The organism is Dysgonomonas sp. 37-18, assembly GCF_001899125.1.
Lineage (GTDB): Bacteria > Bacteroidota > Bacteroidia > Bacteroidales > Dysgonomonadaceae > Dysgonomonas.
The window spans coordinates 1-57,671 of record NZ_MKVC01000010.1 but is presented as its reverse complement, the minus strand read 5'-3'; the positions used below and the strand labels follow the sequence as shown (position 1 = coordinate 57,671).

The window sequence follows — 57,671 nt, the reverse complement described above, 5'->3', positions numbered from 1 at the left end:
TTGCGGAGTACAAGCGTGAGAGCTTTAGGCTCTTTTTTATCTTTAGATTTTAATGTGTCGTCTATTGTATAAGCAATGTAATCCGAAAAATCTTTTCCTATTTTGAAGCTCTTTACATTCGGAATTTTAGAAACTATAAGTTTATCCAGCGAAATTAGGGCTAAAGAATCTTTTGGCATCTTTTCATCGGCCGTTTTCTTTATTTTGGCTTGGCGTGTAACTGCATAAGGAGCCTTGATCTGTGCTATTATGTGTTTCTGGTCTGGTGATATCGAGTAGGTATATGCACGTGGAATTTTCAATTCCTGCTTTGTCTTCAGATTACTAACCAGAAGATAATCATCCCCTTCTTGTTCTTTGACTACGGTTGCCGTATAAATACCGTCATTTGTAATACTAATATTGGATATACTTTTCCACGAATCGTAGACCGTATGATCTAATACTTTCTTTTGTGCATTTCCCTGCAATGCTGATAGTACAGCAATACAGAGAAAGACACATTTTAAATATGTCTTTCTTGTCATAACTATAAGATTTATAATGAACAGAATCAGGCTTCTTCGCCGAATTCCATTAAATATTCTTTGATAAAATCATCCAGATCCCCATCCATCACGGCATTTACATTTGATGTCTGGTAATTTGTGCGGTGATCTTTTACTCGGCGGTCATCAAACACATAGCTTCGTATTTGAGAACCCCATTCTATTTTTTTCTTTCCGGCCTCTACTTTCGACTGTTCGCGGCTACGTCTTTCTAATTCCAATTCATACAATTGAGATTTCAGTAAGCGTATCGCATTGTCTTTATTTCCAAACTGAGAGCGGCTTTCTGTGTTTTCGATGACGATTTCTTTTTCTTCGCCGGTTTCAGGATCTTTGTATTTATAGTGTAGACGCACACCTGTCTCCACTTTATTTACGTTCTGTCCTCCTGCTCCACTCGAACGGAATGTGTCCCATGTAATGTCAGACAGATTGATGTCAATATCTATAGTATCATCGACCAAAGGAACCACAAAGACAGAAGCGAACGAAGTCATGCGTTTTCCTTGTGCATTGAATGGCGATACTCGTACCAAACGGTGAACTCCATTTTCGGACTTGAGATATCCGTATGCATATTCGCCTTCTACCTGCAAGGTTGCTGTTTTTATACCGGCCTCATCGCCGTCTTGCCAGTTGGTTATAGTCGTTTTATACTTCTTGTCTTCACACCAACGTTGATACATGCGGAATAGCATTGAAGCCCAATCTTGTCCTTCGGTACCTCCTGCACCACTGTTTATTTTTAATACAGCTCCTAGTTTGTCTTCCTCACGGCGAAGCATGTTTTTCAATTCGAGATTCTCTATAAGGCTTAGAGCATTTTTATATGCTTCGTCCACCTCTTCTTCGGTAGTAATACCTTCTTTCTGAAAATCGAATGCAAGCTGTAGCTCATCTGTTGAGGCCTTTACTTCATTATAGCCTTCTATCCAGCCTTTCAGCCCACGTATAATTTTCATTTGGGCTTCTGCTGTTTTTGCATTATCCCAAAATCCCGGAGCTTGAGTTCTTAGTTCTTCTTCTTCTAGTTGTATTTTTTTCGCATCGACGTCAAAGATACCTCCTCAGCGCGTCCTCGCGCTCCAACACTTCTTTGAGTTGGTCTGCTGTAATCATAAGATTAATATTTAGTTGTTTTTATGTTTTTAGAGGTGCAAATGTATTAAAAAAACGTGTAAGTGACAATTTGATAAATAAATAATTAGAAAACAAACTCTATGCTACCACGTGAGCGGGATGTTTTTTATATTCGACACATATTCTTCAATTTTCTGCTAAAGCATGATGTAATGCTCATGTATCACACTATTCTGCTTATAAGAGAAAAACTTAAAATGTACGACATATAACATTCGGCTTACAACTTTTGCATACCTTTGTATCAGTTATCAAAAGTAAACAAATGGCAACTCTTCCTATTAGCCCTTATATGATTTTCACTCGCGAACAGTGGGCTGCGTTACGCGACTCCGAGCCGATGACTCTCACCTATGAGGAATTGCTAACTCTACAAGGAATTGACTACGAATTGTCGATAGATGAGGTGGAAGATATTTATCTGCCTCTATCACGTCTGTTAAGCTATTATGTACATGCACGTGTGAGCCGTCAGTCCGTATTGATGCGATTCCTCAATCAAAGAGTACAGAAGATTCCTTTTATAATAGGTATTGCAGGTAGTGTGTCGGTTGGGAAAAGTACTACTGCTCGTGTCTTGCAAGCATTGCTTAGCCGATGGAAAGAAAACACAAGAGTGTCTTTGGTAACTACAGACGGATTCCTTTATCCGAATGCTACTCTCGAAGAAAAAGGAATAATGCTGAAAAAAGGATTTCCCCAATCATACGATATAAAGCGTCTTCTTCAATTTGTGACAGATATAAAATCAGGAAAAGATCGGGTAGAAGTGCCGAGATATTCTCACTTGGTATACGATATTATCCCTAACGAATATGATATCGTTGAGCAGCCCGACATCTTGATTCTGGAGGGTCTGAATGTATTGCAAAGTGGAATGGATTACCCCAGCGAAAAGCCAAGGATATTTGTATCCGACTTTGTCGACTTTTCTATTTATGTAGATGCCGAAGAGCAGTTGCTCGAAGATTGGTATATTTCCCGTTTTATGAAATTCAGACAGGGTGCGTTTACTAACCCCCGGTCTTATTTCAAGAGCTTTTCGGAGCTATCTGAGAAGGAAGCGATGAAAACGGCGAAAACGATTTGGCGAGAGATTAACCGTAAAAATCTGAGAAAAAACATTTTGCCGACAAAGGAAAGAGCCAACCTCATACTTCACAAGGGAGAAGGTCATTCTGTTGACTTTGTAAGGCTAAGGAAATAATTAGTAAATCTTACTTATTCGGGTTCATTAGTATCGAGACAAAAGGGATGACCTGCCGGGTCGATCATTGTTCTTGAAGTTTTGTAGTATTGTTCGCTTGCAAGTTTTGCTCCAGATTCTATCGCAAATTGTACAGCTTCTTCCAGATTATCCACATAAAAGTCTAAATGTAGCATTTGCCCTTGTTTTCCTTCTTGCCAAGGCCAGACAGGAGGAGTATAGTTTTCTACTTCCTGAAAAGCTATCACCATACCGGAAGGAGATGTTATAGCTGCCCAACCATTTGCATGAGGGTGTGTGCATTCCCATTTTAAAATTTTACTATAAAACTTGGACATAACTCCAGCATCGGCACAATCAATAACAATGTTTACTTTTTTGATTGGGGCTTTGGTTTTCATGTTGCAGAATTAAGGAATTATATGTTTGTGTTCCATCAAATAATATCTTATTTAATTTATGAATAGGAATGGAGCGAAAAGGCTATCTTTTATTGATGTATTCTTCGCTCCATCTTGAATGACAAAGGTTATCTTATTTCTTTATTGTAAATCGATGTACAGTTTTGCTCTTGAACGTTTCTCCGGGTCTGAGTATTACACTCGGATACTCCGGTTTGTTGATACTGTCCGGAAAATGTTGAGTTTCGAAACATACAGCTGCACGCATCGGATAGCAGTGTCCGTGTTTTCCTTCAAAATTACCTGTCATCCAGTTACCTGTATATATCTGAACACCCGGTTCGGTAGTCGAAATGTTCATTTGAATTCCTGACTTGGGAGAAAAGCATTCTACCGCTAAGGCCAATTCATCCTCTTTTTTATCCAATACCATTGTATGGTCGTAGCCTTTCCCGAAATGCAACTGTTCGAAGTCGTCCTCAATTCGTTCTCCGATGGTATGAGGATTAGTGAAGTCGAACGGAGTTCCTTTTACAGGTTCAGCTTTTCCGTAAGGAATAGCAGTATCGTCCGTTGGGAGATAGCTAGAGGCATGCATGACCAGAATGTGATCGTTTATAGTAGGATCTCCTTCTCCCGAAAGATTGAAATATGAATGATTTGTAAGATTCAAAATAGTTGCCTTGTCTGTTGTGGCTTCGTAGTCTATATCAAACGAATTGTCATCTGTCAATTTATAGATCATTTTCACATTCAGATTACCCGGAAATCCCTCTTCTCCGTCTTTGGATAGATATGTCAGCTCCAGGGTTTGATGATCCATTTGTTTTGCATCCCATACCACAGCATTAAAACCTTTTAGTCCACCATGTAGGTTATTCGGCCCATTGTTTATTGCCAATTCGTATGTAATGCCATCGAGCGTAAATTTTCCTTTGGCAATGCGGTTTCCTGTTCGTCCGCATACAGCCCCAAAATATGGCTCTTCAGAATTGAGATATTCGTTTAGATTATTATGTCCGAGAACGACATCGGTGAGTTGGCCGTTTTTATCAGGTACGGATAAGGAAACTATTTTTGCTCCGTAATTAATGACGGTTGCTTCCAATCCATTCTTGTTGGATAATACGTACATTTTTACATCTTTACCATCTACTTTCCCGGAGAAGTTTGTTGGACTCAATTTTGATTTGGTTAATTCTGTTTGCATGATATTTTTTTAAGTTATACGAGCTTTTTTATAAATGATAAACACAAATATAAGGCTATTTTTAACAAAAAATATTTTTCTTCCCCTGAATGTGAATCTAACCATATCTAAAAAATAAAATTGCTATACCTACATGTCGAACCTGTATAGTCATTGGCAGGGTGAATCTTGTGATTTTATTATGTTATAGATAACGACTATGAGAGTTGAGAATAGTCTTAGTCTGATGGAAGTGTTTCAAAGTCTTAAATTAATCAATAAACCAAAACAAATGGAGTTTTAATAGTGTTTATTCTTTAATTGCAAAGAAGTATTTATTAAAAAAGATGAAAATACTACTATAAGATGTATTTATTTTGTTTCTTTGCAGCGAATTTGGGTGTTTTGTACTCATTCACTAAATACTACTTATTTGTCTTTGTACAATATGTCTGATAAGCATCAGTATAAAACGATATCACTATTTACTACAGGGGTCATTACTACGATTAGTATAACTCTTGTTCTTTTTCTTTTGGGTTTGACTTTTTTGGTAGGATTTACCGCTAAAGGCATAGGTTCGTATCTGAAAGAGAATATGGGCATCTCGATAGAGCTTGCCGGTAATGTAGATGATGCTTCTGTCGCGAAGATACAGAAAAACTTGAATGCAAATCCGTATGTTAAGTCTGTCGTGTATATCAGCAAAGATGAGGCGAAAAAACAATTGGTAGAAGATCTTGGTCGTGATCCGGAAGAGGTGTTAGGATATAATCCTGCTCATGCCTATTTCGATGTGTTTATCAAGTCTGACTATGTAAATCCAGACAGTATAAAAAAAGTAGAAGCAAGTCTTAAGGTTCAAAATCTGAAAGGAGCTCAGATAGTAAATAATATCGTTTATAATGAAAGTGATATTATAAATGCAAATTCTAAGCTTTCTTTAATTGGAACTATATTGGCTATACTGGCTGTGATACTTGTGCTCATATCCTTTACGCTGATACGAAGCATTATTCAGCTGAATATATATTCAAAGAGATTTTTGATAAATACAATGCGATTGGTGGGTGCAACAAACTCTTTTATCAGATGGCCTTTTATGTGGCGTATGGTAATTAGTGGTGTTGTTGCTGCTATCTTGGCGAATTTAGCTATTACGGGAGTAATATATTATATTACAAGCATAATTCCTGATATGCTGTCTATTGTGAAAATGTACGAATTGTTGATTGTATATGGGCTTGTCCTTATCTTTGGCATACTTATAGCAGCATTTGCCACAGCATTTTCGGTGAATAGGTATTTAAGAATGACTACAAATAAACTTTATCACGTTTAAAACATATGGATAAGAAAGATTTTGCTTTTGGCAAGCTAAATTACATCATTTGTGCTGTGTCGGTTGTAATTATTATAATTGGGTTTATCCTGATGACAGGGCCATCTTCCAGCATCGAAGGCGGATTTGAACCGGACATCTTTAGTGCCAAGAGAATCGTTGTGGCTCCAATGGTGTGTCTAGCAGGTTTCTTACTGATGATTGTCGGAATACTGTATCCTCGTCGTAAGAGTTTAGCTGAGGAGAACAAAGAGCACAACTGATTAATTACAAAACTTATAAATAACGATGAGTATTTTTGAGGCAATTATAATTGCTATTGTAGAAGGGCTTACCGAGTTTCTTCCAGTATCGTCAACCGGGCATATGATTATTGCTCAAAGTCTTTTAGGGATCGAAAGTAGCGAATTTGTAAAGGCTTTCACTGTTATTATACAATTTGGTGCGATTTTGTCTGTGATTGTTTTATACTGGAACCGCTTTTTTCGCTTTAGAAATGATAGATTAAGAGCGGATTTTAAAAATATATCCAGCTATTTGTTTTATAAATTAGAGTTCTATTGGAAGTTGTTGATCGGTTTTGTTCCGGCTGCTTTTTTAGGATTGATCTTTAGTGATAAAATAGATGAATTGCTCGAAAGTGTAACAGTTGTAGCTATCATGTTGGTGCTTGGCGGTATTCTGATGCTGTTTGTAGATAAATGGTTTAACAAGCCGAAAGAAGACTCTCAAGAAATAACATATAAGAATGCGTTTATAATTGGTTTTTTTCAGTGTATAGCTATGATTCCCGGAGTGTCTCGTTCTATGGCTACTATCGTAGGGGGGATGAGTCAGGGCTTGAGTAGAAAAAATGCAGCAGAATTTTCCTTCTTCCTTGCAGTTCCTACAATGGCTGCTGCTACCGGATGGAAAGTGTATAAGCTGATAAAAGCACCCAATGGAGGAGTATTTGATTTTGATTTCAGCATATTACTGGATAATATGACTGTGCTTATAATAGGAAATGTAGTAGCGTTTATCGTAGCGCTGTTGGCTATTAAATTCTTTATAGGATTTGTAACCAAGTATGGATTTAAATTTTTTGGCTGGTATAGAATTGTAGTTGGAGGAATTATTCTTATCCTTATGCTGGCAGGACACGAATTAACAGTATAATGGATTTTATATCAGGAGAGGTCTTATGTATTAATAAGCCACTAAATTGGACATCATTCACCCTTGTGCGCAAATTGAGAAACAAATTATGCCGCAAGCTGGGTATTAAGAAATTAAAAGTCGGTCATGCCGGCACTCTAGACCCATTGGCTACGGGTGTTATGATTGTTTGTACAGGGAAAAAGACAAAGTTGATAGAGTCGTTTCAATATCAGACTAAAGAATATATTGCAACGATCAAGCTTGGAGAAACAACTCCTTCATTTGATTTGGAAACAGCAGTAGATGGCGTCTTCCCCGTAGAACATATAACGCAGGAGCTGGTAGAGGTTAAACTTAAAGATTTTATTGGAGAAATAGAGCAAGTGCCGCCAACATATTCTGCCTGTAAGGTGGATGGGAAAAGGGCATACGAATTTGCGAGAGAAGGACAGGACGTAGAGTTGAAACCAAAGTTGTTGGTTATAGATGAAATCGAGCTTCTTGACTATTCCTTTCCCGAAATAAGAGTTAGAGTGGTATGTAGTAAGGGTACCTACATCAGAGCTTTGGCTCGAGATATTGGAGTTGCGTTAGGCTCAGGTGCACATCTTACCGCACTGGAGCGAACACGAATAGGAGAGGTTACTCTTGATCAGTGTATTGAGGGAAGCCAGATAGAAGAATTTGTGGACGCACTAATTATTGATAAATAATAAATTTAGATAAAGAAACATGAAACTTTCTCAATTCAGATTTGATCTTCCAGAGGAATTGATCGCCACTCATCCGTCAAAGAACAGGGATGAGTCACGCTTGTTGGTTGTCAACCGTAAAACCGGGGATATTGAACACAAAAGTTTTAAGGATATTATTGACTATTTCGACGATAAAGATGTTTTTGTTTTCAACGATACGAAAGTCTTTCCTGCACGTTTATATGGAAATAAGGAGAAGACCGGAGCTACAATAGAGGTATTCTTGCTGCGTGAGTTAAACGAGGAATTCCATTTGTGGGATGTACTTGTTGATCCTGCGCGTAAAATACGTATAGGAAATAAATTGTATTTTGGTGACGATGACTCAATGGTTGCCGAAGTTATAGATAATACAACTTCGCGTGGACGTACGCTTCGTTTTTTGTACGATGGTCCATCCGAAGAGTTCAGAAAAGCACTTTATGCTCTTGGTGAAACTCCAATCCCTAAATACCTGAACAGAGGTGAAGAACCCGAAGATAAGGATCGCTATCAGACTATATTCGCTAAAAACGAAGGTGCTGTCGTAGCTCCTGCTGCCGGACTTCACTTTAGCCGTGAGTTAATGAAACGCTTAGAAATTAAAGGTGTTCATTTTGCATATATAACTTTGCACTCGGGCTTGGGTAATTATAGAGATATTGACGTAGAAGACCTTACAAAGCATAAAATGGACTCGGAGCAATTGCTTATTACTCAGGAAGCGACAGATATCGTCAACAAAGCAAAAGATGAAGGTCGTAGAGTATGTGCCGTTGGGACTTCGGTGATGAGAGCTGTAGAAACAATAGTGAGTACAGATGGTTACCTGAAAACAAATGAAGGGTGGACAAATAAGTTTATTTTCCCTCCGTATGATTTTGGTATAGCCGACTCTATGGTTACTAATTTTCATTTGCCTCAGTCTACATTATTGATGATGACTGCAGCATTTGGCGGGTATGACCGTATAATGGATATATATGAAACCGCTGTAAAGGAGAAATATAAATTCGGAACTTACGGAGACGCAATGCTTATCATTTGATGATACTCGAAAAAGAAAAAAAGCATAATGTTTATCTGGGACTTGGCTCCAACTTGGGAGACCGAGGAGAAAATCTGGATAATGCAATAGATTATATAGAAGAGCGGATTGGCGAGGTGATCGCCACTTCCGCTTTTTATATTACCGAGCCTGTCGGCTTTGAGTCTGCTAATCAGTTCTTGAATGCTGCATGCAGAGTGGAGACTAAACTTACTCCTATTGAAGTATTGCAGGCTACTCAATGGATCGAAAAAGAGATGGGGAGAGATGTTAAGTCTCAGGGCGAAAGATATACCGATCGGATTATAGATATTGATGTCTTGTTATACGAAGATGTAATTCTGGATTCTGCTGATTTGAAATTACCGCACCCTCATATTCACGAAAGGTCTTTTGTTTTATTTCCTCTAGCTGAGATTGCAGGGGAATACATGCATCCGATTCTTCATAAGACAATCAATCAATTAAAGGATGCCATAGTGCCACCGACTTCCATAGCGTAATAAGGGATAGTATTATTGTGTTGAAAATATATAAATCAGCAGTTTACAATAAAACTGCTGATTTTCTTTTTTTTATGATTTTCTTATAAATTATGACTGAAATCAAAACTTTCTTGATGGTTGTTTATTGCTCATTTGCTGAATGAGAGAAAAATGCAGGGAAGGTAACCGTACTCTCATTATGGTATCTGTCTGAAGCTGTTACGGTATAATAATACCCAAAATCGCCCTCTTTGATTGTAAAAGCATAGCTATTTGTTCGTAGACCTGTTGATAATATGTTGCCTGCATTGTTGGTGTCTACGGGTTCTTTGTCTGATACATACACGGTATATGTGTAATCCCCATCTGCTGTCGGCGGATTCCATTTAATGTTTAGCTTGTTGTCTTTGTCTTTAAAGACTTGCAAATCAGTTGGGGAGTTCGGCGCAATGTTGTTTAGCCATGTCAGCGGCGGTAGCTTCGCCGGAGTAGGGTAGTAGGTGTGTATAGAATCTAAAACCCCTTTCAGATTGCTGAGAACATTCGCTGTTCTGAAATATGCTGCTCCGGGGATCTTTTTATCCCGAATGTATTGCATCTGGTTCGTAATATCTTGTAGCGGCCACTTTAATTCATCCATCTGATAAACACCCAGTCCCGGAGCAATAAGCCGTCCGTTACTATTTGCAATCCAGTCGTTAAGGAACGGATAAAAATAATGATCACGGTAATACATCATTGGGAAAAGTAGGTCGTGTTTTCCACTTTTCAGCCAATGTCCTGCATCCTGAAACACTGTTTCATAAGCTGTCCATCCATCATTGGGTGAAACCTCCGGCAGAACTTTGTATCTTCCTAAAGGAGAGCTACTCACTTGTACCCATTTTTTTAGAGACTTTACCGTATCGTATGCTTCACTGATCAGCTTGTTTATATTTTCCCTACGCCAATCGTATAGATTCATCCCGTTTCCATATTTTCGGTAGGTATCGTCATCTGGAAATTTGCGGGAGTTACTCGGATAGCGGATATAATCGAAATGAATGCCATCTACATCATAATTCTGAACTATCTCTTTCACTATAGATACTATCAGATTGCGTGTTTCGGGCATTCCGGGGTCGAGATACCATCTTTCTCCTATAGCCTTGTAATATGAAGGCTTGTTTTGTACTACTGTGGCTTTTCTTCGCCTGCCTTTGCCTGTATATCGCACTGTGGCTTTATCCATAGGATAGGCTATAACCCATGCATGACATTCCATCCCTCTTTTGTGGCATTCTTCTACAGCGAAGACCAACGGGTCGAAATTGTCATCATGATTGAAATATGAGCTGAGAGGTTCTATCTTGGAGCGATAAAAAACATAACCTTGAGCTCTTGCCTGAAAGAGCACCGTGTTGAAATTTGCTTCCTGTAATTTATCCAGAATATTTTTTAATTGTTCTTTCTGAGCTTTTACGCTAGTACGCTGTACGGGCCAGTCGAGACCCCAGTTCGTTGTTAGCCAAACGGCACGTATTTCGGTCGCAGGAGCCTGAGAAAATATATATAGAGGAAGTAGTAAAAGTAGAAATAAGAGGTGGAACGGTTTCATATTCTATAATCCGCTAAAGTTTACATTGTTGAATAAAAGCGATGGAATGCGCCAAGAGGAAGTCTCACGGGGATCGTTTCCCGCTTCTGTAAGACTATCCCAAAGAGACAGCATGTTTCCGGTTATGTTCATTTCTCCCAATGGAGTTGAAATCTTTCCGTTTTCGATCAAAAAGCCCTCTATGCCAAACGAAAAATCTCCGGTAGTAGGGTTACTGTTACCGCCGTTGAAGTTGGTGACCCATATACCTTTCTGTACAGATGCCAAAATGACATCGAAGTTTCTTTCTCCCAAAGACATTTGAAGAATAGACGGGGAAGATATGGTAGGGGCTACTCTCATTTTCAGAGAATTGTATGTGTCTATGAAATAATTTTGCAGAATACCTTTCTCTATAATCGTTCTATCTTTTGTCTCTACGCCTTCACCATCAAACCATCGGGCTCCAAAGGAGCGTTTTAGATGTGGTGTATCGTAAAGTGTAAAGATGTCAGCCGTTATCTTTTCTCTCATTTTGTTCAATAGGAAAGAATTTTTCTGTTGAAGTGCTGTCCCGTACATTGCACTGATAAGCGGAGATAATATACGCGACGAAGTAGTATTGTCTAACAACATGTCATACTTGCCTGATTTTATCTTTTGTTGTCCGATCTTGCGTAATGCTCTGTTGAATGCAATTTTTGCTATCCCATTTTTTTTCAGATCTTCCCAATATACAGCACTGTCGTACCAGAAGGATTCGGCACGAGCGTTACCATCCGTTTTCAGCGATACTTCTACCATCAGGTTGACCGCTGAGTCTACACATTCGGCTTCAAATCCATTGCTGGCAATCATATATTCTGCTCCTACGCCATCATCGTATGCCGAGGTGACAGAGATTATACGATTGTCGCTGCCATGTATTTCGTCTACAGACTGCTTTATAAGATTTAACTTCTCATTTGTTGGAATGGACTCAAAGCTTCCATCACAGAGGTCTAAATCCGTTTCGTCTCCTCTGAAATATCTTTGCGTGTCGGGCAGTTGGCGAAAAGGGTCTTCCGATAAATATTTAGTAGACGTGATACCTTCTTTTATAAAAGACTCTAATCCTGCCTTTTCTATTCGATTTGTAGAAAATGAGCCGTATCTGCCATCTATAAATAACTCGATATAGAGTTTGTTTTCACTGCTTTGGTGAAGTTTATCTAATTGAGTGTTTCTGTATTCGAAAGAGTTGTTGTTTGCCGTGATTACTGAAACCCGAGCTCCTTGGCATCCATTAGCCAGAGCCAGTTGCATAGACCATTGGGCAATATCTTTATGTTGCTTACTTATCATATCTTTGTTGTTGTGAATGCAAAAATACACAGATTTAGTGTAAAAAAGAGAAAAAGTTAGAATAGAAACTTTCTAGCTGTACGAATTAACGTTCTCTAACTAAGCTGTTGTAATTCAAACTCTGTACAATGTTTCTGGAGAAAAGATTCTGATTTAATTTCTTAAAGCTTAGTCAAGTTGCAGAGGAGATTTATAGTATGTACTTATAAATAGAGATTGAGGGATATTTATTATAGAATATCAAACTCACAACAATTGTTTTCTCTTATATAATAGAAAAAGCGGCACCGAAGTGCCGCTCTAGATGTTTTCACAACGGAATAATCCTTATTGTGATTTGAAAGCAAATCACAACTCATTCTATCGAATGCTTTTTTTATCTCTGATGTATTTCAATGAACTAAGATACAATTTTGAAAGCAAATCACAACTTGCATCTGCATAGTTACCAACGTTCAAGGGATGTATTTCAATGAACTAAGATACAATTTTGAAAGCAAATTACAACTGTTGCCAGCTCCATTGCTGCGACAGATTTGATGTATTTCAATGAACTAAGATGCAATTTTGAAAGCAAATCACAACCTATCACACCTGATGTCCTCCTGTGCTCGTGATGTATTTGAATGAACTAAGGTAGGATTTTTTCAAATATCAAGAATGTTATTTTCATCTTTTATACAAAAAAATATACAAAGAATAAACCATCAAGACCAAGCCCTACGGTTTTCTAATAAATCTTCCTTTTCGTTCCTCAAAGCGTATTTATTAGAAAAGTCTTGCTTTGTTTATTCTTTCTTTATGAAAGGTCTATATCAGATGTAAAAAGAAGAAATAATATGAAATCTGGTAGTGTAAATATTTGCATTTAGAGTTCTTATAGATAGCAAGTTTTTTTCTTTGCATTTCGATAGCTGTGTGCAAATTGTGTGTACGTATAAAAAGAAAAAAGAGCTAGATTTTTATCTAGCTCCTTTGTCTTCTTCTGTCGGGATACCAGGATTCGAACCTGGGACCCCCTGCTCCCAAAGCAGGTGCGCTAACCGGACTGCGCTACATCCCGTCTTTTGCTTATTGCGGTGCAAAGGTATGACATTTTTTTATATTTCAAAATAAAAAATAAAAATTTACGCATAATTTATTTTAAAACTAAAAAACGAAGCTGGGAAAGGATTCTACATATTGTTGAAAAAAAACGATTGTTAAATCTTCTTCGACAAATATTTAATTCTTTTTTTTACTTATTTTTGCATTTTTAATAATAAATTCTAATAATATGGCAAAAAAGGTACTATTCACATTAATCGTATTAATGGCTTCATTCTATGCTTCGGCACAGAATCTTCAGTTACATTTCGATCCACGTCATGCCCTACATGGAGACAAGATTTCTGGAAAAAACTATTTTACTGCAACCTTTGAGATGTTCAAACCCGACAAATGGGGTTCTACTTTCATGTTTGTCGATTTGGATTTTAACCAAAGCAGAGGAAATATAGGAACAATGTACCTTGAAATTGCCCGCGACCTGAAGTTGGGAAAAAGCCCGATTATGGCCCACTTAGAGTTTAATGGTGGTGTAGGAAATGCTAACAACTTTGGTTTTTCTATCGCAAATGCCTACTTAGCCGGAGCATCTTATGCTACAAATATTAAAGGAGTAAACCTTGGGACTTATTTAGTGTATAAATACAATGCTTTTGAGAGAGTGAGTAACGATGTTCAGTGGACAGTAACATGGGGAGCTAATCTCTTTGATAATAAATTTACTGTATGTGGATTCCTTGATGTTTGGACTCAGGATAAAAACCCGGTTCATGGAGTAGATCGAGGTGGTAAAAAAATAATTCTGCTTACAGAACCTCAATTCTGGTATAATGTTAATTCAAACCTGTCTTTAGGTACAGAAATAGAGATAAGCAACAACTTTATTAACTCAGCTAATGGGTCTCGCTTAAATGAACCATATATAAATCCTACTATTGCTGCTAAGTGGAACTTTTGATCATTAATAGAATATGAAAAACTTACTAGAAAAAACATTTAAGCTTTCGGAGAATAATACGACTATACGCAAAGAGTTTCTTGCGGGTCTTATCACTTTCCTTACTATGTCTTATATCCTGATTGTAAACCCAAGTATATTGTCTACTACAGGGATGGATAAGGATGCGTTGTTTACTGCTACAGCTTTGGCAACTATTTTCGCCACCCTTATGATGGCATTATATGCTAAACTGCCAATTGCACAAGCTCCCGGAATGGGATTGAATGCATTCTTTGCTTTCACAATATGCGGTGTAATGGGATATTCTTGGCAATTTGCACTTACAGCAGTATTTATCGAAGGGATTATATTTATACTACTTACGTTCTTCAATGTTCGTGAACTGATAGTAAAAAGTATACCAAAAGTATTAAAAGACGCAATACCTGTAGGTATCGGGCTGTTTATTACACTGATTGGGTTGAAAAACGCAGGAATCGTAGTGTCAAGTCCTGCTACATTGGTTGCATTAGGAGACTTTTCTCAACACAGTATATGGATTGCCTTTTTAGGACTATTTGTTACAGCTGTACTATTCGTAAGAAATGTAAATGGTTCTATTCTGATAGGAATTGTTGTAGCAACTATCTTTGGTCTTATTTTGGGAGATGTTAAATTACCCGAAGGAAATGTGATTGATACACCTCCATCTATTGCTCCTATCTTTGCTCAGTTTGAGTGGGATCATATTTTATCTATCAACATGGTTATCGTTGTATTCACCTTGTTGTTTGTAAACCTCTTCGATACAGTAGGAACATTGATCGGTGTGGTATCAAAAGCAGGACTTGCAGATGAAGACGGAAATTTCCCTCAAATGAAGAAAGCCCTGTTCTCTGATGCTCTAGGTACTACCGTGGGTTCTATACTTGGAACAAGTACAGTTACTGCCTATGTAGAAAGTGCATCGGGTGTAGCATCGGGCGGTCGTACCGGACTTACCTCTGTAAGTACAGCGTTGTTTTTCATCTTAGCACTGTTTTTTGCACCATTATTCCTGATGGTTCCCGCTGCTGCAACTTCACCGGCTTTGATTATTGTAGGGTTGTTTATGATTTCGTCTGTTGCTAAGATCAATTTCAGCGACATGAGCGAAGGCTTGCCTGCATTCCTTACCATCGTGTTCATGCCTTTTACATACAGTATAGCAGAAGGTATTGTTTTCGGTATGTTGAGTTTTGCGTTTATCAAAGTTTTTTGCGGAAAATCAAAAGATGTATCTGTTACAGTGTACGTCATTGCAGTATTATTCCTTCTAAAATTAGTGTTGGATGCAATGCATGTTATAGGATAGTGTATATTTGTTAAAAAGCGAGGTTTCGCTTACAAAAAATAATATTTTCATGTAATCCCGGCAAGGTCTCTTGTCGGGATTATTATGTTTTATAACCATATTAAATTACTCTAAAATACTTTGTTATCCGGTTATTTTTTCATAATATTGAAATCGATTGATTGTAACAGATAGTCAGTCGATTTTTGCACTATACGAATATCATGAACATGTTAAATACTATTATCTAACCTTTTAAAATCGTTACAGTATGAGTGGAAAGTCTGTTTATGTCTTTGGCGGTACAGTTACCGAGGGAAACGCGAAAATGAAGGAGTTACTAGGAGGAAAAGGTGCTAATTTGGCAGAAATGAGTCTAATGGGTATACCTGTGCCTCCGGGATTTACAATCACTACAGAAGTGTGCAATTTATTTTACAAGGAAGGTAAAGAAAATGTTATTAAACTTCTTACAAATGAGGTGAAAGAAGCAATACATCATATCGAGCGTGTTGTGGGAGGCCCTAAATTTGGTGATGATGAAAACCCTCTTCTCGTTTCGGTTCGCTCGGGAGCAAGAGCTTCCATGCCGGGGATGATGGATACAATCTTAAACCTAGGATTAAACGAAAAAGCCGTAGAAGCCATTGCGCGTAAGACACAGACTCCTCGCTTTGCTTGGGATTCATATCGTCGTTTCATACAAATGTACGGTGATGTGGTGATGGGTTTGAAACCTGTAGAAAAGGATGATGAAGATGTTTTTGAAGAAATTATAGATGAACTGAAAGAAAAGAAAGGTATAAAACAAGATTCAGAATTTGGTACAGAAGATTTGAAGGAGCTTGTTGTACGTTTCAAAAAAATAATAAAAGAAAAGACCGGACAAGACTTTCCAACAGATCCATGGGTACAACTTTGGAATGCCATCATGGCTGTATTTGAAAGCTGGATGAACGAACGTGCTATCTTTTATCGCAAACTGAATAATATTCCTGCAGAGTGGGGTACTGCCGTTAATGTGCAGGCAATGGTATTCGGTAATATGAATGATAATTCCGGTTCGGGAGTAGCATTTACTCGTAATGCTGCTACAGGAGAATCCCGGTTCAATGGTGAGTTCCTTATCAATGCACAAGGTGAAGATGTGGTTGCCGGTACACGTACTCCTCAGCAGATTACCTTACAGGGGTCTTATGACTGGGCAAGACAACAGGGCATCACTGAAGAGGAAAGAAAACAAAGAGGATTGTCTTTGGAGGAAGTAATGCCTGAAGCTTACAAGAGCCTGAATGAAATTCAGAAAAAGCTTGAATTGCATTATAAAGACATGCAAGACCTTGAGTTTACAATACAAGACAACAAGCTATGGTTGCTTCAGACTCGTAGTGGAAAACGAACAGGTGCTGCTGCCGTAAAGATTGCCATGGATATGTTAAACGAAGGTTTAATATCCGAAGAAGAAGCTTTGTTGCGTGTTGAACCTCAGAAGATAGATGAATTGTTGCACCCAGTGTTCGAGCCGAAGGCGTTAAAAGCTGCTACAGTCATTGCTAAGGGGCTTCCTGCATCTCCGGGTGCAGCTACAGGGCAAATCGTTTTCTTTGCCGATGATGCAGAATGGCAAACAAGCCATCATAAAAATAAAAAAGTTATCCTTGTCAGAATAGAAACTGCCGCCGAAGATCTAAAAGGTATGGCTGTTGCCGAAGGTATCCTTACGGCTCGCGGAGGGATGACTTCTCACGCTGCCGTTGTTGCCCGTGGTATGGGTAAATGTTGCGTGTCCGGTGTTTCTGATCTCCGTATCAATTACAAGAGGCGTTCTCTGATGATTGATGATCGTGAGTATCGTGAAGGGGATTGGATCTCTATCAATGGCTCTACAGGAGAAGTGTATGACGGTAAGGTAGGAACAAAAGATGCCGAATTAAGTGCAGACTTCGCCGAAATGATGAAGCTTACAGATAAATATTCCCGCCTGAAAGTAAGAGCGAATGCGGATACTCCACACGATGCTTCTGTTGCCCATAACTTTGGGGCTGTAGGAATTGGTTTATGCCGTACAGAGCACATGTTCTTCGAAGGAGATAAGATCATTGCCATGCGTGAAATGATTTTGGCAGACAATGTAGAAGAACGTAAGAAAGCATTAAAAAAGCTGCTTCCTCTCCAGCAAGAAGACTTTGAAGGTATATTCGCAGCTATGGAAGGACTTCCTGTAACAGTTCGTTTACTGGATCCACCGTTGCATGAATTCTTACCTCATGATATGAAGGGTTTGGAAGAAATGGTAGAAGCAATGCAGATTTCTGAAAGTAAGATAAAACAAAAGATTTCATCATTGCAAGAAATGAATCCAATGCTCGGACATCGTGGTTGCCGTCTTGCAAATACTTATCCTGAAATTACTGAAATGCAGACAAGAGCCATTCTGCAAGCTGCTCTGAAACTGAAGAAAAAAGGAATAAAAACTCATCCTGAAATCATGGTACCATTGACTACGTCTTTGAGTGAAATGAAATTCCAGGAAGATATCATTCGCAGTACTGCTGAAAAGGTGTTTGCAGAAATAGGAGATAGAATCGATTTTGAAGTAGGAACAATGGTGGAAACGCCTCGTGCCGCTATTACAGCTGACAAGCTTGCCGAATCTGCTGAATTCTTCTCTTTGGGAACAAATGACCTTACTCAGATGACATTCGGGTTCTCTCGTGACGATGTGGGTAAATTCCTGCCTATTTACTTAGAGAAAGGTATTCTAAAAATAGATCCATTCCAGGCTATAGATAGGGAAGGTGTGGGACAACTTGTACAATCTGCTGTGACTAAAGGCCGTCAAACTCGTCCGGGCATGAAAGTCGGTATTTGTGGTGAACATGGAGGTGAACCATCTTCTATCGAATTCTGTCATTGCGTAGGATTGAACTATGTGAGCTGCTCTCCATACCGTGTTCCAATTGCACGCCTAGCGGCAGCACAGGCTGCTATTAACTTTAAAAGTTAATTAACAACTTCTGATATATATAATGGCTGTGAGGAAACATCACAGCCATTTTTTTATATATAAAAATCGTTGGAAATTAAAATTATATAGAAATCAAAAAGATCGAAAATGACAATATTTTCAAATTAAAGGAAATCTGTTGTAACACTATGGCTTTTCATTTCGTGTAAATAGTATAAATAATTAAACAAAAAGAATGAAAGCTATATTATCCTTACTTTTACTTATTATCGTCAGCATCTCGGTAAGTGCGATAGATATAAAAGGGCGTATTGTAGATCTGAAAACAAAACAGCCTATTGAGTTTGCTACAACAGTATTGCTTAAAGTGGATTCCTCATATATCACCGGATCTCAAACAGACACTACAGGTTTGTTCTTGATTGCGGGGCAGTTTCAAAAACAAGATTACATCCTGAAGGCCTCTTACATGGGCTATCGTACAACATTTATCAAGATTAATAATCTTACAACACATATCGATTTAGGTGATATAGAAATACAGGAAGATGCGAAAACTCTTGGTGAAGTTATTGTAACAGGGAATCGGATAATAAACAAAATAGATCGTCAAATACTTATGCCCGACTCTATGCAGGTAAAAACATCTGTGAGTGCATTCGACTTGCTTAGCAATATGGCAATACCCCGATTGAATATAGATGCTGTAAACAGGACTATAAAAATTAGTAACCAAGAAGTTCAACTTCGCATCAATGGGGTCAGGGCTTCTGTACAAGAAGTTGCAGCTTTGAGATCACAAGATATCCTTCGTGTCGAATTTTTTGAAGATCCCGGAGTACGTTTTGGAAATGAGAATGTGGGTGCTGTATTAAATCTGATTGTTGACCGACAGAAAAATTATGGAGGGTATGTGTTTGCAGACGGACGGAATTCTCCATATGTAGGGTTTGGAAATGATAATCTAACTTTCAAGACAAACTATAAGGCCTCTGAATTCGGACTCAATTATTTTATTAATTATAGAAGCTATGACAAACGGTGGTCTGATCAAACAGAGACACTGAATTTTCCGAACAATCCGATCACCAGAGAGCAGAAAGGTATTTATGCTCCTATGGATTATCAATATCAATACTTGAATCTATCATACAATCTTACTTCCCCTGATAAGTATGTGTTTAACGTATTGTTTAAGAATCAGTTCTACAATTATAAAAATCAAAACGCACAAAATATATTATATTCCAATAGTCTAAATAAGACACTTTCCTCTTCAAGAAATAAAGGGAATGAATATACTCCTGTACTCGATATATACTTTAAGCGTGAGTTAAAGAATAAGCAATCACTTGCTGTAAATCTGGTGGGGACATACATTGGTTCCAATAGTGACCGTAGATACAAAGAAACTGAAGATGGCGAAGTGCTTTCCGATATTTTCAATAAAATAGACGGTAATAAATACTCACTTATCGGTGAAGCCGTATATGAAAAGCAGTTCGAAAATCTATCCTTCTCCTCGGGAATAAAACATACACAAGGTTTTGCTGATAATACGTATGAGGGCGGAGCAAATACTATTACTAAAATGAAAAATGCGGAATCTTATTTGTATGCTCAGATACAGGGAAAAATAGCTAAAAAGTTAGGCTACACTATCGGCATAGGTGGAACTCGTCTGTTTTTCAAAGAAGGGACGAAGGATGCTACCTATTATACTTTCCGCCCTTCCGTTCAACTTAGTTATCCATTAAATGATAATTTTTCGTTGAAATATTCATTTATAGTGAATACACGGACTCCTTCCTTGGGGCAACTAAGTGGTGTGGAACAACAAACCGATACTTATCAGATAAGTAGGGGAAATCCTAACCTAAAACCATATAATTTATATAACAACAGATTGACTTTAAGTTACAATAAAGGAATATTTGATATAAGTACAGTTATCGGTTATATGTATTTTGATAAGCTTATAGTAGACGCGTTTAGTATAGAAGGGGATAAGGTGATAAGCTTTTCGGATAATCATAAGGGAGAACATTACTTATTCTTAAATGGAGATGTTACTTTGAGGCTTATTAAAGATATATGGACTGTTACCGGATGGTTTGGAGTGCATCGGGATATATTTAAGTCCAATTATGGTAATACACATGTACACAATTTTATGCATGGCGGAGCTCGTTCAAACCTTATATATAAAAACTGTTTATTGACAATGGGAATGTATACCAGATATAAAGAGTTGTGGGGCGAAACTATCTGGTATGGTGAAGACTGGAACTATATAGAAGCCGGATATAAGTACAAAGAAGCACAACTTTCGGTTGGGATGTCATATCCGTTTAAGGATTACTGGAGTGCAGGAAGTCGTAACGTGTCCAATATTAAGCCATCGACATCATGGTCGTATATAAAAGAAAACGGACACATGCTTTATTTGCGCTTTTCATGGAACGTATCGTTCGGTAGAAAGCATGAAGCAGGGAAAAAGAGCTTGGAGAACTCAGATTCAGACAAGGGAATATTATAAACGTTCTTAAAAATTCATAACACTATTAAGATCAATTTGGATTTGAAGCGTGTCGGCTCTTCTGATGGGATATCAGGAGAGCCGACTATTTATGTTGTATCGGTTAGTCCTACTGTTATAAAAAGGAAAAAACTAAACAAAAGCCCGTTCTATGTGTTCTATCAGTGATGCAAAATATTTATATATGTATAATTTATGAATAGAATGTAATATCTTTGCAAACTGGCAATAAGCATTCTGCTTACAACCAATAATTGACTTTAACAGCCTATAGCCTACGGCTATTCGCTAAAATAAAATTAATCATGCAAGAAACTCAAGATAAAATTTTAGAAGACGTTACCACCGGAGATTATAAATACGGTTTTGTAACGGATATTGAAACTGAGGTTATTCCAATCGGACTCAACGAAGATGTTGTACGTCTGATTTCAGCGAAAAAAAATGAGCCGGATTGGTTGCTCGAATACCGTCTTAAAGCATATCGTCATTGGCTTACAATGAAGACGCCGGAATGGGCGCATCTGGAAATTCCGGAGATTGACTATCAGAGCATCAGTTACTATGCAGCTCCAAAGAAAAAAGACGGACCTAAAAGCCTTGATGAAGTAGATCCTGAGTTGTTGAAAACATTTGATAAACTAGGAGTTCCGCTTCATGAACGCGAAATATTAGCCGGTGTGCAAACTATGGCTGTGGATGCAGTTGTAGATAGTGTTTCCGTAAAAACTACATTTAAGGAAGTGTTGGCCGAAAAGGGTATTATATTCTGTGCTTTCAGTGAGGCTGTACAGGAACACCCCGAATTGGTTAAAAAGTATCTTGGATCTGTAGTTCCATATAGAGATAATTTCTTTGCTGCGCTTAACTCTGCCGTATTCAGTGACGGATCTTTTGTGTATATTCCTAAAGGTGTACGTTGCCCGATGGAGTTGTCTACATATTTCCGCATCAATGCGGCCAATACAGGTCAGTTTGAGCGAACTCTGATCGTTGCTGAGGATAATTCATACGTTAGCTACCTTGAGGGCTGTACAGCTCCTATGCGTGACGAAAATCAGTTGCACGCTGCTATTGTAGAAATCATAGCTCTCGACTACGCAGAAGTGAAATATTCTACTGTGCAAAACTGGTATCCGGGAGATAAAGATGGTAAGGGAGGAATTTATAACTTTGTTACTAAGCGTGGTATATGTAAAGGAAAAGGCTCTAAGATCTCTTGGACACAGGTAGAGACAGGTTCCGCTATTACATGGAAATACCCATCATGTATCCTTGCAGGAGATGATTCTATCGGTGAGTTTTATTCTGTTGCGGTAACCAATCATTATCAGCAGGCTGATACAGGTACCAAGATGATACACCTCGGTAAAAATACAAAGAGCCGTATCGTATCCAAAGGGATATCAGCAGGGCTTAGTCAAAATATATATAGAGGTTTGGTTAAAGTTTCACCAAAGGCAGAAGGTGCACGCAATCACTCGCAATGCGACAGTTTATTACTCGGTGATAAGTGTGGTGCACATACATTCCCTTATTCAGATATAGCAAATCCGGGGGCTATCATTGAGCATGAAGCTACTACTTCTAAGATTAGTGAAGATCAGATTCTTTATTGTAATCAGCGCGGTATAGGAACTGAAGAAGCTGTGGGGCTTATAGTAAATGGCTATGCTAAAGAGGTAATGCAAAATCTTCCGATGGAATTTGCTGTTGAAGCTCAAAAGCTATTACAAATCAGTCTGGAGGGTAGTGTAGGATAATAAAATCAGGATATTTATAATAATACAAGAAAAGACGGTTTGAAGCCGTCTTTTTTGTTTTGTATAACTCAAAACTTTTTCAGTTCTCTATATAATCTTTGTATGGGTAATCCCATTATATTAAAATACGATCCTGAGATATACTCTACAGCTACATATCCTATCCACTCTTGCACTCCATATGCTCCGGCTTTGTCGAAAGGCTTATAGTTGGAAACGTAATATTCAATTTCATCGTCATCAAGTTTAGAGAAGCGAACTTCGGATGATACACCAAAAGAGACTTGCTTGTCTTTGGTTGTGATGCATACGCCTGTCATTACCTGATGCGTTTTTCCGGAAAGATCGCGTAGCATTTGCTTCGCATCTGTTTCATCTGATGGCTTTCCATAAACTTTTCCATCGAGTAAGACGATTGTGTCTGCAGTTATAAGTAATGTATTCTCATCCAGTTGATCGAGGTAAGCATTAGCCTTTTCTTTCGCAATATAGATAGCGATATCCTCTCCTGTAAGGTTGTCCGGATATGACTCGTCAATATCAGGTAAAGTTTTTATCTCATAGGGTATGTTTAGCCCACTCAGAAGTTCTTTTCTACGAGGCGAATTGGATGCTAGAATTATGTTATATCGTGAGAGATTCAGCATTTACATGAAGTTATAATAATTTTCGAGTTCAAGAAGAAGAAGTTTTATATCTGTTCCATATGCATAGCCACCCAATTGTCCTCCTTCATTTACCACACGGTGGCAAGGGACTATAATGGCTAGATTATTTTTTCCGTTTGCAGCACCTACAGCTCTACATCCTTTGGGTGAACTAATAGCGATAGCTTCATCTTTATACGAAACAGTTTTTCCATAAGGGATTGTGCTCAGATATTCCCATGCTTTTTGCTGAAACGGTGTACCGTTTTGTTTCAGGGGTAAGTCAAAAACTTTACGTTCTCCGGAGAAATATTCTTCCAGCTGTTTTATTGCATTATTCAAAAGTGGTGAAGAGTCGGCTTTTTCCTCCCCTTCTTGGTGAATAATCCTTACCGATGAAATATAACCGTCAGTTTCTCTTATCTCGATTAATCCTACGGGAGATTGTAAAAAAGCCTTCATTTTTTCTTTTCTTCGGTTTAGGCCTGTCTTCGTATTTTGTCCAACTCCAGTTTATCATTTGTCGAAGTCTCTTCAAAAAGCGTTTCGAAGGTTTATCTTTTAAGTAGGACTCAATATGTCTTTTTTTCTTTTCTTCTAATATCTCATCCACATTGATGAGGATTCCTGTTTCCTCTACATTGCCAAAAGTATCGTTTACTGCCGTTCCAAAGACCTTCATTTGAGGGGAAAGGCTCATGTAAGCATTTACAAGTGGAGGAATATTAAGATCTAATTTACGAACGGAAGTGTTTAATATTCGATAGTCAGACTTGAACGACTCTCCATCAAATAGCCTTCTCAGCTTGCTCTTTTCGGTCTCTATCGTTAAGGCTTGCTTTGGCCATACAAGCTTTTCGGGATCCGGGAAATATTTATTCAGAAAATAAAGAATCATATCCCGGGCTTGTGTATTGTATGTGTCGTACATTGTTACCTTCCCAAAAAAATACTTCATGGAAGGGTCAGCCACAGATAGGGCACCTAATCCATCCCAAAGATTATCTAATGCGAAGATACCTCTCGAGCCGGCTAGTGTTGATTGATATTCGAGCGTAACAAACGAACGTCCAAGCTCGAATGTATAAGGGAGATATTCCTTAATAAACCTTTCGGAGAAATGGAACAAATGCGATGTAGCCAATATGGGTTCTCCATTCTCATCGAAGCAAATATCAGGTCCGCATATAAAGCGATATCCACCGATTATCTCTCCTGCTTCCGGATTCCATACTATTAATTGCTTGTATGGATTGTCCATTTTGTCGTACTCGTCTATATCTACAGACTTCCCTGTTCCTCCGCCATAATACCGGAATGCTATCTCACGCAGACGGCCTATCTCCAGCATCACATTCGGCGAATTATGATGTGTGACAATATAGATTTCATTGTTAGCCTTATTTGTATACCTGAGAAATTTATCCTTTGTCAGTTCGGCTCTCAATAAATCCTTATTTATCGGTGCGATAACAGTTTCCATTTATTGCTTGTTTGTTTTTGCCAAATTATATGACTTTTCCTTTACATACTGCGCCCATTGCATAGCACTCTTTGAATTGTCAAAGAATGTATATGGTATAGGTTCACCAAATGTTATGGAAAAACTTTTATTTTTATTCTTAAACATTTCGTCAGGCAATAGGATCAACTCAATATTAAATTTTATGCCCAGACGCTTTCTTATATTTGCAAATCTATAAAAGAAATTTGAATTTTTGCCCTCAAAGTGCACAGGAACTACGTCCCTTCTTGATTCTACCGCTTTCAGAATAAAATTTTTCTGCCAATCCAAATCATGAATCTTGCCATTCTCTTGTCTGGAACATAAGCCCGCAGGGAAGGTAATGATTTGGTTGTCCGATTCATAGGCTTCATTTAGGCTTGTGGTCGCTTGTTTCGACTGACGTCCATATTTATTGACCGGAAGAAAAATAGGTTGCAGATTCTTAATAAAGTATAAAACATCGTTTACTACGTATTTTATTTTTTTATCGAATCGTTCTCCAATAACTGCAGATAAGCAGATGCCATCGAGTCCGCCTAAAGGGTGGTTTGATACAAATATATACTTTCTGTCATCCTGAATATTTTCTAGCCCCGAAGTCTCTAATGTAAGATTGAAATATCCTACAACCGCTTGCATAAAATCCACTCCATACTTATCAGCATAGATCGTAAGTATTTCGTTCAGTTCATCTAAATGGATTTTTCGCTTGAGGCAGTTTATTGCAAAACGTGGTACCTTATTATAAATCTTGGGAGCTTTCTCGGCAAGTACTTTATCTAAATCTAGTATTTGAGGTTCGTGATTCATTCCGTATTATATACCTTTCTGATGCAAAAATAGTTGAATTTAATATATATCATACCGAAAAATGTATAAATAGTTATAACAAGAACATTTTAATAGATAAGAACTATTATATTTGCCCAAAATCATATAAAACTATTAATAATGAGACGTAAAATAACCCTTCCAATACTCGGCATAGTTCTTATGGCTTTGACTATTCTATTGGGAAACAATAGTGTGTTTGGGAATAACAACACGACTAATAATGATACTCCTATTGTAACGCTTACCTCTTCTAATTATGAAAAAGAGACCGGAACAGGATTAGTGTTTGTTGACTTCTGGGCTCCGTGGTGTGGTCCATGTCGCCGAATGGCTCCTATTCTCGAAAGTGTAGCTAAAGAATACAAAGGATCGGCAAAGGTTGCGAAAATGAATGTTGACAACTACAAGAAGTTTTCGATAGATAAAGGGATTGAGGTATTACCCACTATTGTTGTATACAAAGATGGAAAGGAGATTACTCGCTTGAGAGGTTTGGTATCTAAAGAAGACCTTGTGAAAATAATTACAGAGCATACAAAAAAGTAAGCTGTTACTATAAATAACAAAAATGGCAGATCAGATGATCTGCCATTTTTTGTATCTTATATTTCAACTGTTATTTTGTTCCTTTCTCCAACTCTATTGTCTTAATTATATTCTCTCCGATACCAATTCGGTAACCTTGCGAAGAATACAAAATACCGCCATTTGTAGAAATATATACTGTAAGCGGGAAGTTGTTTGAGAATTCGATTTGCAAAGCTCCCGCTACTGTATTTAACAAAGTCCTGTTATGATCAGTCATCCATAATGATTGCTTAGGTAGACCTTTAAAGACAGAAGCATCAAACGCCTTACTTAGCTTGTCGTCAGGAATAGCAAACAAGATTCCTCCGCCCCATTCTTCAATAGCTTGTTGTACGGCCGGAAGGTCTTGCAGGATATGCTTAGTAGGTTCTTTGTCCGGATCAGCAAAGCAGATCATCAAACCTTTACCGTTAGTTAGTTCTTTGATTGACTTTTTACTGCCATCTTGTAATGTAACAACTGTGTTCGGATCTACTATACCTTGTACCTGAATGCGACCTTCTACTTTCGGTAATTCGATTTCGAATGTTTTCGCTTCATTGCCTTTTACTTCAAAGTAGCGTGTACTTATCGTTACAGAACCATCATTTCCACGACTACCTATCATCAAACGATAGTAGCCTGCGTCTACTGTTATTTTAGCCGGTAGATCTTTTATACTGTTTTCATAATCGAGAGTAACAAAGTCACCATTGTCGTATCGGGCAATTGTGAAATGAGTATAATAACCCGGCTTCACAATATTATCCTTTGCATTTGTAAACTGAATTGTAGCCTTTGGCTGTTCTTCGGCTTGCTTATCAAAGAATACATCAGTCCAAGCAGTTTCCCCCTTTAGATATTGAGGGCGTCCTGTTGCACGATCAATACGTGCAGGGATATCTATAGAACGACAAAGAGCAACAAATAATATATCCCTTGATGGCTTATCTGAAACTTTCAATTCATATACGCCTTGAGGTGAGATCGGGCATTTGAAATAATTTTGTTCTTCATCAATTTTTATATTTTCACGAACAAAGTTTATTACTTCATTAATATCATTTCTCGATTTGTTTACAAAATCTTCCGTTAATACTTTTTTGAAGAAGCTTCGCCACGGACGAATCAATTCTTGTGATATTCTTGGAGAATAGATGCTGCCTACCAGAGGGCTGTCTTCAGCTAGTTTCTTTTGTGTCGCATCTTGTCCGATAGTAAGGTGATCTAACAGGTATGCAGCCGGAGTATCTCGTAAATCTTTATCGGATAGAGATAATAAGAATGCATTCAGATATGGATTATCTTTTTTAGCCTCCATAAAAGAGGATATTTCCTGCCAGTTTCCTTGCGATTTGGATAAAATATTCCAAGTCTTATCAGGGTTTAGCTTATTTTTTTCTGCAAATTTCTTAGCATCCGATTCGCTAATAAAGGTTGCCATATATGCATTTCGTATCGAGTCTTCGTGAGCCAGACGCTTTGCGTTTTCAGCAATCTTTTCTGGTGCTAATTCTTTTATGGCTTGTTCTGCCGGAGCTTCCATTACAATGGTTTCATCTAAGCCTTTTCCCGGTTTATTATTTAATGTAACTGTCACTTCTCCCGATTCAGGAGTAGATTTAGCATATCCATATATATCGCCCTTATTTGCCCAAACAAATATGTCTCCCATTCCTGAGATTATAGAAGCTGTTCCATCCGTTTTAGTAGTACTTGTGGCGATAGGGTAAAACTCAGCATAATTGTAAACTTTAAATTTTACGGTTGCACCTTCTACAGGTTTACCGGCTTCGTCTACTATTTTTACTTTTACATCGCGTGTATTCGTATAATTACCAAGCAGATTGATAACCGAATAGAGGTCTGTTTGTACATTCTTTTCCTCAGGGCCATTGTACAATCCAAAAACATTGGTGTGTACCATCATAGCACGTTTTACCGGAGCAGAGAACCACGCTACATCCAATTCTGGTTCTGGTTCGCAAGCTCCTATATAATGCCATTTGCCATCTACCCATGCTTCTACCCACGCGTGATTGTCGTCGGTGTGTACCCAGCGTGGCGTGTAACACTGGCGGGCAGGAATACCTACAGCACGAAGTGCAGCTGTAGTGAAAGTCGATTCTTCGCCACAGCGTCCCCAAGATGTTTTAGCTAAAGCAAGTGGTGCGGATGTGCGTCCGTCTGTTCCTCGGTAAGTTACTTTTTCGTGACACCAATGGTTTACCTCCAATACTGCTTTTTCCATTGTCAGCCCTTTTACTCTATCTTTGAGTTCATCGAAGAATGCTTGTCGGGCAGTATCTAGGTTTTCATTATTTACACGATAGACCAATACAAAATGACGGAATATATCATCAGGTATTTTTTTACCCCAATCGAAGTAATCACGAGCTTTGAATGCTGCATCTACCTGACCAAGGAAAAAATCCGCATCATAATCTGCCAAATCCGAAAGAGGCATATAAGCGTATAGGAATTCTAAAGCCTCACGTTGTTCCAGGGTGAGTTCTTGTTTATCTAAAGCAGAAAACAATTGTTCACTACGTCCTGCCGCAAGGTCTTTGCGTTTCATAAACTGTTGGTGTACTTGTTCCCTATACTCTTTATCTTTAAGGAAATGCTTGTCTGCCGAACTGCATGCGCCTAAGATAAAAAGAAGAGATATCATTAATAGAGAACTGAAAATGATTTTTTTCATCTTTGGTGATATTTATAGGTTTAGTAAAAGACAAATACTGATAATACTTTGCATAGTTCAAAGTATTATGAAACATATTAATCCCAATTAGGATCATAGCTGGAAGCCCGTCCGCGTTGCTCGTATTTCAAATCCTGGAGCATTGAAGAACTTGCACGTAACGATACATAATATGATTTGTATTGACCCACAGGGTTGAAACTTGCCGAAATAGACCAACAGTGTAGGTTGCGAGTAAGATTACAACTCATGTATGCTATTTTGCCTGCATCGAAGTCATAACTGGCATTGAAATTGAAACTCCAATTTTTCGTCGGTTGTATATTTCCGTTCAAGCTGAGGGCTTTAGTTAACGTACCTCTATATTCTGCGTAATCGTTTCGAGCTGCTTGCTTAGGTAGTTTATTCGTATTATAATTCATTGAGAAGCTGATCCCCAAATTCCACTTGATCTCATTTTTTACATAACCATCTTCATCATACTGGTTATCATCTTTTTTTGCCTCCATCAAGCTTTTACGTTCTTCTTCTTCTCCGGGTGCGGCCAAATTATTTTCACTCTGTGTGGATTCATCTTCTTTCTTTTTAGAATCCTTGTCCTTGTCATCGCCGCCTCCAAACCATTTTTTGAATGTATCCTGATTAATAGATGGCGATATGGAATATCCTGTACTTTTCAATCGCCCAAACCCTTTTCCGTTTGAAATACGAAGTTCATTGACACGTCTCAAACTGGTTACTTCCCCTGCATCGTTTGTCTCAGCTCTATAGAGATATGGGTCGAATGCTGCATTCAGATTTACAGTAAATGATTTGCTGAACTTGAGCCGGAGCCCCATGTTTATGTCACTCCATTTGAACTCTTTGGCCATCATATTGTGACTGAAATTAATCCCGAGATTATCAATCAAACTGATCTTTTTTATAGAGTCATTGGAGTCTCTGTATTTCATTTCAAGATTGTTGTCGAAGCTGAAATTAATCATTCCTTGGGCTCCTTGGCTTGGTACACCAAACATACCTTGTTCATATGGAGAATATTTATTTCCTGTATCTCTCCAATTTCCTTCCGAATCATAGTAATATAACTTCTCATAAAATCCGAATTTTTGACTACTGAAATCCGGAGCATAACTTAGACTTATGCTAGGGGTGAATACATGGCGGATCTGAGTGTTCTTTGAAAATATAGGAGTGAACATCCCATACAGCTTGGTTTGAAAACCAAGAGAGAAATTGAAATCATAAACGCGGTTGAATGAATAGGTTGTATCTTCAGCTATCATGCGGCGTTGATCAGTATCCCATCGTTTTTCTATTTTGCTTGTATACCATCGCTCGGTATAGTTGAAAGACGGAGTGATATTTAGGTAGTTTAACGCACTGAAAGTAGCAGACACAGGGATTGTATGTTTCATTGCATTATTCCAGTCTTTTTGCAAGTTAGACTGAAATAGCTTGTTTTCTTTTGTCGTAATACTGTTTCTTAAATCTCCCGTATAACTCAATTGTATCTTCTCGTACCATTTTTCTGCGCCTACGGCATCTTTCCTTTTAAACGGAGCTATGCGGCTCATCGTAACTGTAACGTTAGGCAAGGTAAGAGATATTGTTGAGTCTTGTGTACGTTGGGCTGCACTAATATTGGCAGAGAAACTCCACGGAGAATTTGGTATCTTTTGGGTTAGTGTTACATTTGAGCTTTTTGTATTATTGGTTCCCATAGGGGTGTAAGCCGTATTCAGGTCATTACGGTCGTAAGAACTGGTAGAGAATTGTACGCTTGCCGACAGAGTTCTGAACATATTTGACTTAGGGTCTTGGCTGTGTGTCCAGTTGATTTTTAGGTCTTTTGCCAAAGAGTAATCTATTCCCTTTTCTCCGAGTTTGGTAACTAGATATCCGACATCAAATCCCCCCGAATATTTATACCTTTTTCTGTATGATGAGCGGGCATTGATTCCCCACGAACCTTTAGTATATATTTCTCCGGTCACAGCTAAATCGATATTATCATTGATAGCAAAGTAATAACCTCCGTCTCTTAAGTTAAATCCTCGGGCGAGCTCATCTCCATAGGAAGGCATGATAACCCCCGAAGAATACTTTTCAGAAAATGGGAAAAATCCAAACGGTAAACCGATAGGAAGAGGTAAATCTTCAATAACAAGATATGCAGGACCTGTTACGACGTTCTTTTTAGGTCTCACCTTGGCTTTTGTCAGTGCCAAGTAAAAGTGAGGGTGTTCGTGATCGTCGCAAGTGGTATATTTTCCCTCTCTCATGAAAAATGAATTGTCGTCGTTCTTTTTTGCTCTGCTTGCTACAATATATCCTTCTCCTTGAGTGGTAATCACATTTGTAATATAACCTTTCTTTGTTTTAAAGTTATATTTCATTGTTTTTGATTCGTAGTCTGTTCCTCCATCTGTAAATACAGGGAATCCAAATTCTTTTCCTACAGAATCGAGACCGTATGTGGCATAAACAAGGCTACTATCCATGTTCATCCATATTTTTTCTCCTTTGAGTGAAATATCGGTGTATTTCACAACGCTTTCGCCATATAAATATCCCCAATTTCCTGCTGTAAGAACTATAGAGTCATTGGCTGTATAGTCTACTACAGCATCCAAAACGGCTTTCTTTTTCTTTATAGAGTCGGACGGAAGGGAATCTCCACGCATCCGTATAGAATCATTCTGAGTCTTACGAACTGGGTCTCGACTTAAACGAACCCGAGGTGATGCAGAGTCGGTAGGCAATGAGTCTTGAGGGTTGTCGAGGTGTGTTATACGTGACTCTATACGAGAAATTTGTGCACCCCAAAAAGGCACAGAAAAAAGAATAAGCAGAAACGTATACGTCAACAACTGAATTTTCCTCATGTAGAGACCTCTAACTATATAGTGTATTCGGATGCAAAGCTAATCAATTATATAAGAAAGCATAATATGAAAAATCAAAAAAAGTATAAATTTTCATCTTCCATCCTAAGAATCAAATTGAATTGATAGAAACTTTATCCTTAAATATTGTGATTAATTTTTTATCTTTGTTCTATTCTAAAACGAAGCTTTTCATGAAATATTTTCTGTTAACCCTATCACTTTTCCTTCTTGCACTGGGGGGATATTCTCAAAACTTTGAAGAATACTTTGAAAACAAAACGTTGCGTGTGGATTATATATTTACAGGTGACAATGTCTCTCAGACCGTTTCTCTCGAACAATTAAACCAATTGCCCCAATGGGCAGGACGCCGTCACCATCTTGCAGAACTGGGAAGACAAGGTAACGGGCAAATCAAAATGACGGATCATAGAACCGGGAAATGTATTTATCTTGAATCCTTCAGTTCTTTATTTCAAGAATGGCTCACTATCCCTGAAGCTGCTACAGTAAGAAAAAGTTTCGAAAACACATTCTTATTGCCATATCCCAAAGATAAGGTTGATATAGAGGTAAGTCTGCGAGAAAAAGGCGGTTCGTACAAAACCGCTCTTAGGCATACTGTCACTCCTGACGATATCCTAATAAGGAAAAAAGGATTGAAAAATACCCCGGCTTATACCGTTATACATCAAGGGGGACCTGTAGATAAATGCGTCAATGTCGTTATTCTGGCAGAAGGTTACACGACTTCTGAAATGGAAAAATTCAGACAAAATGCAAAAACGGCATGCGAACAGATTTTAGCACATAGCCCATTTAATCGTATGCAAGATAAGTTCAACTTTATTGCTGTAGAAACAGAATCGAAAGACTCCGGTGTAAGCGTGCCTCGTAAAGGCAAATGGAATGAAACGGCTTTTCATTCCCATTTCGATACCTTTTATTCTGATCGTTACCTGACTACTACGAATGTAAAGGACATACACGACCCAATTGCAGGGATACCTTATGCTCATATTATTATATTAGCGAATACTGATGTATATGGCGGTGGTGGTATTTTTAATGCCTATACATTGACTACTACGGGGCATGCAGACTTCAAGCCTGTTGTTGTTCATGAATTTGGTCATAGCTTTGGTGGATTGGCCGATGAATACTACTATGAAAATGATACGTTTAGCGATAGCTATCCTTTTGGTGTAGAGCCATGGGAACCAAATATAACAACGCTTGTCGATTTTAATTCGAAATGGAAAAGCTTATTGGTAAAAGACACTCCAATTCCTACGGATATAAAGTCGGCAGATAAATATCCTATTGGAGTCTTTGAAGGAGGAGGCTATTCGTCTAAAGGGATATATCGTCCTGCTGTTGACTGTAGAATGAAGACAAATACTTGCAAAGATTTTTGTCCTGCATGTCAAAAGGCACTTGAACAACTCATTAAATTTTATACCGAATAAAAAAAATATAGTTAAGGATTTTATTTATAAGGATAAAACAGCTATTTTTGTCGCTGCTAAATTTGAAATTAACAGAATAATATAAATATTTATAACAGATTAAAAATGTCTAAAAAGAAACAAGCTGAATTGCGTGAAGAAAAAGACTGGGAACGTATTGGAACAGCAGTTGCAGAATCAGAACGTTTCATTGAAAAATACCAAAAACAATTATTAATAGGTATTGGTGCTATAGTTGTGGTCGTTAGTGCATTTCTTGCATACAACTATTTTATTGTAGGGCCAAAAACTACCGAAGCTCAGGTGGCAATGTTCAGAGGTGAACAGTACTTCAGAGCCGGACAAGATTCATTAGCTGTTTTTGGAGATAAAAACGGATATGTAGGATTTGAATCAATCATAAGCGACTATGGTTCTACTAAAGCCGGAAAACTGGCTAAACTATATGCCGGGATCTGTTATGCAAATATGGGTAACTACGAGAAAGGTCTTGAATACCTGAAAGACTATAGCGGTAGTGATAAAATAATATCACAACTGGCGAATGGTGCAATCGGCGACTGCTTGGATAACCTGGGAAAATCAGATGAGGCTGTTTCTTATTATATCAAGGCTGCTAAAGGTGTAGATAATGCTTCTCAAAGCCCTATGTTATACAAAAAAGCAGGTCTTATATATCGTAATCAAGGAAATTACGATAAAGTAATTGAAGTGTTTTCAATTATAAAGAATCAATATATGAACTCACCTCTTGCTATTGAAGCAGACAAATATATTGATGAAGCTAATATACTGAAAGGACAGAAATAATAGATCTTATATATATTATACAAAAAGAGTTCCGCTAGACAGCGGAACTCTTTTTGTTTATAGAAATATCATATCATTTGCATATTTTCTATTCAGACTATATTAAATCTTGTAGATAAAATGTTACTTGTTCTCTACCTCTTATTTAACATTTTCTTTTCTTGTAAATATAAATTAATAGATTTAAATCCAGTTGATTAAAAAATATATCACATTTATTTGTTTTTTTATTTTTTTTGCTAATTTTGGAAAAATTAAGAAATTCTACCAGGTATTGATTTCCACCATTAGAGTATGAGCCGAACATAATTTCTTATGTCTTCAAGAGGAAAATTCACAAATGTGTGTCCACACAGAGCCCATACTTATTCATACAAAACATACACTAAATAATTGAATTGACAGGGGGTTATTCCCATGTTCATTTTTGTAAATCCTTAAAGCTCTTCGTGAAGAAGTTGTGTGGGTTTGTTAATTCGAAGTAAGCAAGGAACAGTTCTATTGATCTCTTCCTCTTACATCTATCATCAAGGCAAGACCTGCAAAGCCGTAAGAGCAGGGGTAAGTAAGTTGTATATGAACGAGAGTGAAAAAAAGATGTTTTTAGGCTTATATCAAATGGTGTTAGCTGATGCAGAAGTTCATCCACATGAATTAGAATTGCTTTATCAAATAGGCAAGGAAAAAGGAGGAATTTTGGAAGAAGAAATACAGAAAGCGATTTTTTCTCCAAATACATTTGTCTCGTTAGAAAGTTTAAGCGAAGATGAGAGAATAGAGTATCTATATAATTTATCTCGCATTGCTTGGGCTGACGGAAAGATAGAGGATAAGGAAAAGGAAACTTTGCAAGAGGCAAGTAAGCGACTTGGTTTTGCAATAGAAAATGCAGTAGAGATATCAGAATATCTTTTAGCGCAAGCGAAGGAGGAAAGATCATTTGACGAAGTATTACAGGCCATTAAAAAATCATAGATATGGGACTTAAGGATATTTTTACTATTCAAGATCTTGAACCCCAACAAAGGTTTCAACAAGACGATACAGATGATTCTATTGCCGTCATTTCGGGAGCATCTTATGCTAGCAAAGGGACAAGAGATGCGGGTTATTGTGGAGGCTCTTCTCAGGCATTATTGCCCAGACTGCATGCGGTATATATGCAATTGATTCGTTATATCCAGCAAGATAAAATGAAACAAGATGAGAGAAAAAGTCAAATCAAACAAGAAATTAGTGGTCTTGAAGCGAAAAATGCAAATGTTGAAAATCAAATAAAAACAGAGCAAGATCGATTAATGCATGAGGAGAATAAAATTGGAAGAATTTTACAGGAAATTCATGATATAAAGGAAAATCCAAAAGTTGTTTTGGGAGATTCTTACGTAAAAATAAGCTTCTGGATTGGCTTAGTCATTATAGTATTTCTTACCATTTACTTGTTTGTATTTTACAGCTCAGCGGCTTATTCAGCTTTTTTCAAAGACTTTACACCTGATGACACAAAGATAACTCAAGCTATCTTTGATGCGCAGGCCGTAGGTAAAGCTTGGGCAGACGGTTTTACTGAGTTGATTTTCATTTTAGCAATCCCTGCTGTGTTTTTAGGTTTGGGCTTTTTAATTCATAAATTCTCAGAAGAAAAAGGTATAAGTAAGTATTTTAAAATCTCGGGACTTGTTGTTGTCACGTTCTTTTTTGATTTTATTATAGCATATGCTATTGTTAAAGAAATATACAATATCATGATAGGGGGACTTTTTATGGATATGCCACCGATGACGATATCGAGAGCTTTTCATGAAGTTAATTTCTGGATAATAATCTTTGCGGGTTTTGTCGTTTATATTATTTGGGGGCTTGTGTTCAGCTTTACAATGAGTGAATACGAGAAAATGGACAAAGTTAGATATGCAATTAAAAATAAAGAACAAAAACTAGCATCTTCCAAGACTGAATGTAAGCAGTTGAGGGATAAAATTTCTATTCTTCAAAGAGAAAAGAATAATAATCAGGGAGAAATAGATAAATTGAAAATACAGTTGGAGTCATATGTGTTGTATTTCAATGATGTAAGAGAAGGGGTTAATAATTACTTCTCGGGATGGATTGTTTACATGCGCTCAACGAGTTCTTCAAAAGTTCAGATTGATGAATGTGAAAGGATTAAAGAAAAATTTTTACTTGAATTAAAAAATTCAGAATTTATTAGGACAAATTCAGTCTCTAGTAACTAATCAAAATAATCATGGATTTATGAAACTTCTATTTATTATAACAATCTTAGCATTCTCAATGGTGGCTTGCGGAGGTAAAAATAATGTTAGTGATAGCAATAATGATACTAATCGTAATAATGCTGGGAATAGTAAAATATCGAGGAAACAAGGGCAATTGAATATCTCGATTTTATTGGACTTATCTGATAGAATTAGTCCCAAAATAAATGCGAATGCTCAAAAAAACGATATTGAAAATATTAAGACCATTACAGAATTCTTTAAATCTAATATGACAAGCTTGGGGGCTTATAATGCCAAAGGAAAAATTAGAATATTCTTCAGTCCTCCGCCTGTAAGTAGTGATATTAACTCAATGGTTAGTAAGCTTATTATTGATTGCTCTAAAATGGATAACAAAGGCAGAAAAGGAGTATATGATAATATAACAGAACTTTATTCGCAAAATTTAGAGAAGATATACCGGCAAACTATTGCTACAAGTGCATGGGAGGGTAGTGATATTTGGCGTTTCTTTAAGAATGACGTAAAGGATTTTTGCATTCAAAAAGATCCCAACTATCGAAATATATTGATAATTTTCACTGATGGGTATTTGTATCATAGTCAGTCGGTGATAAATGATAAGAATCGCTTCAGTTATCTCACAAATACTAATTTGAAACAATATAGAAAGCAGGATTGGAAGCAAATGATTGAGCGAAACAATTTTGGGATAAAGACAGAGCGTAATGATTTGAATAATTTAGAGGTTCTTGTGTTAGAGATAAAAGCAGAGAGTCCGAACAATAAAGTTGATGAAGATATTATGTCATATCTTTGGAAAAAATGGTTCAAGGAAATGAGTGTGTCTAATTACGAGGTCTACAGCTCAGATTTACCCGCAAATACAAAAACAAGAATCGAAAATTTTTTAAATCATAATTAAGAAGTAGCTTGTATGAAAAGTGATGCATCATACTGGCAGATCTCTCTTTAATTATTTAAATAATAATTATCTAACTAAAAGGGATCTTTGAAATAAAAGTAAAATTAAAAGTGGTAATCAGAAACTAAAAAAGGTGACATAAAGAACAGATTGAAACCTGTCACTTTTGTCACCTTTGTCACTTTTTGAATAAGAAAGTGAGCTCTAGTACCGCACTTATATATTGCAAAAAAAACGGGCTTTAACCATAAAGCCCGTTTATATTGATAGATGATATCTTAATATCTGTAATGTTCAGGTTTGTATGGACCTTCTACAGGAACCCCAAGATATTCGGCTTGCGCCTCAGTCAACTTGGTCAACTTCACTCCAATTTGTTCAAGGTGTAGGCGTGCAACTTCTTCATCCAAATGTTTCGGTAAACGATAAACGTTTACTTCATAGTCGCGTACCCATAACTCCAATTGAGCTAAAGTCTGGTTTGTGAATGAGTTACTCATCACGAATGAAGGGTGACCGGTGGCACAACCTAAATTGACTAAACGACCTTCGGCTAAAAGGAATATAGAATGTTCATCAGGGAATGTATATTTATCTACCTGCGGCTTAATGTTTACATGCTTAATGCTAGGGTAGTTTACAAGTTTGTCCACCTGAATTTCATTGTCAAAATGCCCTATGTTACATACTATAGCCTGATCTTTCATACGAGACATGTGCTCTATTGTTATAATATCCTTGTTGCCTGTTGTTGTAACAAAAATATTACCTTCTTTCACGGCCTCTTCCATTGTTGTCACTTCAAAGCCTTCCATTGCTGCCTGCAAGGCGCATATCGGGTCTATCTCGGTTACAATGACACGAGCTCCGTAAGAACGCATAGAGTGAGCGCAGCCCTTACCTACATCTCCGTATCCTGCAACAACTACAACCTTACCTGCAATCATCACGTCGGTAGCTCTCTTGATGCCATCGGCTAATGATTCGCGACAACCATAAAGGTTATCAAACTTAGACTTGGTTACCGAGTCGTTTACATTAATAGCCGGAACAAGTAGTTCGCCTCGCTCCATCATTTGGTACAGCCTGTGTACTCCTGTTGTTGTCTCCTCAGATACTCCTTTCCAATCGGCAACTGTACGATGCCAACGATTGTTGTCTTCCTTAAGGATACGAGATAAGGTATCGAGTATTACTTGCTCTTCGTGGCTCGAAGCTTTTTTATTCAGGAAGTCAGCATTTTCTTCGGCTTTATATCCCCAGTGGATAAGCAGTGTAGCATCGCCGCCATCGTCTACTATCAGGTTAGGGCCTTTCCCTTCAGGGAACGCTAAAGCTTGCTCTGTACACCACCAATATTCTTCAAGGGTTTCTCCTTTCCATGCAAATACGGGTATTCCCGCTGCTGCAATAGCTGCTGCTGCATGGTCTTGGGTAGAGAAAATATTACAACTAGCCCAACGTATATCGGCTCCTAATTCTTTCAGGGTTTCGATAAGTACAGCTGTTTGCACAGTCATATGTAACGAACCCATGATACGAGCGCCTTTCAGCGGTTTTGTTGCTCCATATTTCTTGCGAAGTGCCATTAATCCCGGCATTTCATGCTCTGCTATTTCTATTTCTTTTCTCCCAAAGTCTGCCAGATTGATATCTGCTACAAGGTAAGGAAGATTTGGTAAAAGTTCTTTTGACATATATTTATTTGATTGTTATATATATTTTTCTCCGTATTTTAGCTTTACGTCAGCAACGAACTGTTTGATACGCTGTTCTTCCGACTTCTTGCAAATCAGTAGTACGCCGTCAGCTTCGGCTACAATGTAGCCCTCTAGGCCTTGTATAACCCCTAATTTGCCGGCGGGCAATGTCACAACATTTTCGGCACTATCAAAAAATATAGTGTTGGCAATGAGTGAAGCATTGGCTTCATCATCTTTTTCGGATATTTCGTAGAGTGATCCCCAAGTTCCTAAGTCAGACCAACCGAAATCTGCTGCCTGTACATATACATTTGTAGCTTTTTCCATTATGCCATAATCTATTGATATATTGGGGCAAAATGGGAAATTCTCATCAATGAAGGCTTTTTCTTTTTCTGTACCAAAGGCATCGATACCACGGTCGAAACGAGAAGTTATCTCAGGAAGATATTCACGAAGTGCACTTAAGATGGTTTTGTTATTCCAGATAAAGATACCTGAATTCCACAGGAACTCTCCGCTTTCGAAGAAGACCTTAGCCAGCTCCAGATTCGGTTTTTCGGTAAAGACCTTAACCTTATTTACTCCGTCCAGCTTTTCTTCGCTCATTTGTATGTATCCATAACCTGTTTCGGGGCGACTAGGCTTAATGCCGAGTGTCAACAACGTATTGTGCTTAGATACAAATTTGTAAGCGTTCTGAATGATAGAAAGAAATTCATCCTCTTTCAGAATCAAGTGATCGGAAGGAGCAACTACAATATTTGCTTCAGGATTAAAAGAGTTGATATGGTAAGTCGCAAAAGCAATACATGGAGCTGTATTGCGTCGCATTGGCTCTAACAATATCTGATTGGGTTTCAACTCAGGCAGTTCTTCTTGTACCATCTGAGCATATTCATTATTGGTGACTATAAATATGTTCTCAAGAGGAAGGATTCTTTTAAACCGGTCTACAGTCATCTGCAAAAGAGAACGTCCTGTTCCAAAGAAATCAAGGAACTGCTTTGGACGGGCTTCGCGGCTAAAGGGCCAAAAACGGCTGCCAATGCCACCACCCATGATCACGCAATAATTGTTCTTGTTATCCATGTTTGTTTTAAAAATTTATACAAAGTTATATCATACTAATATACAAACAAAACGATTAGGGACAATAGCGAAATAAAATTATACGATTCTTTTTCAAAAAAGTTATACCTGATCTTTTGATATATGAAAAATATGTGTACTTTTGCACCGCACTAGGCACAAGCCCAGATGGCGGAATTGGTAGACGCGCTGGTCTCAAACACCAGTGGATTCACTTCCATGCCGGTTCGATCCCGGCTCTGGGTACTATTCAAACAAAAGCCTAATTGAGGATCAATCAATTAGGCTTTTTGTTTTAAGAATATGTTCCCGGATTGTTCCCAAAAGATTTTCTTAGCTATTCATTTAAACATAAAAAAAGAAGTAATAAAATCTGTCTCATTGTGAACTTACATTTGTATATGATTTACACGCAAGATTGATGAGAATGATATTCCTTAAATAAAGTATTCTTTAGTGTAAAGAGGTCAATACTTCAAAATTTGGATTTCAACCATATATATAGGCTTTATTTTATATGCATTGGACTCTTCAATCATATACTTCAACAAACATTTGTTCAAAATTAATAGTTGTTTTTTTAAAAGTATTAATGAAAGCCATTCCCAAAGCTCCTGACCCGAATTGTGTGCCAATAGGTAACTCACTCTCTACAGCCATATTCTCTATTTTGAATTGTTTATTTCCTATCTTTATCGAAAAAAAAGGCAAGTTATAATATTCTCTTAGACCAGCTCCTCCGAAGCCTCCACTCACCCGACTACTTTTTGTGCCATTACGCATTACAGATTCTTTATTTGATCCAAAATAATGACCATTAAGATGAGCATAAGTATCTCCCGTATCGAATAGCATAACTAATCTATTATCGCCTGAATAGACTTTCAAAAAGAAAGCATCACCACCTGGAACTCGCATCATATTTCTCCCTGTAGTAGGCAATGGTGTTTTATGTATAGGGAAAACAATTTTTTTTTCGTTGGGTAATATTTGGACTTCACCTGCATAGTGCATAATATCACTACCTAATATAGCATTTACTCTAAAAAGAGAATCCACTTCGGTATTAGGCGAAACAATAGTTGCTCTTACATTTCGAAAGATCATATTACCGACTCCTATGCTATCTACAATTCCCATTTGGCCATAGTCCTTTCCTCCTACTCCTGTAATTACTAGCGAATCCATCTTGATTCTAACCCCCAAACGGGTAGCATATTCCTGCGACAAGAAAACCCCTCCACCGCATCCAGTGTCGAAAATAAACCTTTCCCGACTACCGTTTACCGTAACTGGAACATACATAAGTGTAGAATGTTTGACTGTGTCATTTTCGTTTCCTCTTATTCTTATAGTATCAATTTCTAATGGAATTACACAATCCATATCTGGACGAATAAGTTGGGGTTTACCTTCTCCAAGTAATGCTCTATACATATTAAGATTTGCTTTAGTACCAATGAGAAATTCAGACGGAACGTGAGGCTCGATCTGAGCAATAAACCCCTCCAATCTATCGTAAGCTTGCTGATATTCTCCTTGTCGAAAAAGAAGCCAACTTTGGAAAATAAGCATACTTTTAACATTTTCTAACCCAATTTCTCCTTGATACTTTATAATAAGAGAATCTACTGAAGCAACTCCTTGGTCAGATTGATTGAATGCAATGTTTAATAACGATTCCGCAAATGTTTTTAAAAACGGTGTCTGCATGTTATCTTTAACTGTTGGATATATTTCTTCTAATAAAAAGAAATCTGATGTATTTAAACAATTACCAACCTGCTCATCAGCTGTTTTTTGTGCAAAACAAAAAGTATGAATAAAAGCAATAAGAAATATCAATGTCATTTTTTTCATATCGTATATTTAAATTGATTCAAAATATAAAGCGTAAAATTGTTTTAATTATTTAAAACATCAATAGCCTGTATACCAATGATTACACATAATATTGTATAGGAGGTAAAGGACATAAACTAATTTTTAATTTAAATTAGGTATTTAGATTTTATACTTTAAAAATAAAAAATAATCGAAAATCTTGGATGTATAGTAAACTTAAACTAAGTTTATAAATCGAACCTTTTTTCAGATAGCAAAAAACAATTATACTTCATGCTCCTTCTACATATCCTATTTCAGAGTTTTTACTTCTAGAATTAGATTTTCCTTTTCTTCTTTCAGCGTTTCGATCTCCTGCTGTTTTCGTTTCACTTTAGAAGAGCCTATCATAGAACTGTACTATCCATAATAGTAGAACCGATATCAGCAGCCGTATTTTTTAAGTTTCTCGGTTTTCAATTCACTTTTAGTTTTACTGAGAGCCTGTTCTGTTTGTTGCAATTCGGCTTCTTTCTGTTGTTTTTGCTTCTCGGCTTGTTCTCACTCTTACTCTGCCTCTCTCTCCGCCAATAAATCTGAAAATAAGCTTGTTACAAAATAAACACCCGATTTTACACCCTGAAATGTTAAATTGGGTGTTTTGTTATTTATTTCAGTACAAAGTTTAATGCGATTCCTATAATTATGATCCCAATAGCTATAAATAGTGTTGTTTTCAATGTTCTAAGTTCTTTATTTTGTCTATTTAAACGCTCATTAGTCAGATTGAGTTGTTTTTCGAATGCTTCTGTAAGCTTAGTTTCCAAATTACTATTAACTTCGATTAGTTTTTCAGTCAATGAATTTATTTTACCATCATTATTTTGAATTATTTGTTCTTTAGTAAATGTTGCTTTTTCAAGAATTAGGTCTTTGGCTTCATTTGACTTTATTTCTAATGCTTGCTTTGAGTTTGTAATAGCTTCAATTATTAATTGTGATTTTGTGGAAATTGCATCAAGTTTTGTCGGAAAATCAATTGTCGTTAACGTATCAATCAAAGAATTACTCGCTTCGACAACATTTTTATAGTGTTTCAGAAGATTATTGATTGTCTCAATTTTTTCGTTATTAGATGATTCTATCTTCTTGGAAACAAATTCAATTTTTTCAATTCCTTTTTCTATAGATTCCTCTGATTTGATAACAACTTTTTGAATTGACTTTGTATTTTCATCTTTGATGGTAGATGTGAATGAAGTTAATTCGTTTGTTAAATTGTTTACTTTTTTTTCGTAGCCCGATTTTATATTTTCAAGGTATTCAACATACTTTAACCTTATGCTATCAATGCCTTGAACAACTTTTACCGACGATGTACGAAATTCTTCCATCTGTGTTTTAGCAGATGATAAATCTTCAAGATTCTTTTGAAGTTCAAAAAGAATCGAATGTGTAGTGCTATCGATCATATTCTAATAAATATTTTTGATTGAAATTATTTAACCAATCATTATGAAATTCTAAATACAACTCCTCAATGATTACGTCAAGGATTTTTTCAACTTCATCACTATCATTGGCATTTTTAATAATTTCTGTTTTATATCGCTCAATATTTTGAGACAACTCTTCAAATGTAAGGGTTGTATATTTTTCTCTAAAGAGTTTGAATCCTGAAGTCAAGCTATCTTTTGCTTCAGTTTCAATATTCCTATTTGTACCAATTCCTAATACAAAAAGGGAATAAGCCTTTAATAGTAATAAAGATCCATTTTGGGGCTCTGTTCTTAATAGCCTTAATGTTGCACCTCGAAGATGTTTTGTGTTGTCCTTTTGTGCTCCACTTGGGTCAATTGTCGTAGCTTCTATGTATTTCCATAAAATTTCAAAAGAATATTCTTTTGCGTTATCGGTATCTATTGTAAGCGAATAATTTTTTCCGTCTATTTCGTGATTTTCCTTGGCATATTTGGAGTTGAAATACAAATGGATAAAGTCTTTTAATTCTTCATTTCCATTTTCCTGCATTCCGATTTCACAAGCCAATATCATATCTTCGATAGAACGTAAACGTTTCACTTCAATTTCTTTGTAAACAAAATCTGTTAGGAATGATAAGCATTTTTGAAGGATTGTATCGCCTTTTGCTTTATAAACATTTTCAATTTCACTTTCAACACGATTTGCAGAATAATATTTCCGCATAAATACTTTCAGATGTTCAATATATTCATTGTCTGTTTTCTTGAGAGTACGTATTTTGTAGCAATTTTTATTATAATCGACCGTATAGTCATCAATTATTCCAACTGATGAAAGGCGGAAGATTGCTTTGTCAGTATCAGGTTTTTTTCTTGGACTGTAATAAAGCTGTTTCAGTTTTTCTAACTTATTTTTGTCTGTTTCAATTTCAAAATTGAGTTTTTCTTTCACATTTTTCAGGTAGTTTTCAAAAGTTCCCTCAATAGATTCTATAATTAGTTCATCACTTACCTTGTCCGTAATTATCGTTTTAAAAAGTGTTTTTAACTCTTCGTGAAAAATGTTTTTGTCAGCATATTTATTGGCAAACGGTATAACTATTTCAGGGTTTACTGCTTGACCAAAACTTTCTAATTCATTCAGCCTCTTTTCTATACCGATTTCATATGAACCTATTTCTTTAAGACTTAGCCATTTTTTTAGTTTATCTATATCATTATAAAGTGGAAACTGTGATTTAATTTCTATTATCACAAAATCTAAAACTTGTCTTGAATAAAGTTTGTCAAAAGTCGCAAAATTGGCATTTGGTGTTAAGTCAATTAGGTTTATAAAACCAAAGCCTTTTGGAAAGACTTCATTAACATAAATTCGATTGTTTTTCAAGTCTATTTTTAAATATACCTCCTGATTATCAATTTCTTCTTTTAGATTTTCAGTTAGAGAATATAAATGGTTTTTGCTTGGTAAAAGGATTTCTTCTAAAAGTTCATTGATAACAACCAATTCTTTATCTTGTCCTTTGAATGAGTTATTGTGAAAGAACAATAAGTTATCTTTATCTGTAAAGATCTCTCCTAAGTTTTCAAGAATCTTTTTCTCATTTTGAATTAGTTCGTCATTTCCAAGAGCCTTTAAAATAGCTGAGACTTCTTCTTTATAAAACTTTTGGTTTTTAAGCCTCTTTAATAGCTTTAATCCCTCTTCGCTTATTTCAGTTTCTAATTTTTCATAAAACCTCTGATTGAAAAGAATTACTTTCTGCTCATTGAACAGAATTGTGGAAAGTGCCATTTTTCTGTCACGGCCTGCTCTTCCTGCCTCTTGCACAAAACTTTCAATTGAAGCAGGAATATTTACGTGAACTGTAAAACGGACATTTGGTTTATCGATTCCCATTCCAAAAGCTTTGGTCGCAACCATAATATTCTGCTCATTTTCAATAAATTTTCTTTGATTGTCAAACGATTCTGTTTCTATTTCTTTTCCAACTTTTTCATCTTCATCGGAACTTCCCATAAAGACACCTACTTCATATATTTCTGTTTTAGATAAAGTGTCTGCTATTGCTTTACGTTTTGGAAGTGGTAATTTTACTTTGTTACCTTTTTCATCTAATACAAAATCTCCCCAGCGATGAATAATGTTGCCTTTGTCATCACGAATGTCATCATCGTATTTGTCAAATTTGAATTTATCAGTTACACCAAATAAGTGTGTTCTGTGTGGACAAAACACAATCCCTCCATTTTTGTAAATTGATTTGTTATGATATTCACTTAAGCTATAAAAAGATACTGTCTCAAAATTTTCAATTTTAATATTAGGTAAATTGCTCTCAATCGAAAACTTTTCTTTTGTCCACGCTAAAATTGAATGTGATTGTTCGTTCAATGTTAAAAGTCTGTCAGGGATTAAATTGACGACTTTTGTTAACTCACATTGTTTTTCTATAGCCGTTTGCTGTTTTATATCTCCTTTGATGGGCTGAATAGGTAATAGTAATTCGGTTTTATCAGAAAGTATAAATTTGAATTTTTCATCTCTTTCAAATTTTACGGTTGTATTGACAATCTGGTATTGTAATTCTGCTCTGTTTGTATTCTCAAATCTTACAATTGCATCTGTGTCAATATTAACAAGTCCATTTCCTGATAGTTCTCTCTCAACATCAGAAAGCACATCAAATGATGCCGTTGCAGTAAGCCCAAAAATCGGGATGGTTTGTTTGTTTTTTGTTTTACAATGTTCGATTGCATTTCTCCCTAAACTCAAATAGGATGTTCTAAAATCATGTCCCCATTCTGAAACACAATGTACTTCATCAATGACACAGTAACTAAAATACACTTTGTTTTTGTACATTTCCTTTAAAGAAAGTCTAAACTCTTCAATTTGCAAACGCTCGGGCGAAACAAAAGTGAATAAAACTTTACTGTCCGCAATTTGGTTGGTTGCAATTGCTTTTTCTTCACGAGTTAATTTTGAGTTGATGAAATTACAACTGTCAATCCCATTTTTTAAAAGGTTGTCGTATTGGTCTTGCATCAACGACTTAATCGGGTCAATAACCATCGTAACCCCTGCTTGTAGCAAGGATGCTATTTGATAAGTCAATGATTTCCCACCACCTGTTGGCAATAGGCCTATTACGCTTTTTCCTTGCAATGCCCGATTTAAAATAGGTAATTGCCCTTCTCTAAAACTTTCTTTCCTAAAAATGTTTTGCAAAAAATAAGTTAGGCTTTGTTTAGCTTTGGAAATATCTTCATAAGTTTCATTTTCTAATTTTTTCGTGATTGGTTTATAATCAATAAAATCAGAGGTATAGAGTTTTCTATCGGAATTTACATAATGAGAAGAACGTATTATAGCTTTATTTTTACTATTAAACGGAATATTAGTTTTTACAATTCCTCGTCTTTGTAGAACGGAAATGTCAATAATTAAATCAAATTCTTTCTCATTTTGATATTTGTCTATGATTTCGGGCTTTATCTCATGTAGTTTTGAGTTAGCAAATTCTTTCGTGCTTAAAATTTGAATATTAATAATTGGAAAATTTTGGTTTTTTCCTACAAGAGCAAAAAGATGCTGGAAATGTTGTTTCAAATCTTCAATAGCTAATGCTACACAAGGGACATCTCTTTCAATTGCTAAAATATTCCATTCTTTAGACTTTAAATCAAGGTTGTTTGATCGGATAAATTCGACAATCGTTTTCTGAACTCTCGCAATAGCAAAAGGCGATAAAGTCAGTTGAAGAATATCAAGCCAATTATCATCAAGTTCTTTATTGTAATTATTGCTTATTATTTTTAACGAATTGGAACGTTTTATCCATTTCGTAAAATCAGTAGTGTTAAAATCAACAATCCTTTTCGTGATCCATTTAGTTTCTTTTGTTGCTTTATCTCGAAAATTATCTAGTTGTACCTGTGAGGGATTGGAATGAAATTTTATCCCGTCGATTTCAATAATCAATCCTTGGTTATATGTTTTTACTTTTTTCTCTCCAAATATTTCAATTTCATCTTCGAGGACATAAGGAAATTCATAAGAAAAATCGACTCTTTGAGAATGGAGATCACGCCCAATCTCAGGCGTTACAATTGTGCTTAATTTTCTTTGTGATTCTAAAAGTTGTTGTATAAAATCTAATCCATTTTCAGGTAAATATTTAAATATAAAGTTTTTTTCAAAATCACTTTCAAGGTCAAAGTTGTAATTATTTTTATTTAATTTTATCCTTGAGTCAATGATATGTAAAGCCGAAAAAATATTATTGAGATCTTCATTGCTTAGCTTTGATTCATACTTTATGCTTCCTAATTGTTTAGTGAAATCAGAATTGTCAAGTTGAAATTTCCGAAAAGCTTCTAAGAACTTATTTTCAATGAAAATACTTGGTCGAGTAGGAATACCACGAACAATTAAATTATGAATTATAGAAGTAAGACTGTCAGATGAATTTGAGGAAACATTACTATCCGTTTCAAGGTCAAAGCAGGACAAGAATTTCAGAAGCCCTTTGACTTCTTTATCCTTGTCAATATCTTTTAAAATTTCATTGATACCATCAAGTATATATCCTGCTTGAAATTGAATTTGGTTCATAATCATCTATAAGAATACTAAATATTCGAAACACAAATAATTGATACCCTAAACTCTTTATTTTCTTATTGCTTACTACTTCTGTATATTTATACCAAATACCCCATAATCTTAATCATAAATTCCATATATTTGTTTGCTTATGTGATCCATCTTCCCTAAATACTTTCTCTTCCAATCTCTCATTATTTATTATTTTTTGAAAATAAGTATGACCTAGGTAGTGATCAATGATTTTCTTTTCGATACTATTTTCTTCATCTAAGTATTCATAAAAACGAGTTTTATACAGTTCTCCTTTCGAATCGTATTCATTTTCTTCTAATGTACGATTGTGTTGGTCTTTTTGTATAATTGAAATTTCACTTTGTAGATCACTCATTTCTCCCGCTATATAATGAAAATAAGCACCCGATTGTATCTGAGGTATTATTAAGTCATTAATAGTTGTTTTTTCTTCATCTAAATATTCAACAATAATGTTATAGTCCGAGTGACCTCCTTTGTAGTAATCTCTTGTTTTTTCTATTTTTTCAATAAGACCAGTCTTATATATACCTAACGGAAATATAATCTTTATATGTTCTTTGTTTATTCCTTCAAAAATGATCCCCAACTTAGGAGGTGTCAAATCTTGAGTGACTAAATTATCTGAAATTCTTAGAAAACGATTGGGATTATATTCAATTGTCATACCTAGATTGTTTAAATAATTTATATTAGTCCGTTATTATAAAAATTCTATTACTTTTATGCCTTGTGTAACAAAAGTACATAATTTATGGTAAGCAATATCATCTTACTTTAAATACTTTACTGTTACCTATTTCTTGCTTTTGTTTAGGTTTAATTCGTATTGTTTTTTGGAACTCTTCATACCTTTCCCTAAACCAATCGACAATATTCTTTCCATTAATGCATAACTGTAACTTATTTGGATTATCTCGGTCTTTGAAAAGTTGCAATTTACTATTCTGTACATTGAACACTTGGCCATGCTCAGTTGAATGGAGTTTGCCTGTTATCGTTAGCACTTCACCCTTGAAGAGCCGTTTAACAGCATCTACTGCCAGCCCGATACTCTTGCATAGTTGAGCTATCCGTAAGCGTTCGTTTAGCTGTGGAAATATTTCAAATAGTAGATTTATATCTTCTTGTGCTTTGTATGGCTCATAATTTTGTTTAAGTTGCTCCAATCGAGCTTCAACAGCAGTAACTTCTTGTTCCTTTTCCCGGGTGTATTCGTGCATATTCAGAAACTTTTCCCGTGCCTCGTCCTTACGGTCGTACATATCCCTCACTTTTTCATATACTTCCTGCCTCTCTTCTTGAAGAGAACCAATGCTTTCCATTAGTTCCGATTCTTTTTGTTGTTTCAAGTTTTCTACCCGCTCGTAATTTTGTTTTGCTTCCTGTTCCTGTCGCCTGAGCTGTTCGATACTGTTTCTTTTGGCTTCTTCCTGAGCCAATAATACCCCTATATTTATCTGTAAATTATTGGATTCTTCTTTTTGATTGCGATAAAACTCGGATGTGCTGATATGACGGGCTTCCGATCCTTTAATTCCACGATCCAATCCATATTTAGCCATCGCTTCGGCATAGCTATCCTGATAGTGGATCAGCTTTTCTTTGGTCATTACGTCATCAGCGCATAAGCGAGGTCTGTTTGTGTTTTTCTTCTTATACTGCTTTTTCGGAGCTTCCTGTACTTTGTTCGATTTCTTTTGCCTTCGTTCTCCCTGAACAATTGGGACAACCGATGCGTGTACATGCGGAGCATCTTCATCCAGATGCAAAGTTGCCGCGACAATATTTTTCTCTCCGTATTCTTTTTTTAGCCAATCCATACTGTCCCGACACCAGTCATCAAGTTTGCCTTCGGCCTGTATCCGCAACATATCCTCAGTACTGCCGGAAAGTATAAGCCGAATAACCTGTACCTGATTCTTGCCGACTTTACGGCTCAATCCTGCATTTTGTATCCTGTGTTTTATAGCCTCTGTTCTGTTGGCTACTCCTTCGGGGAATGGAACCAACTCTTTATTCAGATACGTTCGTTTCGGATCGACATTCGGAGCCATTACTTTCCGTTCTATATGGTCTGTCATCGCCGCTTCGTTTCGTGGTGATTTATCTAAATGGAGAACAACATATCCCATAGCTATTTTTAATTAAAAAGTTCGTAAATTTGATAACTGGAAATTATGCCAGCCGACTATCCTTTGTCGGTGGACAATGATTCATCATTCTAAATAGTCGCTTAAAGCGACTGCGGTCATCAGATCGCTCAGGGGGATTCAAAAGGGGGAACACCCTTTGCCTATTGGGATTTTTTAGTGGTAGTGCAACGAGAGCGTAAAGAAAAATCCCTAATAGGCTATGGCTTTTTCAAAAGCCCCTGGGGTACACACGAAAGCTTAAGGTCTGAAACCTTTGAAGGGTTTCCGTTTAACCTCGATTTTAGGCTTCTCTTTTTGCTGTATCTGCCTGATCGAAATAAGATACTCGTTCAGGTCTTTATAGCCTGCATACTTTACTGACTGATCAATTACAACCGGATGAGTTTGTTTAATGGTTAGAGTAGCTTTCTTTCCCGGACTATCATTATCGAGATAAGTATGGACTTCTTTGTATTCTTTTAGCTTGTCGATAGCTTTGGGAAGGTTGGATAGTGAATTAAGCACTATTACATCCTCTTGAGGTGCAAGTGTATTCTTTAGTGACAGGTAGGAAAGGAAATCGGTAAAACCTTCAAAGACCAGGCACGATTCTTTTTTACTGTTGGTATTATTTGCTCCGCCATATGTTGTTACCTCCATAGAGGTACAGCCCTTAAATGGCTCGCTTCGCAATATCCAACCTTTACTGTCATTTGGAAAACCGATAGCGAAGAAAGGTTTTCCGTTTACGGAATAATGTATTTCAGAGCAATATTGCTTAGCGATATCAAGGCTGATCTTTCTTTCCGATAGATAATTGATCAGGGCTTGATGCGTGATCGGAAGTACCTGTTGTATTGTTATAGCCGAAGTATTCTTATTTGAATTATTTCCGTGAAAAGAAAAAGATTGAGAATGCTGTTGTGCTGTTGTATTGTCGTGCAGATTTACTGATGTATTGTTGTATTGATTTAGTTCTTGCATTGCTTCGTTCAATGAGTAATTGTTGATTCGCATAACCAAATCTATCATTGTTCCCCCGTCATTGCTTCCGAAATCTATCCATAGGTTTTTATTATAATCGACTTTCAGGCTTGCATTATTGTCCTCTCTGAATGGAGAACGGTACATGCCATAATAACCATGATCTTTAACCGGATGGATACCTCTATTAGCTAAATAGGCTTTGATACTTATTTTATTTGCTTCATTATATGTTATCATAATCTTGTTTTTAATTTTGTAGAACTTTTTCTTACTACATACTACAAATGATTTAAGTGTCTTATTTATAAGTTATAATATGTAGTATCTATATTGAATTGTAGTAACTATATACCTTACAACTGTAGTAAGGTAGTAACAAGAGAGTAAGATGATATTTTTGCAACAAACTACACCTAATCTTTTTTCTTTCATGGGATTAGTTAGTTATGTAGTAAGATAGTAAGCAAAAAGAATAAATCATCTTTATTACAGTTCTTGATCGACAAAGGGATTCGGCTTAATCTTCTTTATCCGGTAACCATATACAGGAGAGGGATTGCGGTTAATCCGTTTCTGAGTCCGTGTAAATCCGGCCTTTCGGATGGCTTCGCCCATCCGTTTCTCTGACAGGGGCAAAGAGCTGAACATCCTAAGATAGTTCAGTACCTGAGCCGTTGTCATAAACGAATCGTCCGTATCATTCGGCTTTTCAAAACCCTGCATCAGCATTTCATATTCTACCGTCTGCACATGAAAGCCCGAACTTAACCTGTGTAATTCTTCTATTTCCTTGTCATCAAACCAATAGCGGACACCTTGTTTGTATAAATACATGATTTCAGAGAAAACATGATCCATATTGATGGATAAAGCCTTGTCGATATCAATACGGATAACCTCGAATGGAAGAAAGCGTCTGCTGCCTGTCGGGTCAGTCAGAAAATCATTGCCGTTCACCGATGCCATAAAGCTCGCCAGATGAGAGTATTCTTCAATATAGGTATCGTATGGTCTGCGGTACTTGACAGCCGGAGTCGTTATCAGGTTTTTGAGTTCGTTCTCATCACGTTTGTTTAAAGCTCGCAGCTGGTCATCAATATTGATAAACAGGTATTCGGCGATCAGGGTCAATACATCTTTTCCCTGCGGATCTATCTTCCCTGTAAACAGGTAGCTTTTTAACGGATCGGGGCAAAGATGGTCCAGCCATGTTGTTTTGAACTTGCCCTGTTCGCCTGTCAGCACTAAACAGGTATGATTCTGACAACCGACATCACTCATAGCATTAGCGACAACACCTATCAGCCACTTTACCAGATACTCATTCCATTTATCAGGATTGGAGACTTCAACGGTTTGCAAAAGTTGTTCCGTATAACCAAAGTCCAACGGATTCAGCAAAGGCAATCGAGAAAGATATTCCCGGATGGGATGTACTTTTTCCGCAAAGTTGCTTTCGAGGATAGCCCGGATATTATCGGCTGAAGTGGTAATACCAATGCGGACATCGATTTCCCTGCGGAGGGAATTCAGGAAGTATTTGGTTACAGGTCTGAATTCCCCTTGTGCATGGATATCCCGGTACTCTGTCCGGCTCTTTACGGTATTGAACCGAAAGTTGTACAATGTCCGCAGTTCCTCTTCAATCCGCTCATTTTTCGACCTGCGGGCAGAGGCTGATGCTTTTTCTTTCATGGGTACGGTTATTTAGTATTCACACTATTACCCTCTAAGATTCGTTTGACGTCTGACATTCGGTATCGGACTTTACTACCGACTTTAATAGTTTTCAAATAGTTCTTTTTATTCCAGTGCCATAAAGTTGCATCACAGACTCCGCATATTTGCTTTACTTCTCCTCGTGTCAGGTACTTTTCTTTTCGAGCTTCCGCTATCTCTGTGGATAGTTCGGTTTTAGCACGGTTAATTAAATCATTTGAAAACTCCAATAAGTCTCCACCGCTCATCTCTAATTTGATATTGGCATTTCCCTGTTCGATAATTTCTAATAATTTTTTCATATTAGTAATATATCTGCTTATGTTAGGCTTTGCAATCGGCAGATATAAAAAGCAAAACCACTACCTTAAAATAAAGCAGTGGCGCAAATATATATGAGAATAATTCTGATTATAAGCTATTTAATTGGCGGTAAATTCGCCGAATAAAAAAACGAATCAAACGAATTCAATTTCGTAAAAAATCCTTTAGTTTATCAATAACGTTTCTATCCTCTCCGAAGTCCTTCATAAAAACTTCCTTTACCGGAAGAAAACTATTAAGGTCTCTGTATTTTTTCTGAATACCTCTTTCCCCGACAATGGTAACCATAGCTTGGTATTGTTGAGCTAAAGCATCCCTGAACAACTTGATATCGCAGGGTTCTATATAATATAATTCATCAAGTGCTATCTTTAGACGGGCTAAATCTAAGTCGGTATGTTTGGTAATTAAATATTCTTCGATCCGGTTTAATAATTCAGTTTTATCTTCTACCAGGATTGACAGTACTTCCTCAAATGTTTTTTCTGTTCTCTTTCTTCCAACCTTCTTCTTTTCTTCGGGCACAGTATTGTCAATAGCCCAATTCATAACATGATCGCTATCCGCTAATTTCATTAACCGCCGATGCTCCTGCCAGTCGGATTTACTACGCAGCCCGAGACTGATAGATTTAGCTATAAGTATTTTTATTGTAGCAGTAATCACTAGCTTCTGGATATAATTCGTATCGCTACTGCGTCTCATCTCTTCCCCTCTTTCAACCATTCTCTCAAAACTTTTTCCAAAATAGAGCCATGATAATAAAGCCGGAACAATTGATTTTTCATTTGCTTTATCGAATTCTTTGATGAGTGACTCGGCAACTTTATTTTCTGTGAAAAGGGTTTCTATATCGGAAATGTCGTCGTACATTCCCTGATTAGCCTTTTTTCTTATGATTTTTTGATACAGTGGAACAAGGGAGATCGCTTTGGACATGATTGTTTGGTAGACTGTAGAATCTTTTTTATTAATCTCTTCTTCAAAGAAATCGTATTCATCCTGATTGCGATCCATCCAGTCTTTTATACGATTCCGAAAGTTGTCAAATTCTACCTGCCCCATAATTATAATATTGAAGTTGTCAAATAACCATCAAATAAGAACCGGTTGATTACAAGACGATTATATATGCCGTGCGATGCCGTTATCAAATAACCATCAAATAAGATTTATGCCCAAAAAGGAATATAGCTTGCATATTTTCGTGATTTACTTTCAGGATCATCTTCTTTAATTACATTTTCAGCTAATGAGTCTCTTATAATTCTTGACGCAATAGCAGCATTTTGATCTTCTATTTTAAAACGATCTCTTAATGATTGATTCGTCATCTTTTCGTTAGAAACATATTTTAAACACGCATGTTGATAGCAAGCTCGGATTTTTTCTTTCTTATCTAAATCATTCAATGATTTATAGCTATACATTGTAACTCTAGTTCTACCTTCTGCTACTATAATATTTATTGGAGGCAACTGGTATAATTCATTGTAAAATATAACTTTATCCATCCCGCTTCCTTTTTCTTCACAGAATCCCATTCTTCTCATGAGATCTGCTAGCTTTTCATTTCTTGAAACATAGGCATCAATAAACCGATCCGGAGTTACAAGAGGTGTCCCCGGGTTAGAGATTTCAATTCTATCTAGAAATATTTCAACCATCGGAAATCCTTTTTCCGATAAATCCTGATGAATTAAAGCATTGGCAACAAGTTCTCTTATTGCGATTTCAGGATACATTCTAGATTCAGTTCTTAAAGCTTTACCTATTTCTTCATTAGCAGGTAATTGTCCATTCACCCAATTAACTAAACCTTCAAATCCGATAGCATACCCTTTTATTCCAATTTGTTCCCGTTCAGTCTCGACTTTATTCTTTCCTCTATATACAATCACTCTAACTGACTTTCTTTCTACACTTTCAAAGTCTTTTAAATTTTTGGCAAAAAGAATGGCTCCTAATTTAGTTATACCATACGTTTTTCCTTTAACAACTAATCCTTCTTCTATAAATTTGTCAATTACTCCCTGTTGATTGGAAGGGTAAGGTAATTTCATCAAATCAAAATATGTTTCTGTGCTTAAATATTTAGTTATATCAGAGGCTACTAGGTTGTCTTTTGCAGTCTCTCTCTCAAAAGGAATACTCTCTTTCTTCCATATTTTAGCTTGCTTTTCAGGAAACTCGTTTAATTTTCTGGTAATACTTCCAACTCGAATATAGGCATGATGTAAAAACTCCACAGGTTGTGTTTTTGTTGCAGGGATTACAAATAAAGTAATGCGACGTTGACTATCATAATCAAATTCATAAATATTAAAGTCTATTCTTGGATTTAAGCGGGTAGCTAACCAGTGCTCTAGTTCTTCGTTTCCCTTTTTATGAGTCTTTCCTCTAAATGTCGTTCCTTTTATTATATGTGTTAAGTCTTCAACCCCGAACACCAAATAGCCATATTGTTGATTGTGGATGCAAGCACCATTAGAGATTGCGGAGATTCTTTCTCCGATCTCTTCTGCAGAATGAAAATTGAGTTTAAATTCGACCCATTCGCTTTCGTGAGGCTGTTTCACAAGTTCATTCAATAATTCTATAAGTTGTCGGTTTTCCATTTATTTGATCTTCTTTATACTTATCTTGTTGTTGCTAAATTACGTTCACAGTGCGAACGTAATTTATTTTCTAAATTTGAAATATCTAACTCAACAAATTTACTAATTCTTTTTTCATATCCTCGTCTATTTCGCGATAACGATTAAAAGCTTTGCTGCCTTCTTTGTGTCCACTCAATGCTCCGATTAGGTTAGGGTCTTTTACTTTTTTGTAAATATTTCCAATAAAAGTCCGTCTTGCCATGTGGCTGCTGACAACTTCGTGTAATGGCTTCTTTACCTCTTCATTGGTAAGGGGATCAAGTATCGTTACTATTCGATTTATTTCAGCCAGTTCGAAAGCCTTCTTGATAGCATCATTGTATTTTTGTTCAGAAATGAAAGGTAAGATTTTATCACCTGTATAGTCTTTATATTTTTCCAAAATGGCTTTTGCTTTATCATTTAATGGAACTCTAACTGTTACCGGATTACCGTCTTTTGTCTTTCTTGGTATATATTCAATGGCATCATCAATTATATTTCGTTTAGTCATACGATATAAATCCCCAATACGGCAACCGATCAGGCTTTGAAAAACAAAAATATCACGTTGGATTTCAACTTGTTTGTATTCTGATAAGTCTTTATCCAGTAATTTATCACGTTCCTCTAATGTGATATATATGGGTGTGCCATAAGTACATTCATCAATACGAAACTGATCAAATGGTCTGTTCTGAGTTTTTTTCTTATCATAACACCAGAGAAAAAATGTCCTTATTCGACAGAAACAATCGATAAGCGTGTTCTTTCCTCTTGGCTTAGGCGTTCGTTTTTCCGGTATTTGTTCATAAATAGAGGGATATAATTCAAAATATTTATGCTCATTTTCAAAAAAGTCCCACATATCATACAGCGTATCTGGAGTAACATTGTCAATATCTAATATAAAAGATTTCTGCCCTCGCTTGGTAGCCCTTACATATAATTCGTAACGCAATAAAGCTCTCTTGATTACTCGGAAATTCTTCTTTCTTACTTCTGACAATTTGTGCTTTAGCAAAAATTCTTCCAAAAGCTGTTCGAAGGTGAGTTTTGTTTCTGATTCTATTTGTTCTTGCGTTTTATATTTATCAGGATGGTGATATTTATCTATCTGCTCGCTAAGCCATTCTGCATTTGCATCTACTGAATAGTTTTGAGTAATAACAGAAACAATGTTTTGTATATCATTTTTCAGTTTCATTTTTTTATCATCGCTGATCAATGCTACCCGGTCTTTATAGCCTTGCTTCTCCTGGCTCCAATGATTTGGATTAATAACTAGCTCACTGGCAGATTTAAAATCTTTATTTTTATCTCTTAATCGAAAATAAATAGTAGCTTGGCTGTCTGTATCATTTTTCTTTGCTATTTTTCTTAGGAATGCAGAAACTTTCATAAGTCTTTGATAATTGATTCAATACAAAGTTATGAATTTGTTCCCAAATTGTTCCCATACGTCCTAAATTTATTTGAATATAATTAAATGCATTTAGAACTAATTATGCAATTAAATATTTATTTATCAATTAATTATATATAAATTAGCTACAATTCAAATATTTAAACTCTCCACATATTTAACTATTACGCCCCCGGCTCTGGGTACTTGAAAACCCTGATTATCAGCTGATAATCAGGGTTTTATTGTTTTATGGGAGACAAAATAGGGACAAAAAGTGGCTCTTCCCTAAAAGTTGTGGACTAGGCATAAATATTCGTTAATCTAAATAAAAAATAGGGTATATGCTTTACTCCTCTGAGCGTAGCTCTAA

At 36.6% G+C, this 57,671-nt stretch carries 43 protein-coding genes and 2 tRNA genes (1 of these 45 running past the window's edge); 19 read left to right on the top strand and 26 right to left on the bottom strand.

All coding sequences use genetic code 11. The features are described from left to right. Together BGO84_RS03945 and prfB are read right to left on the bottom strand one after the other, a co-directional pair. Positions 1-527, bottom strand: the 5' portion of a protein-coding gene (locus BGO84_RS03945) for a prolyl oligopeptidase family serine peptidase (RefSeq protein WP_291027836.1). It extends 2,242 nt beyond the left edge of the window; 527 of the gene's 2,769 nt are visible here — the first part of the coding sequence; its start codon is at positions 525-527; the stop codon falls past the left edge of the window. 26 nt (positions 528-553) lie between these two features. After that, a protein-coding gene (gene prfB, locus BGO84_RS03940; RefSeq protein ID WP_135105557.1) for a peptide chain release factor 2 occupies positions 554-1,667 on the bottom strand; the annotation gives its coding sequence in 2 pieces (ribosomal slippage) (positions 554-1,603 and positions 1,605-1,667; 1,113 coding nt in all). Positions 1,668-1,953: 286 nt separating this feature from the next. On the opposite strand from prfB, the gene coaA reads away from it, so the two are divergent. Beyond that, entirely contained in the window at positions 1,954-2,895 is a 942-nt protein-coding gene (gene coaA, locus BGO84_RS03935; protein WP_291027834.1) for a type I pantothenate kinase, read from the top strand. Positions 2,896-2,909: 14 nt separating this feature from the next. Here the strand turns inward: coaA and BGO84_RS03930 are convergent, their stop codons facing one another. Together BGO84_RS03930 and BGO84_RS03925 are read right to left on the bottom strand one after the other, a co-directional pair. Next, complete coding sequence (locus BGO84_RS03930) at positions 2,910-3,296, bottom strand: VOC family protein (protein WP_291027832.1); 387 nt, start codon at positions 3,294-3,296, stop codon at positions 2,910-2,912. Between the two features lie 133 nt (positions 3,297-3,429). Then, positions 3,430-4,506 carry an aldose epimerase family protein gene (locus tag BGO84_RS03925; RefSeq protein WP_291027830.1) on the bottom strand — a complete coding sequence of 359 codons (1,077 nt, stop codon included), beginning with the start codon at positions 4,504-4,506 and terminating at the stop codon, positions 3,430-3,432. Positions 4,507-4,933: 427 nt separating this feature from the next. On the opposite strand from BGO84_RS03925, the gene BGO84_RS03920 reads away from it, so the two are divergent. The 6 genes from BGO84_RS03920 to folK are packed head-to-tail and all read left to right on the top strand — an operon-like array spanning position 4,934 to position 9,252. Further along, positions 4,934-5,827 (top strand): permease-like cell division protein FtsX, encoded by an 894-nt coding sequence (locus BGO84_RS03920; protein ID WP_135105563.1) that lies wholly within the window; start codon positions 4,934-4,936, stop codon positions 5,825-5,827. 5 nt (positions 5,828-5,832) lie between these two features. Next, complete coding sequence (locus tag BGO84_RS03915) at positions 5,833-6,090, top strand: DUF3098 domain-containing protein (protein WP_283685391.1); 258 nt, start codon at positions 5,833-5,835, stop codon at positions 6,088-6,090. Between the two features lie 25 nt (positions 6,091-6,115). Further along, positions 6,116-6,985 (top strand): undecaprenyl-diphosphate phosphatase, encoded by an 870-nt coding sequence (locus BGO84_RS03910; RefSeq protein ID WP_291027828.1) that lies wholly within the window; start codon positions 6,116-6,118, stop codon positions 6,983-6,985. Further along, positions 6,985-7,680, top strand: a complete 696-nt coding sequence (truB, locus tag BGO84_RS03905) for a tRNA pseudouridine(55) synthase TruB (protein WP_291027826.1) — start codon at positions 6,985-6,987, stop codon at positions 7,678-7,680. The genes BGO84_RS03910 and truB overlap by 1 nt, the downstream gene beginning before the upstream one ends. Positions 7,681-7,699: 19 nt before the next feature. Beyond that, positions 7,700-8,749 carry a tRNA preQ1(34) S-adenosylmethionine ribosyltransferase-isomerase QueA gene (gene queA / locus BGO84_RS03900; RefSeq protein WP_291027824.1) on the top strand — a complete coding sequence of 350 codons (1,050 nt, stop codon included), beginning with the start codon at positions 7,700-7,702 and terminating at the stop codon, positions 8,747-8,749. Continuing rightward, positions 8,749-9,252, top strand: a complete 504-nt coding sequence (folK, locus tag BGO84_RS03895; RefSeq protein WP_291027822.1) for a 2-amino-4-hydroxy-6-hydroxymethyldihydropteridine diphosphokinase — start codon at positions 8,749-8,751, stop codon at positions 9,250-9,252. The genes queA and folK overlap by 1 nt, the downstream gene beginning before the upstream one ends. Before the next feature lie 124 nt (positions 9,253-9,376). On the opposite strand, the gene BGO84_RS03890 is transcribed toward folK, so the two are convergent. The 3 genes from BGO84_RS03890 to BGO84_RS03880 all read right to left on the bottom strand — a co-directional run bounded on the left by BGO84_RS03890 (position 9,377) and on the right by BGO84_RS03880 (position 13,217). Continuing rightward, positions 9,377-10,831, bottom strand: coding sequence for a family 10 glycosylhydrolase (locus BGO84_RS03890; protein WP_291027820.1), 1,455 nt, complete (start codon positions 10,829-10,831; stop codon positions 9,377-9,379). Between the two features lie 3 nt (positions 10,832-10,834). Continuing rightward, positions 10,835-12,154, bottom strand: a complete 1,320-nt coding sequence (locus BGO84_RS03885) for a TldD/PmbA family protein (protein WP_291027818.1) — start codon at positions 12,152-12,154, stop codon at positions 10,835-10,837. 988 nt (positions 12,155-13,142) lie between these two features. Continuing rightward, positions 13,143-13,217 (bottom strand) — tRNA-Pro (locus BGO84_RS03880). Between the two features lie 213 nt (positions 13,218-13,430). Here BGO84_RS03880 and BGO84_RS03875 point away from each other — a divergent pair. The 5 genes from BGO84_RS03875 to sufB all read left to right on the top strand — a co-directional run bounded on the left by BGO84_RS03875 (position 13,431) and on the right by sufB (position 22,744). Beyond that, complete coding sequence (locus tag BGO84_RS03875) at positions 13,431-14,159, top strand: DUF5020 family protein (protein ID WP_291027816.1); 729 nt, start codon at positions 13,431-13,433, stop codon at positions 14,157-14,159. Between the two features lie 13 nt (positions 14,160-14,172). Next, on the top strand, positions 14,173-15,495 hold the full coding sequence (locus BGO84_RS03870) for an NCS2 family permease (protein WP_135105587.1): 1,323 nt from the start codon (positions 14,173-14,175) through the stop codon (positions 15,493-15,495). Between the two features lie 250 nt (positions 15,496-15,745). After that, positions 15,746-18,481 carry a pyruvate, phosphate dikinase gene (gene ppdK / locus BGO84_RS03865; protein ID WP_291027814.1) on the top strand — a complete coding sequence of 912 codons (2,736 nt, stop codon included), beginning with the start codon at positions 15,746-15,748 and terminating at the stop codon, positions 18,479-18,481. Between the two features lie 196 nt (positions 18,482-18,677). Continuing rightward, complete coding sequence (locus tag BGO84_RS03860; protein WP_291027812.1) at positions 18,678-20,981, top strand: outer membrane beta-barrel protein; 2,304 nt, start codon at positions 18,678-18,680, stop codon at positions 20,979-20,981. 305 nt (positions 20,982-21,286) lie between these two features. Continuing rightward, positions 21,287-22,744, top strand: a complete 1,458-nt coding sequence (gene sufB / locus BGO84_RS03855; protein WP_135105592.1) for a Fe-S cluster assembly protein SufB — start codon at positions 21,287-21,289, stop codon at positions 22,742-22,744. Between the two features lie 68 nt (positions 22,745-22,812). Here the strand turns inward: sufB and BGO84_RS03850 are convergent, their stop codons facing one another. From BGO84_RS03850 to BGO84_RS03835, 4 genes are read right to left on the bottom strand one after another with little or no spacing between them, the layout of a single operon-like run. Then, complete coding sequence (locus BGO84_RS03850) at positions 22,813-23,391, bottom strand: Maf-like protein (protein WP_291027810.1); 579 nt, start codon at positions 23,389-23,391, stop codon at positions 22,813-22,815. After that, positions 23,392-23,853: a methylated-DNA--[protein]-cysteine S-methyltransferase gene (locus tag BGO84_RS03845; protein WP_291027808.1), complete on the bottom strand. Its 462-nt coding sequence runs from the start codon at positions 23,851-23,853 to the stop codon at positions 23,392-23,394. It lies immediately after the preceding gene. Further along, on the bottom strand, positions 23,801-24,874 hold the full coding sequence (locus BGO84_RS03840) for a GNAT family N-acetyltransferase (protein ID WP_135105597.1): 1,074 nt from the start codon (positions 24,872-24,874) through the stop codon (positions 23,801-23,803). The genes BGO84_RS03845 and BGO84_RS03840 overlap by 53 nt, the downstream gene beginning before the upstream one ends. Then, a complete protein-coding gene (locus BGO84_RS03835; RefSeq protein ID WP_291027805.1) occupies positions 24,875-25,708 on the bottom strand; it encodes a 1-acyl-sn-glycerol-3-phosphate acyltransferase in 834 nt (277 codons plus the stop codon). Positions 25,709-25,849: 141 nt separating this feature from the next. Here BGO84_RS03835 and trxA point away from each other — a divergent pair, with 141 nt between their 5' ends. Beyond that, positions 25,850-26,278: a thioredoxin gene (trxA, locus tag BGO84_RS03830; protein ID WP_291027802.1), complete on the top strand. Its 429-nt coding sequence runs from the start codon at positions 25,850-25,852 to the stop codon at positions 26,276-26,278. 70 nt (positions 26,279-26,348) lie between these two features. On the opposite strand, the gene BGO84_RS03825 is transcribed toward trxA, so the two are convergent. Together BGO84_RS03825 and BGO84_RS03820 are read right to left on the bottom strand one after the other, a co-directional pair. Further along, positions 26,349-29,003: a transglutaminase domain-containing protein gene (locus BGO84_RS03825; RefSeq protein WP_291027800.1), complete on the bottom strand. Its 2,655-nt coding sequence runs from the start codon at positions 29,001-29,003 to the stop codon at positions 26,349-26,351. Between the two features lie 77 nt (positions 29,004-29,080). Next, positions 29,081-31,891: a putative LPS assembly protein LptD gene (locus BGO84_RS03820; RefSeq protein ID WP_291027798.1), complete on the bottom strand. Its 2,811-nt coding sequence runs from the start codon at positions 31,889-31,891 to the stop codon at positions 29,081-29,083. Positions 31,892-32,085: 194 nt separating this feature from the next. Between BGO84_RS03820 and BGO84_RS03815 the strand changes: the two genes are divergently transcribed. The 5 genes from BGO84_RS03815 to BGO84_RS03795 all read left to right on the top strand — a co-directional run bounded on the left by BGO84_RS03815 (position 32,086) and on the right by BGO84_RS03795 (position 37,341). Further along, complete coding sequence (locus tag BGO84_RS03815; protein WP_291027796.1) at positions 32,086-33,363, top strand: M64 family metallopeptidase; 1,278 nt, start codon at positions 32,086-32,088, stop codon at positions 33,361-33,363. 105 nt (positions 33,364-33,468) lie between these two features. Beyond that, complete coding sequence (locus tag BGO84_RS03810) at positions 33,469-34,173, top strand: hypothetical protein (protein WP_006841876.1); 705 nt, start codon at positions 33,469-33,471, stop codon at positions 34,171-34,173. Between the two features lie 576 nt (positions 34,174-34,749). Beyond that, the gene (locus BGO84_RS03805; RefSeq protein WP_291027794.1) at positions 34,750-35,148 is read left to right on the top strand and encodes a TerB family tellurite resistance protein; all 399 of its coding nucleotides are present in this window, start codon (positions 34,750-34,752) and stop codon (positions 35,146-35,148) included. 2 nt (positions 35,149-35,150) lie between these two features. Next, positions 35,151-36,410, top strand: a complete 1,260-nt coding sequence (locus tag BGO84_RS03800) for a hypothetical protein (protein ID WP_291027792.1) — start codon at positions 35,151-35,153, stop codon at positions 36,408-36,410. Positions 36,411-36,429: 19 nt separating this feature from the next. Further along, positions 36,430-37,341 (top strand): hypothetical protein, encoded by a 912-nt coding sequence (locus BGO84_RS03795; protein WP_291027790.1) that lies wholly within the window; start codon positions 36,430-36,432, stop codon positions 37,339-37,341. Between the two features lie 278 nt (positions 37,342-37,619). On the opposite strand, the gene ahcY is transcribed toward BGO84_RS03795, so the two are convergent. Both ahcY and BGO84_RS03785 read right to left on the bottom strand, forming a co-directional pair. Then, entirely contained in the window at positions 37,620-39,038 is a 1,419-nt protein-coding gene (gene ahcY / locus BGO84_RS03790) for an adenosylhomocysteinase (protein ID WP_135105607.1), read from the bottom strand. 15 nt (positions 39,039-39,053) lie between these two features. After that, positions 39,054-40,136, bottom strand: coding sequence for a mannose-1-phosphate guanylyltransferase (locus tag BGO84_RS03785; protein WP_135105608.1), 1,083 nt, complete (start codon positions 40,134-40,136; stop codon positions 39,054-39,056). A 162-nt stretch (positions 40,137-40,298) separates the two neighbouring features. On the opposite strand from BGO84_RS03785, the gene BGO84_RS03780 reads away from it, so the two are divergent. After that, positions 40,299-40,382: transfer RNA gene (locus BGO84_RS03780), tRNA-Leu, on the top strand. A gap of 285 nt (positions 40,383-40,667) precedes the next feature. Here the strand turns inward: BGO84_RS03780 and BGO84_RS03775 are convergent. The 11 genes from BGO84_RS03775 to BGO84_RS03725 form a co-directional block, all read right to left on the bottom strand. After that, positions 40,668-41,996, bottom strand: coding sequence for a retropepsin-like aspartic protease (locus tag BGO84_RS03775; protein ID WP_291027788.1), 1,329 nt, complete (start codon positions 41,994-41,996; stop codon positions 40,668-40,670). 632 nt (positions 41,997-42,628) lie between these two features. Continuing rightward, complete coding sequence (locus BGO84_RS03770; protein WP_291027786.1) at positions 42,629-43,432, bottom strand: hypothetical protein; 804 nt, start codon at positions 43,430-43,432, stop codon at positions 42,629-42,631. After that, a complete protein-coding gene (locus tag BGO84_RS03765) occupies positions 43,422-48,062 on the bottom strand; it encodes a DEAD/DEAH box helicase (protein WP_291027784.1) in 4,641 nt (1,546 codons plus the stop codon). The genes BGO84_RS03770 and BGO84_RS03765 overlap by 11 nt, the downstream gene beginning before the upstream one ends. Before the next feature lie 115 nt (positions 48,063-48,177). Next, a complete protein-coding gene (locus BGO84_RS03760) occupies positions 48,178-48,756 on the bottom strand; it encodes a hypothetical protein (protein ID WP_291027782.1) in 579 nt (192 codons plus the stop codon). 100 nt (positions 48,757-48,856) lie between these two features. Then, positions 48,857-50,224 carry a MobV family relaxase gene (gene mobV / locus BGO84_RS03755; RefSeq protein ID WP_291027780.1) on the bottom strand — a complete coding sequence of 456 codons (1,368 nt, stop codon included), beginning with the start codon at positions 50,222-50,224 and terminating at the stop codon, positions 48,857-48,859. 258 nt (positions 50,225-50,482) lie between these two features. Continuing rightward, complete coding sequence (locus tag BGO84_RS03750; RefSeq protein ID WP_291027778.1) at positions 50,483-51,448, bottom strand: toprim domain-containing protein; 966 nt, start codon at positions 51,446-51,448, stop codon at positions 50,483-50,485. Positions 51,449-51,697: 249 nt separating this feature from the next. After that, on the bottom strand, positions 51,698-52,906 hold the full coding sequence (locus tag BGO84_RS03745; RefSeq protein WP_291027776.1) for a VapE domain-containing protein: 1,209 nt from the start codon (positions 52,904-52,906) through the stop codon (positions 51,698-51,700). A gap of 8 nt (positions 52,907-52,914) precedes the next feature. Beyond that, a complete protein-coding gene (locus BGO84_RS03740; protein ID WP_291027773.1) occupies positions 52,915-53,232 on the bottom strand; it encodes a helix-turn-helix domain-containing protein in 318 nt (105 codons plus the stop codon). Between the two features lie 166 nt (positions 53,233-53,398). Next, a complete protein-coding gene (locus BGO84_RS03735) occupies positions 53,399-54,319 on the bottom strand; it encodes a DUF6043 family protein (RefSeq protein WP_291027771.1) in 921 nt (306 codons plus the stop codon). Positions 54,320-54,426: 107 nt separating this feature from the next. Then, positions 54,427-55,872: an RNA-binding domain-containing protein gene (locus BGO84_RS03730; protein ID WP_291027769.1), complete on the bottom strand. Its 1,446-nt coding sequence runs from the start codon at positions 55,870-55,872 to the stop codon at positions 54,427-54,429. An 85-nt stretch (positions 55,873-55,957) separates the two neighbouring features. Further along, positions 55,958-57,295 carry a site-specific integrase gene (locus tag BGO84_RS03725; RefSeq protein ID WP_291027767.1) on the bottom strand — a complete coding sequence of 446 codons (1,338 nt, stop codon included), beginning with the start codon at positions 57,293-57,295 and terminating at the stop codon, positions 55,958-55,960. Positions 57,296-57,671 lie beyond the last annotated feature (376 nt).

Excerpts from the sequence above, each read along its gene's own strand:
- coaA (WP_291027834.1), top strand. The coding sequence starts at position 1,954 with ATGGCAACTCTTCCTATTAGCCCTTATATGATTTTCACTCGCGAACAG.
- BGO84_RS03930 (WP_291027832.1), bottom strand. The coding sequence starts at position 3,296 with ATGAAAACCAAAGCCCCAATCAAAAAAGTAAACATTGTTATTGATTGT.
- BGO84_RS03925 (WP_291027830.1), bottom strand. The coding sequence starts at position 4,506 with ATGCAAACAGAATTAACCAAATCAAAATTGAGTCCAACAAACTTCTCC.
- BGO84_RS03920 (WP_135105563.1), top strand. The coding sequence starts at position 4,934 with ATGTCTGATAAGCATCAGTATAAAACGATATCACTATTTACTACAGGG.
- BGO84_RS03915 (WP_283685391.1), top strand. The coding sequence starts at position 5,833 with ATGGATAAGAAAGATTTTGCTTTTGGCAAGCTAAATTACATCATTTGT.
- BGO84_RS03910 (WP_291027828.1), top strand. The coding sequence starts at position 6,116 with ATGAGTATTTTTGAGGCAATTATAATTGCTATTGTAGAAGGGCTTACC.
- truB (WP_291027826.1), top strand. The coding sequence starts at position 6,985 with ATGGATTTTATATCAGGAGAGGTCTTATGTATTAATAAGCCACTAAAT.
- queA (WP_291027824.1), top strand. The coding sequence starts at position 7,700 with ATGAAACTTTCTCAATTCAGATTTGATCTTCCAGAGGAATTGATCGCC.
- folK (WP_291027822.1), top strand. The coding sequence starts at position 8,749 with ATGATACTCGAAAAAGAAAAAAAGCATAATGTTTATCTGGGACTTGGC.
- BGO84_RS03890 (WP_291027820.1), bottom strand. The coding sequence starts at position 10,831 with ATGAAACCGTTCCACCTCTTATTTCTACTTTTACTACTTCCTCTATAT.
- BGO84_RS03885 (WP_291027818.1), bottom strand. The coding sequence starts at position 12,154 with ATGATAAGTAAGCAACATAAAGATATTGCCCAATGGTCTATGCAACTG.
- BGO84_RS03875 (WP_291027816.1), top strand. The coding sequence starts at position 13,431 with ATGGCAAAAAAGGTACTATTCACATTAATCGTATTAATGGCTTCATTC.
- BGO84_RS03870 (WP_135105587.1), top strand. The coding sequence starts at position 14,173 with ATGAAAAACTTACTAGAAAAAACATTTAAGCTTTCGGAGAATAATACG.
- ppdK (WP_291027814.1), top strand. The coding sequence starts at position 15,746 with ATGAGTGGAAAGTCTGTTTATGTCTTTGGCGGTACAGTTACCGAGGGA.
- BGO84_RS03860 (WP_291027812.1), top strand. The coding sequence starts at position 18,678 with ATGAAAGCTATATTATCCTTACTTTTACTTATTATCGTCAGCATCTCG.
- sufB (WP_135105592.1), top strand. The coding sequence starts at position 21,287 with ATGCAAGAAACTCAAGATAAAATTTTAGAAGACGTTACCACCGGAGAT.
- BGO84_RS03850 (WP_291027810.1), bottom strand. The coding sequence starts at position 23,391 with ATGCTGAATCTCTCACGATATAACATAATTCTAGCATCCAATTCGCCT.
- BGO84_RS03845 (WP_291027808.1), bottom strand. The coding sequence starts at position 23,853 with ATGAAGGCTTTTTTACAATCTCCCGTAGGATTAATCGAGATAAGAGAA.
- BGO84_RS03840 (WP_135105597.1), bottom strand. The coding sequence starts at position 24,874 with ATGGAAACTGTTATCGCACCGATAAATAAGGATTTATTGAGAGCCGAA.
- BGO84_RS03835 (WP_291027805.1), bottom strand. The coding sequence starts at position 25,708 with ATGAATCACGAACCTCAAATACTAGATTTAGATAAAGTACTTGCCGAG.
- trxA (WP_291027802.1), top strand. The coding sequence starts at position 25,850 with ATGAGACGTAAAATAACCCTTCCAATACTCGGCATAGTTCTTATGGCT.
- BGO84_RS03825 (WP_291027800.1), bottom strand. The coding sequence starts at position 29,003 with ATGAAAAAAATCATTTTCAGTTCTCTATTAATGATATCTCTTCTTTTT.
- BGO84_RS03820 (WP_291027798.1), bottom strand. The coding sequence starts at position 31,891 with ATGAGGAAAATTCAGTTGTTGACGTATACGTTTCTGCTTATTCTTTTT.
- BGO84_RS03815 (WP_291027796.1), top strand. The coding sequence starts at position 32,086 with ATGAAATATTTTCTGTTAACCCTATCACTTTTCCTTCTTGCACTGGGG.
- BGO84_RS03810 (WP_006841876.1), top strand. The coding sequence starts at position 33,469 with ATGTCTAAAAAGAAACAAGCTGAATTGCGTGAAGAAAAAGACTGGGAA.
- BGO84_RS03805 (WP_291027794.1), top strand. The coding sequence starts at position 34,750 with ATGAACGAGAGTGAAAAAAAGATGTTTTTAGGCTTATATCAAATGGTG.
- BGO84_RS03800 (WP_291027792.1), top strand. The coding sequence starts at position 35,151 with ATGGGACTTAAGGATATTTTTACTATTCAAGATCTTGAACCCCAACAA.
- BGO84_RS03795 (WP_291027790.1), top strand. The coding sequence starts at position 36,430 with ATGAAACTTCTATTTATTATAACAATCTTAGCATTCTCAATGGTGGCT.
- ahcY (WP_135105607.1), bottom strand. The coding sequence starts at position 39,038 with ATGTCAAAAGAACTTTTACCAAATCTTCCTTACCTTGTAGCAGATATC.
- BGO84_RS03785 (WP_135105608.1), bottom strand. The coding sequence starts at position 40,136 with ATGGATAACAAGAACAATTATTGCGTGATCATGGGTGGTGGCATTGGC.
- BGO84_RS03775 (WP_291027788.1), bottom strand. The coding sequence starts at position 41,996 with ATGAAAAAAATGACATTGATATTTCTTATTGCTTTTATTCATACTTTT.
- BGO84_RS03770 (WP_291027786.1), bottom strand. The coding sequence starts at position 43,432 with ATGATCGATAGCACTACACATTCGATTCTTTTTGAACTTCAAAAGAAT.
- BGO84_RS03765 (WP_291027784.1), bottom strand. The coding sequence starts at position 48,062 with ATGAACCAAATTCAATTTCAAGCAGGATATATACTTGATGGTATCAAT.
- BGO84_RS03760 (WP_291027782.1), bottom strand. The coding sequence starts at position 48,756 with ATGACAATTGAATATAATCCCAATCGTTTTCTAAGAATTTCAGATAAT.
- mobV (WP_291027780.1), bottom strand. The coding sequence starts at position 50,224 with ATGGGATATGTTGTTCTCCATTTAGATAAATCACCACGAAACGAAGCG.
- BGO84_RS03750 (WP_291027778.1), bottom strand. The coding sequence starts at position 51,448 with ATGATAACATATAATGAAGCAAATAAAATAAGTATCAAAGCCTATTTA.
- BGO84_RS03745 (WP_291027776.1), bottom strand. The coding sequence starts at position 52,906 with ATGAAAGAAAAAGCATCAGCCTCTGCCCGCAGGTCGAAAAATGAGCGG.
- BGO84_RS03740 (WP_291027773.1), bottom strand. The coding sequence starts at position 53,232 with ATGAAAAAATTATTAGAAATTATCGAACAGGGAAATGCCAATATCAAA.
- BGO84_RS03735 (WP_291027771.1), bottom strand. The coding sequence starts at position 54,319 with ATGGGGCAGGTAGAATTTGACAACTTTCGGAATCGTATAAAAGACTGG.
- BGO84_RS03730 (WP_291027769.1), bottom strand. The coding sequence starts at position 55,872 with ATGGAAAACCGACAACTTATAGAATTATTGAATGAACTTGTGAAACAG.
- BGO84_RS03725 (WP_291027767.1), bottom strand. The coding sequence starts at position 57,295 with ATGAAAGTTTCTGCATTCCTAAGAAAAATAGCAAAGAAAAATGATACA.